This window comes from Micromonospora sp. URMC 106 (assembly GCF_051386395.1).
Classification (GTDB): Bacteria; Actinomycetota; Actinomycetes; order Mycobacteriales; family Micromonosporaceae; genus Micromonospora.
Map to the genome: position 1 here is coordinate 1 of NZ_JBPQTP010000028.1, position 57,671 is coordinate 57,671.

46 protein-coding genes, 2 pseudogenes and 1 riboswitch are annotated in these 57,671 nt (G+C 75.4%); of the genes and pseudogenes, 14 read left to right on the top strand and 34 right to left on the bottom strand.

Going from position 1 to position 57,671, the window contains the following annotated elements; all coding sequences use genetic code 11:
- Positions 1–42 precede the first annotated feature (42 nt).
- The 10 genes and pseudogenes from ACSNOB_RS11880 to ACSNOB_RS11925 form a co-directional block, all read right to left on the bottom strand.
- Positions 43–1,107, bottom strand: a complete 1,065-nt coding sequence (locus ACSNOB_RS11880) for a hemolysin family protein (protein ID WP_436686716.1) — start codon at positions 1,105–1,107, stop codon at positions 43–45.
- Complete coding sequence (locus tag ACSNOB_RS11885; protein ID WP_436686717.1) at positions 1,104–2,453, bottom strand: hemolysin family protein; 1,350 nt, start codon at positions 2,451–2,453, stop codon at positions 1,104–1,106. Before ACSNOB_RS11885 ends, ACSNOB_RS11880 begins: the two co-directional genes overlap by 4 nt.
- Positions 2,454–2,643: 190 nt before the next feature.
- On the bottom strand, positions 2,644–4,218 hold the full coding sequence (locus ACSNOB_RS11890) for a M28 family metallopeptidase (RefSeq protein WP_436686718.1): 1,575 nt from the start codon (positions 4,216–4,218) through the stop codon (positions 2,644–2,646).
- Positions 4,219–4,480: 262 nt separating this feature from the next.
- Positions 4,481–4,813, bottom strand: a complete 333-nt coding sequence (gene mnhG / locus ACSNOB_RS11895; RefSeq protein ID WP_436686719.1) for a monovalent cation/H(+) antiporter subunit G — start codon at positions 4,811–4,813, stop codon at positions 4,481–4,483.
- Entirely contained in the window at positions 4,813–5,082 is a 270-nt protein-coding gene (locus ACSNOB_RS11900; protein ID WP_393104789.1) for a monovalent cation/H+ antiporter complex subunit F, read from the bottom strand. Before ACSNOB_RS11900 ends, mnhG begins: the two co-directional genes overlap by 1 nt.
- Positions 5,079–5,663 (bottom strand): Na+/H+ antiporter subunit E, encoded by a 585-nt coding sequence (locus ACSNOB_RS11905; RefSeq protein ID WP_436686720.1) that lies wholly within the window; start codon positions 5,661–5,663, stop codon positions 5,079–5,081. Before ACSNOB_RS11905 ends, ACSNOB_RS11900 begins: the two co-directional genes overlap by 4 nt.
- A complete protein-coding gene (locus tag ACSNOB_RS11910) occupies positions 5,660–7,165 on the bottom strand; it encodes a Na+/H+ antiporter subunit D (RefSeq protein WP_436686721.1) in 1,506 nt (501 codons plus the stop codon). Before ACSNOB_RS11910 ends, ACSNOB_RS11905 begins: the two co-directional genes overlap by 4 nt.
- Positions 7,166–7,190: 25 nt before the next feature.
- The gene (locus ACSNOB_RS11915) at positions 7,191–7,673 is read right to left on the bottom strand and encodes a Na(+)/H(+) antiporter subunit C (RefSeq protein ID WP_436686722.1); all 483 of its coding nucleotides are present in this window, start codon (positions 7,671–7,673) and stop codon (positions 7,191–7,193) included.
- Entirely contained in the window at positions 7,670–10,504 is a 2,835-nt protein-coding gene (locus tag ACSNOB_RS11920) for a Na+/H+ antiporter subunit A (RefSeq protein ID WP_436686723.1), read from the bottom strand. The genes ACSNOB_RS11915 and ACSNOB_RS11920 overlap by 4 nt, the downstream gene beginning before the upstream one ends.
- Before the next feature lie 176 nt (positions 10,505–10,680).
- Positions 10,681–11,092 (bottom strand): annotated as a pseudogene (locus ACSNOB_RS11925) (hypothetical protein).
- 149 nt (positions 11,093–11,241) lie between these two features.
- Between ACSNOB_RS11925 and ACSNOB_RS11930 the strand changes: the two are divergent.
- Positions 11,242–15,906, top strand: coding sequence for an ATP-dependent helicase (locus ACSNOB_RS11930; protein ID WP_436686724.1), 4,665 nt, complete (start codon positions 11,242–11,244; stop codon positions 15,904–15,906).
- A 195-nt stretch (positions 15,907–16,101) separates the two neighbouring features.
- Here the strand turns inward: ACSNOB_RS11930 and ACSNOB_RS11935 are convergent, their stop codons facing one another.
- Positions 16,102–16,695 (bottom strand): hypothetical protein, encoded by a 594-nt coding sequence (locus ACSNOB_RS11935; RefSeq protein WP_436686725.1) that lies wholly within the window; start codon positions 16,693–16,695, stop codon positions 16,102–16,104.
- A 156-nt stretch (positions 16,696–16,851) separates the two neighbouring features.
- Here ACSNOB_RS11935 and ACSNOB_RS11940 point away from each other — a divergent pair, with 156 nt between their 5' ends.
- Both ACSNOB_RS11940 and ACSNOB_RS11945 read left to right on the top strand, forming a co-directional pair.
- On the top strand, positions 16,852–17,349 hold the full coding sequence (locus tag ACSNOB_RS11940; protein WP_436686726.1) for a GNAT family N-acetyltransferase: 498 nt from the start codon (positions 16,852–16,854) through the stop codon (positions 17,347–17,349).
- 10 nt (positions 17,350–17,359) lie between these two features.
- Entirely contained in the window at positions 17,360–18,166 is an 807-nt protein-coding gene (locus tag ACSNOB_RS11945; RefSeq protein ID WP_436686727.1) for an SAM hydrolase/SAM-dependent halogenase family protein, read from the top strand.
- Positions 18,167–18,209: 43 nt separating this feature from the next.
- On the opposite strand, the gene ACSNOB_RS11950 is transcribed toward ACSNOB_RS11945, so the two are convergent.
- Positions 18,210–19,085, bottom strand: a complete 876-nt coding sequence (locus ACSNOB_RS11950) for a hypothetical protein (RefSeq protein WP_436686728.1) — start codon at positions 19,083–19,085, stop codon at positions 18,210–18,212.
- Positions 19,086–19,388: 303 nt separating this feature from the next.
- Between ACSNOB_RS11950 and ACSNOB_RS11955 the strand changes: the two genes are divergently transcribed.
- Both ACSNOB_RS11955 and ACSNOB_RS11960 read left to right on the top strand, forming a co-directional pair.
- Positions 19,389–20,276: a zinc finger domain-containing protein gene (locus ACSNOB_RS11955; protein ID WP_436686729.1), complete on the top strand. Its 888-nt coding sequence runs from the start codon at positions 19,389–19,391 to the stop codon at positions 20,274–20,276.
- Between the two features lie 397 nt (positions 20,277–20,673).
- Positions 20,674–24,321, top strand: coding sequence for a hypothetical protein (locus tag ACSNOB_RS11960; protein ID WP_436686730.1), 3,648 nt, complete (start codon positions 20,674–20,676; stop codon positions 24,319–24,321).
- 151 nt (positions 24,322–24,472) lie between these two features.
- On the opposite strand, the gene pspM is transcribed toward ACSNOB_RS11960, so the two are convergent.
- From pspM to ACSNOB_RS11995, 7 genes are all read right to left on the bottom strand, one after another.
- Positions 24,473–25,252, bottom strand: coding sequence for a phage shock envelope stress response protein PspM (gene pspM / locus ACSNOB_RS11965; RefSeq protein WP_436686731.1), 780 nt, complete (start codon positions 25,250–25,252; stop codon positions 24,473–24,475).
- Positions 25,253–25,278: 26 nt separating this feature from the next.
- On the bottom strand, positions 25,279–26,151 hold the full coding sequence (locus ACSNOB_RS11970; RefSeq protein WP_393104814.1) for a PspA/IM30 family protein: 873 nt from the start codon (positions 26,149–26,151) through the stop codon (positions 25,279–25,281).
- 204 nt (positions 26,152–26,355) lie between these two features.
- On the bottom strand, positions 26,356–26,790 hold the full coding sequence (locus ACSNOB_RS11975) for a helix-turn-helix domain-containing protein (RefSeq protein WP_436686732.1): 435 nt from the start codon (positions 26,788–26,790) through the stop codon (positions 26,356–26,358).
- Positions 26,791–26,933: 143 nt separating this feature from the next.
- Complete coding sequence (locus tag ACSNOB_RS11980; RefSeq protein ID WP_436686733.1) at positions 26,934–27,479, bottom strand: CinA family protein; 546 nt, start codon at positions 27,477–27,479, stop codon at positions 26,934–26,936.
- Between the two features lie 115 nt (positions 27,480–27,594).
- The gene (pgsA, locus tag ACSNOB_RS11985; protein WP_393104820.1) at positions 27,595–28,188 is read right to left on the bottom strand and encodes a CDP-diacylglycerol--glycerol-3-phosphate 3-phosphatidyltransferase; all 594 of its coding nucleotides are present in this window, start codon (positions 28,186–28,188) and stop codon (positions 27,595–27,597) included.
- Positions 28,189–28,265: 77 nt separating this feature from the next.
- Positions 28,266–29,762: a 30S ribosomal protein S12 methylthiotransferase RimO gene (gene rimO, locus ACSNOB_RS11990; protein WP_436686734.1), complete on the bottom strand. Its 1,497-nt coding sequence runs from the start codon at positions 29,760–29,762 to the stop codon at positions 28,266–28,268.
- A 133-nt stretch (positions 29,763–29,895) separates the two neighbouring features.
- Positions 29,896–30,819 carry an ornithine cyclodeaminase family protein gene (locus ACSNOB_RS11995; protein WP_436686735.1) on the bottom strand — a complete coding sequence of 308 codons (924 nt, stop codon included), beginning with the start codon at positions 30,817–30,819 and terminating at the stop codon, positions 29,896–29,898.
- Between the two features lie 89 nt (positions 30,820–30,908).
- A riboswitch (guanidine-III (ykkC-III) riboswitch) is annotated at positions 30,909–30,974 on the top strand.
- 60 nt (positions 30,975–31,034) lie between these two features.
- Here ACSNOB_RS11995 and ACSNOB_RS12000 point away from each other — a divergent pair.
- Together ACSNOB_RS12000 and ACSNOB_RS12005 are read left to right on the top strand one after the other, a co-directional pair.
- Positions 31,035–31,349: a DMT family transporter gene (locus ACSNOB_RS12000; protein WP_393104826.1), complete on the top strand. Its 315-nt coding sequence runs from the start codon at positions 31,035–31,037 to the stop codon at positions 31,347–31,349.
- Positions 31,350–31,474: 125 nt separating this feature from the next.
- A complete protein-coding gene (locus tag ACSNOB_RS12005) occupies positions 31,475–31,720 on the top strand; it encodes a hypothetical protein (RefSeq protein WP_393104828.1) in 246 nt (81 codons plus the stop codon).
- A gap of 125 nt (positions 31,721–31,845) precedes the next feature.
- On the opposite strand, the gene ACSNOB_RS12010 is transcribed toward ACSNOB_RS12005, so the two are convergent.
- Positions 31,846–34,302 (bottom strand): DNA translocase FtsK, encoded by a 2,457-nt coding sequence (locus tag ACSNOB_RS12010; protein WP_436686736.1) that lies wholly within the window; start codon positions 34,300–34,302, stop codon positions 31,846–31,848.
- 113 nt (positions 34,303–34,415) lie between these two features.
- Between ACSNOB_RS12010 and ACSNOB_RS12015 the strand changes: the two genes are divergently transcribed.
- The 3 genes from ACSNOB_RS12015 to ACSNOB_RS12025 all read left to right on the top strand — a co-directional run bounded on the left by ACSNOB_RS12015 (position 34,416) and on the right by ACSNOB_RS12025 (position 37,457).
- The gene (locus tag ACSNOB_RS12015; protein WP_436686737.1) at positions 34,416–34,895 is read left to right on the top strand and encodes a YbjN domain-containing protein; all 480 of its coding nucleotides are present in this window, start codon (positions 34,416–34,418) and stop codon (positions 34,893–34,895) included.
- Complete coding sequence (locus ACSNOB_RS12020; protein ID WP_436686738.1) at positions 34,892–36,547, top strand: YbjN domain-containing protein; 1,656 nt, start codon at positions 34,892–34,894, stop codon at positions 36,545–36,547. Before ACSNOB_RS12015 ends, ACSNOB_RS12020 begins: the two co-directional genes overlap by 4 nt.
- Before the next feature lie 79 nt (positions 36,548–36,626).
- Entirely contained in the window at positions 36,627–37,457 is an 831-nt protein-coding gene (locus ACSNOB_RS12025; RefSeq protein ID WP_436686739.1) for an isocitrate lyase/PEP mutase family protein, read from the top strand.
- Between the two features lie 81 nt (positions 37,458–37,538).
- On the opposite strand, the gene ACSNOB_RS12030 is transcribed toward ACSNOB_RS12025, so the two are convergent.
- From ACSNOB_RS12030 to ACSNOB_RS12050, 5 genes are all read right to left on the bottom strand, one after another.
- Positions 37,539–39,227, bottom strand: coding sequence for a ribonuclease J (locus ACSNOB_RS12030; protein ID WP_393104840.1), 1,689 nt, complete (start codon positions 39,225–39,227; stop codon positions 37,539–37,541).
- Between the two features lie 52 nt (positions 39,228–39,279).
- Positions 39,280–40,206: a 4-hydroxy-tetrahydrodipicolinate synthase gene (gene dapA / locus ACSNOB_RS12035; RefSeq protein WP_393104842.1), complete on the bottom strand. Its 927-nt coding sequence runs from the start codon at positions 40,204–40,206 to the stop codon at positions 39,280–39,282.
- A 53-nt stretch (positions 40,207–40,259) separates the two neighbouring features.
- The gene (gene thyX / locus ACSNOB_RS12040) at positions 40,260–40,997 is read right to left on the bottom strand and encodes an FAD-dependent thymidylate synthase (protein WP_393105294.1); all 738 of its coding nucleotides are present in this window, start codon (positions 40,995–40,997) and stop codon (positions 40,260–40,262) included.
- A gap of 553 nt (positions 40,998–41,550) precedes the next feature.
- Complete coding sequence (locus ACSNOB_RS12045) at positions 41,551–42,165, bottom strand: DUF2752 domain-containing protein (RefSeq protein WP_436686740.1); 615 nt, start codon at positions 42,163–42,165, stop codon at positions 41,551–41,553.
- The gene (locus tag ACSNOB_RS12050) at positions 42,162–43,391 is read right to left on the bottom strand and encodes a winged helix-turn-helix domain-containing protein (protein ID WP_436686741.1); all 1,230 of its coding nucleotides are present in this window, start codon (positions 43,389–43,391) and stop codon (positions 42,162–42,164) included. The genes ACSNOB_RS12045 and ACSNOB_RS12050 overlap by 4 nt, the downstream gene beginning before the upstream one ends.
- A 78-nt stretch (positions 43,392–43,469) precedes the next feature.
- Here ACSNOB_RS12050 and ACSNOB_RS12055 point away from each other — a divergent pair, with 78 nt between their 5' ends.
- Complete coding sequence (locus tag ACSNOB_RS12055) at positions 43,470–44,021, top strand: N-acetyltransferase family protein (protein WP_436686742.1); 552 nt, start codon at positions 43,470–43,472, stop codon at positions 44,019–44,021.
- Here ACSNOB_RS12055 and ACSNOB_RS12060 read toward each other — a convergent pair.
- Complete coding sequence (locus ACSNOB_RS12060) at positions 43,920–45,227, bottom strand: glycosyltransferase 87 family protein (protein WP_436686743.1); 1,308 nt, start codon at positions 45,225–45,227, stop codon at positions 43,920–43,922. The two genes, ACSNOB_RS12055 and ACSNOB_RS12060, sit on opposite strands and share 102 nt — an antisense overlap.
- A 35-nt stretch (positions 45,228–45,262) precedes the next feature.
- Here ACSNOB_RS12060 and ACSNOB_RS12065 point away from each other — a divergent pair.
- The 3 genes and pseudogenes from ACSNOB_RS12065 to ACSNOB_RS12075 form a co-directional block, all read left to right on the top strand.
- Positions 45,263–45,850: pseudogene (locus tag ACSNOB_RS12065) on the top strand (N-acetyltransferase family protein); the annotation flags it as partial.
- Positions 45,851–45,982: 132 nt separating this feature from the next.
- Positions 45,983–47,038 carry a sigma-70 family RNA polymerase sigma factor gene (locus ACSNOB_RS12070; RefSeq protein ID WP_436686744.1) on the top strand — a complete coding sequence of 352 codons (1,056 nt, stop codon included), beginning with the start codon at positions 45,983–45,985 and terminating at the stop codon, positions 47,036–47,038.
- A gap of 55 nt (positions 47,039–47,093) precedes the next feature.
- Positions 47,094–47,471, top strand: a complete 378-nt coding sequence (locus tag ACSNOB_RS12075; RefSeq protein ID WP_436686745.1) for a VOC family protein — start codon at positions 47,094–47,096, stop codon at positions 47,469–47,471.
- Here the strand turns inward: ACSNOB_RS12075 and ACSNOB_RS12080 are convergent.
- The 8 genes from ACSNOB_RS12080 to ACSNOB_RS12115 all read right to left on the bottom strand — a co-directional run bounded on the left by ACSNOB_RS12080 (position 47,468) and on the right by ACSNOB_RS12115 (position 56,847).
- Positions 47,468–47,950 (bottom strand): GNAT family N-acetyltransferase, encoded by a 483-nt coding sequence (locus ACSNOB_RS12080; RefSeq protein WP_436686746.1) that lies wholly within the window; start codon positions 47,948–47,950, stop codon positions 47,468–47,470. The genes ACSNOB_RS12075 and ACSNOB_RS12080 overlap by 4 nt on opposite strands.
- 48 nt (positions 47,951–47,998) lie before the next feature.
- Positions 47,999–48,772, bottom strand: a complete 774-nt coding sequence (gene dapB, locus ACSNOB_RS12085; protein ID WP_393104858.1) for a 4-hydroxy-tetrahydrodipicolinate reductase — start codon at positions 48,770–48,772, stop codon at positions 47,999–48,001.
- 234 nt (positions 48,773–49,006) lie between these two features.
- Complete coding sequence (locus tag ACSNOB_RS12090; protein ID WP_436686747.1) at positions 49,007–50,431, bottom strand: M16 family metallopeptidase; 1,425 nt, start codon at positions 50,429–50,431, stop codon at positions 49,007–49,009.
- 50 nt (positions 50,432–50,481) lie between these two features.
- On the bottom strand, positions 50,482–52,869 hold the full coding sequence (locus ACSNOB_RS12095) for a polyribonucleotide nucleotidyltransferase (RefSeq protein WP_436686748.1): 2,388 nt from the start codon (positions 52,867–52,869) through the stop codon (positions 50,482–50,484).
- Between the two features lie 222 nt (positions 52,870–53,091).
- The gene (rpsO, locus tag ACSNOB_RS12100) at positions 53,092–53,361 is read right to left on the bottom strand and encodes a 30S ribosomal protein S15 (protein WP_043962418.1); all 270 of its coding nucleotides are present in this window, start codon (positions 53,359–53,361) and stop codon (positions 53,092–53,094) included.
- Between the two features lie 182 nt (positions 53,362–53,543).
- Positions 53,544–54,473, bottom strand: a complete 930-nt coding sequence (locus ACSNOB_RS12105) for a bifunctional riboflavin kinase/FAD synthetase (protein ID WP_436686749.1) — start codon at positions 54,471–54,473, stop codon at positions 53,544–53,546.
- Positions 54,474–54,537: 64 nt separating this feature from the next.
- Positions 54,538–55,380 (bottom strand): tRNA pseudouridine(55) synthase TruB, encoded by an 843-nt coding sequence (truB, locus tag ACSNOB_RS12110; protein WP_436686753.1) that lies wholly within the window; start codon positions 55,378–55,380, stop codon positions 54,538–54,540.
- Positions 55,381–55,521: 141 nt separating this feature from the next.
- Complete coding sequence (locus ACSNOB_RS12115; RefSeq protein WP_436686750.1) at positions 55,522–56,847, bottom strand: MATE family efflux transporter; 1,326 nt, start codon at positions 56,845–56,847, stop codon at positions 55,522–55,524.
- Positions 56,848–57,671 lie beyond the last annotated feature (824 nt).

Sequence of the window (57,671 nt, forward strand, 5' to 3'; positions counted from 1 at the left end):
TCCGTGCGGTCTTCGGTGAAGACCGCACGGACGCCGGCGGCGTCACCTCATGCGTCGGCCGCGCGGCACCGGGTCGGTCTCGTCGTCGAACTCGCCGATGACCTCCTCCAGCAGGTCCTCCAGCGCGACGAAGCCGATCGGCCGGGTCGGCCCGCCGCCGTTGCGCACCAGCGCGAGCTGGGACTGCCGGGCCCGCATCGCCGCCACCGCCTCGGTCACCGTGGCCGAGGCGGGCAGGGTGAAGGCGTTGGTCATCAGGTCACCGGCGGTGGTCGTACGACCCGTGGTGGTGGCCCGCACCGCCTCCCGGACGTGGACGAGGCCGCAGACGTCGCCGTTCGCGTCCAGCACGGCCAGCCGCGACCGGCCGCTGTCCCGGCTGACCTGCTCGATCCGGGTGGCGTCCTCGTCGCGGCGGACCGTCACCATCTGGTGGAACGGCTCCATCACCTGGGCCACCGTGGTGGCCTGCAGCTCCAGCATGCTGGTCAGCATCTGGTGCTGCTCGGCGCCGAGCAGCCCGTGCTCGCGGGACTGCTCCAGCAGGATGCGCAGCTCGTCGGGGCCGTGTACCTGGGCGAGCTGGTCCTGCGGGTTGACCTTGACCAGCCGCAGCATCGCGTTGGCCAGGGCGTTCATCAGCGACAACACCGGCCGGGCGACCCGCGCGAAGGCGCGGAACGGCAACGCCAGCAGCATCGCCGAGCGCTCCGCGTCGGTGATCGCCCAGGACTTCGGCGCCATCTCGCCGACCACCAGGTGCAGGAAGGTGACCACGCTGAGCGCGAGGATCAGCGCGACGGCGTGGCTGGCGGCGTCCGGCAACCCGACCGCGTGCAGCAGCGGACTGAGCAGGTGCTCGATCGCCGGCTCGGCGAGCGCGCCGAGCCCCAGGGTGCACAGCGTGATGCCGAGCTGCGCGCCGGCGAGCATCAGCGACAGCTCCCGCACCCCGTCCAGCGCGGCCCGGGCGGCCCGACCGCCACCGGCGGCCGCCTGCTCCAGCCGGTAGCGCTTGCTGGCCACCAGGGCGAACTCGGCGGCCACGAAGAATCCGTTCAACGCCAGCAGGATCACCGACGTGAACAGCGCGATGCCGGGGCTCACGCCGACACCTCCCCCGGCTCGGCGACCCGCAGCCGGACCGAGTCGGCCACGTGCCGGTCGACGGCCAGCACCTCGACCAAGGCGCGCGGCTCGACCGCGCCGTCGTCGCCGTCGGCGGTCAGGTTGATCTCCAGCCGGTCGCCGACCTCGGGCACCCGGCCCAGCTCCCGCATGACCAGCCCGGAGAGGGTGTCGTACTCCGGAGCCTCGGGCAGGGCGATGCCGGTGCTGTCGGCGACCTCGTCGATGCGCCAGCGGGCCGGCACCACCCAGGAGCCGTCGTCCTGCCGGGCCGGGGCCCGCTCGGGCGGGTCGTCCTCGTCGCGGATCGGGCCGACCAGCTCCTCGGCGATGTCCTCGAGGGTGATCACGCCGGCGAAGCCGCCGTACTCGTCGACCACGCAGGCGAGCTGCCGGTGGCCGGACCGGAGCCGGTCCAGCACCGTCGGCAGCGGCAGCGTCTCCGGCACCAGCAGCGGTGGGCCGGCCACCGCGCTGACCGGGGTGGTCGCGCGGCGCTCCGGGGGCACGCCGAGCACGTCGGCGATGCCGATGACGCCGACCAGGTCGTCGACACCCTCCGCGCCGCGTACGGGGAAGCGGGACTTGCCGGTGTCCAGCAGCTCGACCACCCGGCTGACCGGCTCGTGCGCGCGAACGGTGTGCACGTCGACGCGGGGCACCATGGCCTCGCCGGCGGTCAGCTCACGGAAGTCGAGCCCCCGGTCGAGCAGCGTGGACATCTCGGCGGTCAGGTGCCCCTCCTGGCGGGACTCCGCGATGATCTGCTCCAGGTCCTCCGGGGTGGCACCGCTGGGCAGCTCTTCGATCGGCTCGATGCCGACGCGGCGGAGCAGCCGCACGGCGGCGCGGTCGAAGAGCTTGATCAACGGGCCGGCCACCTTGAGGTAGATCAGGGTGGAGCGGCTCAGGGCCCTGGCCAGGGGCTCGGCCCGGGCGATGGCGAGGTTCTTCGGGGCCAGCTCGCCCAGGACCATCTGCACCACCGTCGCGATGAGCAGGGCCAGGGCGACCGAGAGCGGCAGGCTGACCGCCGTGGAGACGCCGGCCACCCCGAGCAGCTCGGCCAGCCCGGCGCCGAGGAACGGCTCGGCGACGTAACCGACCAGCAGGGCGGTGACGGTGATGCCGAGCTGGGCGCCGGAGAGCATGAACGACAGCCGTCCGGTCACCTCGAGGGCCCGGGCGGCGGCCTTGTCGCCGTCGTCGGCGAGCTGCTTGAGCCTGCCCCGGTCGACGGCGACGTAACCGAACTCCTGGGCCACGAAGTAACCGGTGGCGGCGGTGAGAACGATGATGAAGAGAAGACCGAGGACGATCAACACGGGTCGCTCAGGGCTCCCGTGGCCGTCGGGGTCGGGAATCGCCGGGCAGGACCCGGCTCGCTACTGCTGCCCTCCTGGGCAGACGAGTCGATCATGCAGCCATTTTATCCGTGCCGGCTGTACGCCCGCTGAAGGTGCGCCGAAGGCCCCCTGTCGTCCGGTTCACGGCCTGACAGGGGGCCGCGCCGGCTCAGCTCTGGGTGATCCGCACGTCGTCCACGGCCGCCTCGACGAGGCTGGCGCCGCTCGCGTCCGCCGCGTCGACGACGATCCGTACGGTCTGTCCGCGCAGGGCCGAGACGTCCACACCGGCGCTCTGCCAGGCCGCCGCCCGGTTGCTCGCGGCCCCGGCCGCGTTCAGCGCCGTGACGGTGCTGCTCCCGACCACCCGCACGCGCAGGTAGTCGGCGCTGCTGGCGTTGTTCAGGTGGGCCAGGTACCAGGAGAAGGAGAGGTTGAGCGTGCCGGTCGACGGCAGCGTGATCGCCGGCGACTGGATGGTGCTCACCCCGCCGTCGAGGTCGTACGCCCCCGCGCTGCTGCCGGCGAGCGGCCCGGTGACCAGGGCGTAGCTGCCGCTGACCGTCGTGCCGAGCTGGGTGGTCACGCCCGAGCTGCTGGTGGCCGCGGGGTCGCCGCGCTCCCACCCGCCGAGGGTGGCGGTGTCGGTGCCGGCCGGGTTGGCGGTCCACCCGGTCGCGGTCTCGAAGGTGTCGCTCCACACCGTGCTGCCCGGCGGGGTCCCGGCCCCGGCCAGCGCCCAGACCGTGTGCGCGATCGCGTCGGCGTTGCGGTCCAGCGCGGTGTCGTTGATGTTGGTGCTGGTGTCGCAGGAGCGGTGGTAGCACGGGTCGAACGCCTGGCCGGCCGTGCCGCCCCAGAGCGAGGCGTGGGTGCTGGACTTGATGCCCTCGGCGCCGGTGAAGGTGCCGCCGGCCGGGATGCCGACGCTGATGAACGGCCCGTAGTCGCTGCGGCCGTCGAAGTCGGTGCCCCGGGTCGGCACGCCGATGGAGGTGAAGTACGCCTGAATGGTCTGCTCGATCTGCGCCGAGCCGGCCGGGCCGGGGCCGGAGCCCACGCCGTCGGAGTTGTCGCCGTCGTAGACGAAGTAGCCGGCGTTGGGCGAGCCCACCATGTCGAAGTTCAGGTACTGCTTGATCTTGGTGCGCTCGGTCGACGGCAGGTTGTTCACGTAGTACTGCGAGCCGCGCAGCCCCAGCTCCTCGGCCCCCCACCAGCCGAAACGCAGGTGCTTGGTGGGGGTCAGGCCGCTGCGGGCCACCGCGAGCGCGGTCTCCAGGATCGCCGCCGAGCCGGAGCCGTTGTCGTTGATGCCGGGGCCGGCGGAGACGCTGTCCAGGTGCGCTCCCGTCATCACCACCTGGTTCGGGTCGCCGCCGGGCCAGTCGGCGATCAGGTTGTAGCCGGTGGCGCCGTTGTAGGTGAACGACTGCACCACGGTGGTGAACCCGGCCGCGTCGAGCTGTCCCTTGACGTAGTTGACGGAGGCGAGGTAGCCGGGACGGCCGTGTGCCCGGTTGCCGCCGTTGGCGGTGGCGATGGACTGGAACTGGGACAGGTGTGCCTTCACGTTGGCCAGCGGGATGTCCGGCGCCGCGGCGAGCGCCGCCGGCCCGGCGGCGGGGACGGCGGCCCGGACGGCGGCGGTGGGCGCGGCGGTCGCCGCGGATGCGGTCACGACGGTCGCCGCCGCCACGGCCAGCGCGGCCAGCCAGGCGGAGCGGGGGGTGGGGGGTCTCATGGGTCCTCCGGGGTGGGAGCGGGGTCGGCTCCGCCGGGTGGGCGGTCGCCGATGGACGACTATTGATCGACAGCCATCACTGCGAAAGAGTGCAGCGGGACCGGCCCTCCGGCAATACGCAAGACTCAGAATCGCCGCATTCCCCGAATTGGGACGCCGCGGGGCCAGCAGCCCACCGCCCGGCCGGGGTGCGCGACCGGCGCGCCGCGCCGGCACCCGGCCGGCGGTCGGCGGTCGGCGGTCGGCGGTCAGTGGCCGGCGGTCAGCGGTCGGCGAACTCGTCGGCGTCGAGGAGGCCGGGGTCCACCCGGCCGGTGCGGTAGGCGGCCCGGCCGATCATCTGCGCCGCCACCGGAGCGGTGGCCAGCTGGAAAAGTCCGACCAACGCCACCATGCCCAGGTCGGCCGGGGTACGCAGCCGCACCGCCACGCCGAGCAGCAGGAGCAGCACCCCCAGCACCTGCGGCTTGGTGGCCGCGTGCATCCGGTCCAGCGTGGCCGGGAAGCGCAGCACCCCGATCCCGGCGGCGAGGCTCAGCAACGCGCCGGCGACCAGGCAGCCAGCGCCGACCCAGTCGGCGACCGTACCGAGCATCACGCCTCCTCCCCGTCGCGGACGGCGAAGCGGACCAACGACACCGAGCCGACGAAACCGAGCAGGGAGAGCACCACCAGCACCGGCAGGGTCGTGGCGTGGCGGTTGACCGCCGCCTCGGCGCCGACCGCGCCGACCATGGTGGCGAGCAGCATGTCGGCCGCGACCACGCGGTCGATCAGGGACGGCCCCCGGTAGAGCCGGATCAGCGCGAGCAGCGCGGTCACCGAGAACAGGCCGGTGAGGACGACGGCGAGGAAGGCGGTCACGGTAGGACTCCCCTGTCGACGGGATCGGTGTCCACCTGGCGCACCTCCGCGGCGGAGCCGACCGCCCGGACGACCCGCCGCTCGACGGCGAGGATCCGCTCCCGGCTGGCGGTCAGGTCCTGCGGGCCGCGGACGTCGAGCACGTGCACGTAGAGGACGCCGGCGTCCCGGTCCACCTCGATGATCAGCGTGCCCGGCACCAACGAGACCGCCTCGGCGGTGAGGGCCAGGTTCAGGTCGGTGCGCACCCGCAGGCGCACCGCGATGATCGCGCCCCGCGGCCGGCAGCCCGGCTGCACGGCGATGCGGGCCACGTGTGCGCTGGCGCTGACCAGCTCGCCGACGAACCGCACCAGGAAGACCAGCAGCGCCCGGGGCCGCAGCCGGCCGCCGAAGCTGACCGGCGGCAGCGGGAAGAACAGCAGCACCGCCCCGGCCACCAGCACCCCGCCCACCAGGTTGCCCCAGGAGAAGTCGCCCCAGAGCAGGTTCCAGACCAGCACCAGCCAGCCGAGCGCGATCAGCTGGTCGCGCCACCGCCCCGCCCGGCCCCGGTGCGGCCCGACCGGTTCGCGGTTCACGAGGCGCCGCCGGGCAGCACGGAGCGGATGTACGGGGTGCGCGCGCGCAGGTCGACGGCCGCGTCGGCGGTGACGTCGAAGAGCGGCCCGGCGACGACGGTCAGCGCCAGCCCGAGCGCCACCAGCGCGACCGTCGCGCCGACCATCAGCCCCGGCAGCCGGACCACCGGCTCGGCGGTGGCCAGCCGGGGGGCGCGCCAGAAGGCGATGTTCCACACCCGCGAGGCCACGTAGAGGGTGAGCAGGCTGGTCAGCGTCCCCGCCGCGACCAGCGCGCCGGGCAGCGGCCCGCCGGCCGCCACCCCGGCCTGGAGCAGGCCGAGCTTGCCGAGGAACCCGGAGAACGGCGGCACGCCGGCGAGGTTCATGGCCGGCACGAAGAAGAGCACCGCGAGCAGCGGCGCCACCCGGGCCAGCCCGCCGAGCCTGCGCAGGTCGGTGCTGCCGGCCCGCTCCTCGACCAGCCCGGCGACCAGGAACAGCGTGGTCTGGATGGTGATGTGGTGCACCACGTAGAAGATCGCGCCGGACAGCCCGGCCACGGTGCTCAGCGCCACCCCGAAGATCATGTAGCCGATGTGGCTGACCAGCGTGAACGAGAAGAGCCGCTTCATGTCGGACTGGGCCACCGCGCCGAGGACGCCGACCACCATGGTCAGGCCGGCCACCACCATCAGCAGCCCGGCGACCTGGCCGCCGGGGAAGAGCAGCGTCTCGGTCCGGATGATCGCGTAGACGCCGACCTTGGTGAGCAGGCCGGCGAAGACCGCCGTGACCGGGGCCGGCGCGGTCGGGTAGCTGTCCGGCAGCCAGGCCGAGAGCGGGAAGACCGCCGCCTTGACCCCGAAGGCGAGCAGCAGCATCAGCTCCAGACTCAGCCGTACGCCGTCCGGCAGCGCGTCGAGCCGGTGGGCGAGCTGGGCCATGTTCAGCGTGCCGGTGGCCGCGTACACCAGGCCCACCGCGGTGAGGAACAGCATCGAGGAGAGGAGGCTGACCACCACGTACGTCGAGCCCGTGCGGATCCGCGCCTCGGTGCCGCCGAGGGTGATCAGCACGAAGCTCGCGGCCAGCAGGATCTCGAAGCCGACGAAGAGGTTGAACAGGTCGCCCGCGAGGAACGCGTTCGTCACGCCGGCGGTCAGCACCAGGTAGGTGGGGTGGTAGATGGTCACCGGGACGGTCTCGCCGAAGTCCGCCTGGCCCTGACCGACGGAGTAGAGCAGCACGCAGAGGGTCACCGCCGAGGAGACCACCAGCATCAGCGCGGCCAACTGGTCGGCGACCAGCACGATGCCCACCGGCGCCGGCCACCCGCCGACCTGCACCACCACCGGCCCGTGCCGGTACGCCTGCACGAGCAGCAGCGCCGCCACCACCAGCGTGGCGGCGAGGCAGGTCACGCTGACGGCCCGTTGCAGGTGGGGCCACCGGGCCAGCAGCAGGGTCAGCGCCGCGCCCAGCAGCGGCACCACCACCGGCAGCGGCACGAGCGCGCTCACCGGGCGGCCCGTTCCGCGTACCCGGTCATCCGGGACCGTCCCCGGGCCGGAGCCGGCGCGGCAGCTCGGGGTCGACCTGCTCGGGGTCGGCGTCGGGGCCCTCGCCGCCGAGGTCGGCCGCGACGGCCGCCTCGTTGCGCTCTGCCGCCCGCCTGATCTGCCGGTCCTCGATGTCGTCGGGCACCTCGTCGTCGCCGGTCAGATACCAGCTGCGGTAGCTCACGGCCAGCAGGAACGCGGTCAACCCGAAGGTGATCACGATGGCGGTGAGGATCATGGCCTGGGGCAGCGCGTCGCTCAGCCGGCTGGCGGGCGCGACGCCGACCACCGGCGCGGCGCCCGCTCGCCCGCCCATCAGGATGAGCGCGTTGACCCCGTTGCCGAGCAGGATGACCCCGAGCAGGATCCGGGTCAGGCTGCGCTCCAGCAGCAGCGTGACCCCGCAGCCGACCAGCACCCCGACGGCGATGACCAGCACCAGGGTCGGCCCCTCCACGCCCGGCCTCACGGCCGCTCCCCTTCCCGGTCGACGCGCAGCCCGCCGGCGGGGCTGCCGGCCGCCTCGATGTGCCGGTCCACCTCGGCGCCGAGGCTGCGCAGGATGTCCAGCACCAGCCCGATCACCACGAGGTAGACCCCGACGTCGAAGAAGAGGGAGGTGACCAGGTAGAAGTCGCCGATCAGCGGCAGCCACAGGTCGACCCGGGCGCTCTCGAGCACCGACCCGCCCGCGAGCAGCGGGATCACTCCGGTGCCGATCGAGACGAGGAGGCCGGCGCCGAGCACCGTGCCGGCGCCGACCGGGGCCGCCTCGGCCAGCTCGTCGCGGCCGCCGGCGAGGTAGCGCACGACGAGCGCCAGGCTCGCCACCAGGCCGCCGGCGAAGCCGCCGCCCGGCGCGTTGTGGCCGGAGAAGAGCAGGAACAGGGAGAAGACCACCACGGTGTGGAAGATCAGCCGGGTGACCACCTCCAGCACGATGGAGCGGTGCCGCTCGTGCAGGGTCACGCCGCCGCGCAGCCAGACCGGGCGGCCCGGCCGGCGCGCCCGGCCCGACGGCTCCGGCCGGCGCGGACGCGGCCCGGTCCGGGACCGCTGGAAGACCAGGCTGGCCACGCCGGTCGCGGCCACCACCAGGACCGCCAGCTCCCCCATCGTGTCCCAGGCCCGGATGTCGACCAGGGTCACGTTGACCACGTTGCGGCCGTACCCCTGGGCGACCGCCAGGTCGGGGAACGCCTCGGAGATGGTCGGCGCCCGGCGGGCCGCCGCGGCGGTCAGCGCCAACCCGGCCGCCGCCACACCGGCGGCCAGGCCGATCGCCCGGCGCAGCCAGCGGCGCCGGCGCGGGCGGGCCGAGAACCGCTGGGGCAGCCGGCGCAGCACCAGCACGAACACCGCGATGGTGGCGGTCTCGACGAGGAACTGGGTCAGGGCCAGGTCCGGCGCGCCGTAGAGCACGAAGAGCATCGCGCTGCCGTAGCCGGTCATCCCGACCAGCAGCATCGCCGTCAGCCGCCGGCGGGCGCCCACCGCGAGCAGCGCCGCCACGGCGACCACGGCCACCACGACGACCTGCAGCGGGGTGTCCCACAGGTCGATCCGGTCCCGCCACGGGCGGGTGGCCAGCATCGCCCCGCCGGGCAGCACGACGAGCGCGAGCAGGATGGCCCCGAGGTACTGCGGGAGCGAGCCCCGCTGGGTCACGCCGGTGACCTCGATGGCCAGCCGGTCGAACCGGCCGATGACCCACTCGTACCCCTGGTTGCCGCCGATCGGGACGTGCAGCCGGGCCAGCGCCGGGGCGAGCGGGCCGCGCAGCGCGTGCAGCGCCGCGCCGCCGGCCACGGCGAGGGCGGAGAGGCCCAGCGCGGGGCTGGGGCCGTGCCACAGCGCCAGGTGCCCGCCGACCGCGCCGAACAGCTCGGCGTACGGGCTGAGCAGGGCGTCGAGGATCCCGGCGGCGGGGCCGGCGACCAACCCGAGGACGGCCAGGAGGGCCGGCGGGGCGAGCATCGGCGCGGCGACGCGGCCCACGCCGGTCGGTGCCACGCCGGGCCGGGTGGCGAACGCGCCCCAGACGAACCGGGCGCTGTAGGCGACGGTGAGCGCGGTGCCGGCCACCAGCACGGCGAGCACGGCGGGCCGGTCGGTGAAGGCGGCCAGCACGGCCTCCTTGGCGACGAAGCCGACCAGCGGCGGCAGGCCGGCCATCGACGCGGCGGCGAGCACCGCGACGGTGGCCAGCAGCGGCGCCCGCCGGCCCAGGCCGGACAGTTCCCGCAGGTCGCGGGTGCCGGCGCCGTGGTCGACGATGCCGACGACGAGGAACAGCGCCGCCTTGAACAGGGCGTGGGCCAGCAGCATGGCCGCGCCGGCCAGCGCGGCGTCCGGGGTGCCCGCCCCGACGACCACCGCGAGCAGGCCGAGCTGGCTGACCGTGCCGTAGGCCAGCAGCAGCTTCAGGTCGGTCTGCCGCAGCGCCGCCCAGCCGCCGGTGAGCATGGTCGCGAGGCCGGCGACGAGCACCACCGGCCGCCACGGGCCGACCGCCGCCAGCACCGGGGCGAGCAGCCCGATCAGGTAGACGCCGGCCTTCACCATCGCGGCGGCGTGCAGGTACGCGCTCACCGGCGTGGGCGCCGCCATCGCCACCGGCAGCCAGGAGCTGAACGGCAGCACCGCCGACTTGGACAGCGCCCCGGTCAGGACCAGCAGCACCGCCGTGACCAGGTACGCCCCGCCGGGCAGCGGGCCGGCGGCGATCTCCGACCACCGGTAGCTGCCGGCGTGCTCGCCGAGCATGATGAACCCGACCAGCATGGCCAGCCCGCCGAGCGTGGTCACGATCAGCGCCTGGGCGGCCGCCCACCGGCTCGCGCGCCGCTCCGTGCTGTGCCCGATCAGCAGGTACGAGAAGATCGTCGTCAGCTCCCAGCAGACGTAGAGCAGCAGCAGGTCGTCGGCGAGGACCAGGCCGAGCATCGCCCCGGCGAAGGCCACCAGCACCGCGGCGAACCGGGCCAGCCCGACCGACCCGGGGCCGAAGTAGCGGGCGCTGTAGACGAGGACGAGCGCGCCGACACCGCCGACCAGCAGGGTCATCAGCCAGGACAGGGTGGTCAGCCGCAGCGCCAGGTCGAGCCCGAGCTGCCGGATCCACGGGTAGGTCTCGACCACCGCCCCGCCGTCGCGGACGGCGGGCGTGCGGGCCAGCGCCCAGCCGAAGGCCGCGGCCGGCGCCAGCGCCAGCGGGTAACAGGCGCGCGGACCCCACCACCGCACCAGCAGCGGCGCCACGAGGGCCGCCACGAGGTGGAGGATCAGCAGTACGAGCACCCGCACTCCCGGTCGAGGTGGCAGCGGCGCGCGCCGGAGGTGGGCCGGCACCTAGGTGCGATCAGACGCCAGATGACTGCCCGCCGGGCCGTTTTGCGGGAATTCGTCCGATCCGGGCGCCGACCGCCTCTCGTCGGGGCCGGGTGCCGCGGTCGGCCCCACCACGGCCGCCCCGGTCATCGCGCTCGCGGCGCGGCGCGGTTAGCCGACGGCGACGTCGCCGGCGGGGACGGCGGTTTCCCGGGCCGGGCGCTCCCGGCGGGTCTCCACCAGCAGGTCGGGGCGGCCGAGCTGGAGCACGACCTTGTTGACCACCCGCTGGGCGGCGGCGAGCGACCGCACCGAGAGCAGCCGGCCCCGGCTCTCCCGGCGCAGCACGAAGTAGTGCACCGCGGCGCGGACCTGGCCCCGGTCGGCGGCGCTGGCCTGGGCGGTGGAGACGACCAGCTCCCGCAGCGCCGCGGCGAGCCGCTCGGCCAGCTCCAACTCCGGGCCGGCCAGTCCGGCGCGGACGGCGGCGAGGTGACTGTCGACCTTGCGGATGAGCACGTCGGTGCCGGGCTCGAAGCTCCGCTGCTCGACGGTCATCCGATCCCCTCCACCCCGGCCGGCTCCGAGTGAAGTTACTTTATGTTGCGCGTCGCAAGCAAGCAGTTAAGTAAGACTTAACGCATTCAACGGCACAACCATCGCGTATGAGCCGGACCAGGACACAATCAGCGTCCGCCCGGGGCCGGATGTCACACCGCCGGGGCAGGATGGACGGCGTGACGGATGCGATGGCGGGTTTCGGCGCGGCCACCCGGGAATGGTTCTCCGCCGCCTTCGCCGCGCCCACCGCCGCCCAGGTCGGCGCCTGGAGTTCGGTCGCCGCCGGCCGCAACGCGCTGGTGGTCGCGCCCACCGGCTCCGGCAAGACGCTCGCGGCGTTCCTCTGGTCGCTCGACCGGCTGGCCCGCGAGCCGGCCCCGGCCGACCGGCGGCACCGGTGCCGGGTGCTCTACGTCAGCCCGCTCAAGGCGCTCGCGGTCGACGTCGAGCGCAACCTGCGCGCCCCCCTCGCCGGGATCCGGCAGGCCGCCACCCGGCTCGGCATCGCTCCGCCGGAGATCACCGTGGGGATGCGCACCGGCGACACCCCGGCCGACGAGCGGCGCGCGTTCGCCCGCACCCCGCCGGACATCCTCATCACCACGCCCGAGTCGCTGTTCCTGCTGCTCACCTCCGCCGCCCGTGACTCCCTGCGCGGCGTCGAGACGGTGATCGTCGACGAGGTGCACGCGGTGGCCGGCACCAAGCGCGGGGCGCACCTCGCGCTCTCCCTGGAGCGCCTCGACGAGCTGCTGCCCGCCCCGGCGCAGCGGATCGGGCTGTCCGCCACGGTCCGCCCGGTCGACGCGTGTGCCCGCTTCCTCGGCGGCGCCCGGCCCGTCGACGTCGTCGCGCCGCCCACCGCCAAGACGATCGAGGTCAGCGTCCAGGTGCCGGTGCAGGACATGACCCGCCTCGACGAGCAGGAGCCGCCGGAGGACGACCTCGGCGGGCCCGGCCCGCGCCGGGCGTCGATCTGGCCGGCGGTGGAGGAGCGCGTCCTCTCCCTGATCCGGGCGCACCGCTCGACCATCGTCTTCACCAACTCGCGGCGCTCCGCCGAGCGGCTCTGCGCACGGTTGAACGAGCTGGCCGCCGAGGAACTGGCCGGCCCCGACGTCGGCGGGGACGACCGGGCCGCGCCGGCCCGGGGCGCCGGCACGTGGGGCGACGGCGCCGCCGGTCCGGGCACGGGCGCGCGGGGCGGTCCCGCCGGCCCGGTCCGCCGCACGCCGGCGGAGATGATGGCCCAGGCCGGCGGGGTGGCCGGCGCGCCGCCGGTGATCGCCCGCGCCCACCACGGCAGCGTCTCGCGGGAGGAGCGCAAGCACATCGAGGAGGCGCTCAAGTCCGGCCAGTTGCCCGCCGTGGTGGCCACCTCCAGCCTGGAGCTGGGCATCGACATGGGCGCGGTCGACCTGGTGGTGCAGATCGAGGCCCCGCCCAGCGTGGCCGCCGGGCTGCAGCGGGTGGGCCGGGCCGGGCACCAGGTCGGCGCGGTCTCCCGGGGCGTGGTCTTCCCCAAGCACCGGGGCGACCTGCTCTCCTGCACGGTGGTGGCCGAGCGGATGGGCGACGGCGCCATCGAGGAGCTGCACTACCCGCGCAACCCGCTCGACGTGCTGGCCCAGCAGGTCGTCGCCATGGTCGCGCTGGAGCCGTGGCACGTCGGCGACCTGGCCGTCGTGGTCCGCCGGGCGGCGCCCTTCGCCGAGCTGCCCGACTCGGCGCTGCACGCCGTGCTCGACATGCTCTCCGGTCGCTACCCGTCCACCGCGTTCGCCGAGCTGCGGCCCCGGCTCGTCTGGGACCGCGCAACGGACACGCTCACCGGCCGGCCCGGCGCGCAGCGGCTCGCGGTGACCAGCGGCGGCACCATCCCCGACCGGGGGCTCTTCGGCGTCTTCCTGGCCGGCGCCGAACGGGCCGCCCGGGTCGGCGAGCTGGACGAGGAGATGGTCTACGAGTCGCGCGTCGGCGACGTGTTCCTGCTCGGCTCCTCGTCCTGGCGCATCGAGGAGATCACCCCCGACCGGGTGCTGGTCTCCCCGGCCCCCGGGCAGGCGGCGAAGATGCCGTTCTGGAAGGGCGACCAGCTCGGCCGCCCCGTCGAGCTGGGCCGGGCCATCGGGGCCCGGGTGCGCGCCCTGCTGCGGCAGGACGACGAGACCGCGGTCGCCGCGCTGCGGGCCGGCGGGCTCGACGACTGGGCCGCCGGCAACCTGATGGCCTACCTGCGCGAGCAGCGGGCCGCCACCCGGTCCCTGCCCGACGACCGCACGGTGGTGGTCGAGCGGTTCCGCGACGAGCTGGGCGACTGGCGGCTGGCCGTGCACAGCGTGCTCGGCGCCCGGGTCAACGGGCCCTGGGCGCTGGCGATCGGCCGCCGCCTCGCCGAGCGCTACGGGGTGGACGCCCAGGTGATGCCCTCCGACGACGGCATCGTCGTCCGCCTGCCGGACACCGCCGACGAGCCGCCGGGCGCCGACGTGGTGGTCTTCGAGCCGGAGGAGATCGCCCAACTGGTCGAGGAGTCGGTCGGCACGTCCGCGCTCTTCGCGTCCCGGTTCCGGGAGTGCGCGGCCCGGTCGCTGCTGCTGCCCCGCCGCGACCCGCGCCGCCGCCAGCCGCTGTGGCAGCAGCGCCAACGGGCCGCCCAGCTGCTCGACGTCGCCCGCGAGTACGCCGACTTCCCGGTCACCCTGGAGGCCGCCCGGGAATGCCTCCAGGACGTCTTCGACCAGCCCGCGCTGGCCGAGCTGATGCGCGATCTCGCCGCCCGCAAGGTGCGCCTGGTCGAGGTGGAGACGGCCCAGCCGTCGCCGTTCGCCCGGTCGCTGCTGTTCGGCTACGTCGGGGCCTTCCTCTACGAGGGCGACGCCCCGCTGGCCGAGCGTCGGGCCGCCGCGCTGGCGCTGGACTCGGCCCTGCTCGGCGAGCTGCTCGGCCGCGTCGACCTGCGCGAGCTGCTCGACCCCGCGGTGCTGGCCGAGACCGAGCGGCAGCTGCGCTGGCTCACCGAGCAGCGCCGACCGCGCGACGCGGAGGACGTGGTCGAGCTGCTCCGCGTCGTCGGCGACCTGTCCGAGGCGGAGCTGGCCGAGCGGGGCGCGCCCGCGGAGTGGCTGACCGAGCTGGCGGCCGCCCGCCGGGTGCTGCGGGTGCGCGTCGCCGGCGAGGAGCGCTGGGTGGGTGTCGAGGACGCGGCCCGGCTGCGCGACGCCCTCGGCGTGGCCCTGCCGGTCGGGGTCGCCGAGGCGTACCTCGCCCCGGTCGCCGACCCGCTGGGGGACCTGGTCGCCCGCTACGCGCGTACGCACGGCCCGTTCGCGGCCAGCACCTGCGCCGCCCGGTTCGGGCTCGGGGTGGCCGTGGTGGAGCAGGCGCTGCGCCGGCTCGGCGCCACGGGGCGGGTCGTCTCCGGCGAGTTCACGCCCGACACGGCGGGCACCCAGTGGTGCGACGCGGAGGTGCTGCGCCTGCTGCGCCGCCGGTCGCTCGCCGCGCTGCGCCGGGAGATCGAGCCGGTGCCGCCCCGCGCGCTGGCCGCGTTCCTGCCCCGGTGGCAGCAGGTCGGCTCGTCGGCGCGCGGCGTGGAGGCGCTGGCCGCCGCGATCGAGCAGTTGCAGGGGGCGGCGGTGCCGGCGTCGGCGCTGGAGCGCCTCGTGCTGCCCGGCCGGGTCACCGACTACTCCCCCGCCCAGCTCGACGAGCTGTGCGCCAGCGGTGAGGTGCTCTGGGCGGGCTCCGGGGCGATCTCCGGCGGGGACGGCTGGGTCACCCTCGCGTACGCGGACGCCGCGCCGCTGCTGCTGCCCCCGCCCGACGAGGCGCTGACCCGCACCCCGCTGCACGACGCGGTGCTGGACGCCCTCGGCGACGGGCAGGCACTGTTCTTCCGGTCGCTGTCCGACCGGGTGGGCTCGACCGACGACGCCGCGTTGACCGCCGCCCTCTGGGACCTGGTCTGGGCCGGCCACCTCACCAACGACACCCTGGCCCCGCTGCGGGCGGTGCTCGGCGGCGGCGGGGCGCACCGGTCCCGCCCGGCCGCGCCGCGCACCCGCTACCGCCGTCCCGGCCGGGTGGCCCTGCCGACCCGCGGCGGCCCGCCGACCGTCGCCGGCCGCTGGTCCCGCCTGCCGGAGCGCGACACCGACCCGACGCGCCGGGCCGCGGCCCTGGCCGACGTGCTGCTCGAACGGCACGGCGTGGTGACCCGCGGGGCGGTCGTGGCCGAGCAGGTGGCCGGCGGCTTCGCCGCGGTCTATCCGGTGCTCTCCGCGCTGGAGGAGCGCGGCGCCGCCCGCCGGGGCTACTTCGTCGAGGGCCTCGGCGCGGCGCAGTTCGCGGTGCCGGGCGCGGTGGACCGGATCCGGGCGCTGGCGGAGCCGGCCGACGGCGGGCGGGGGCGCGGCGGGCCGGCCCTGGTGCTCGCCGCGACGGACCCGGCCAACCCGTACGGTGCGGCGCTGCCGTGGCCGGAACGGGTGGTCGACTCGGGCGACGGGGCCGCCCCGGCGACCGGGCACCGGGCGGGGCGCAAGGCCGGAGCCCTGGTGGTGCTGGTCGCCGGCGACCTGGTGCTCTACGTCGAGCGCGGCGGGCGGACCATCCTCTCCTTCACCGACGACGCGGACACGCTGGCGGCGGCCGGCAAGGCGCTCGCCGACGCGGTGCACTCCGGGGCGCTGGGGGCGATGTCGGTGGAGCGGGCCGACGGCGAGGCGGTGCGGTCCTCGCCGCTGCGCGACGCGCTCACCGCCGCCGGCTTCCGGGCCACCCCGCGCGGCCTGCGCCTGCGCGGCTGAACCGCTCGCGCCCACCGCGCCCGGGCCGCTGCCGGACGTGGTGCGCCTGCGCGGCTGAACCGCTCGCGCCCAGCGCGCCCGGGCCGCTGCCGGACGTGGTGCCGGCGCAGAACGCACCCAGGCAGGGCTCCCCGGTGGAGTGGGTCTCCGCGTCCGACGACGGATGGGCCGTTGGGGTTGCTGGGGGCCCGCGCGTCAGCGCAGTCCGGTGAGGACCTTCTCGTACCTGGCGCGCTCGGCCACGGGCGTCCTCGCCTCCAGGTAGTTGAGCACCACGGCGCCGCGCCGGAAGGACTGACCGCCCCAGGTCTCCGCGACGTCGCTGGCGCTCGACTCGTCCGGGAAGACGTAGACGGTGACGGCGTCGGTGGCGATCAGCTCGGAGCAGCCCAGGCCGAGCCCGTCGGGCCCGCAGTCGACCGACCGGTCCCGCGGGTTCGGCACCCTCAGCCCGGCGGCCCTGAACGCGTCGACGACCTGCCGCGCGCCGGGCGTCCCGGTCGGCCGGACGGGCAGCTCCACCGGCGGCGTGGTGGCGGGGCGACGTTCGGTGCCGCCGGCGCTCGGCCCGGCCGGGTCCGCTCCGGTCGGCGGGGCGGCGGGCGTGGTGGCCGTGGTGGCCGTCCCGGGCACCCCGGTGGGGCCCGACGGGGCGCCGGCGGCCGGGGCCGACGCCGAGGCGGCCGGGGACGCGGCGCGCGGGGCGTCCTCCGCGTCGTCCCCGCAGGCGGCGGTGAGGGCGGCGGCGATCACGAGCACCGCGACGGCGGGCAGGCTCCGGTTGGTCACCCCTGGCAGTCTGCCCAACCCGGTCCCACCCCGGCCAGTGGCCGGTCGGCCAGTGCCCTGTCCCATATCCGCCAGCGCCCGGTCGACCCGGAATCCCGGTGCCCGCCCGGAGAGGCGGCGGTACGATCCCGACCCGGTCGACGAGAGGAGCCGACGATGACCGGGGTGGCCGTCCACCCGGCCCGGACCAGCGACCGCGCCGCGGTCGACGCGCTGCACGAACGCGAGTGGGGCGGCCCGTACGTCGTCGCCCACGACACCCGCTACGACCTGCGTACGCTGCCCACGCTGGTGGCGGTCGACGGCGCCGGCGCGGTGGTCGGGGCGCTGGCCCACCACGGCGACGGCGACGGGCTGGAGGTGGTCAGCGTCGTCGCGGCGACGCCCGGCGGGGGCGCCGGCACGGCGCTGCTGGCGGCCGCCGCGGACGTGGCCCGGGCCGAGGGCCGCGCCCGGATGTGGCTCGTCACCACCAACGACAACCTGCGGGCACTGCGGTTCTACCAGCGGCGCGGGCTGCGGCTGGTGGGTGTGGACCGGGGCGCGGTGGACCGGGCCCGCGGGCTGAAGCCGACCATCCCCGTCGTCGGCGAGGACGGCATCCCGTTGCACGACGAGCTGATCCTTGAGCTGCGGCTCGCCGCCGGCGGCTAACCTGCCGGGCATGGACCGCACCCCCTGGATCTCGCTGACCACCGACTACGGTCTCGCCGACGGCTTCGTGGCCGCCTGCCACGGGGTGATCGCCCGGCTGGCGCCGGCCGCCCGGGTGATCGACGTGACCCACCTGGTCCCGCCGGCCGACGTGCGCCGGGGCGCGGCGGTGCTGGCGCAGACCGTGCCCCACCTGCCCGAGGGCGTGCACGTGGCGGTGGTCGACCCCGGCGTCGGCACCACCCGCCGGGGCGTCGCGCTGGCCGCGCCGCGCGGGCTGCTGGTGGGACCGGACAACGGCCTGCTCCTCGACGCCGCCGAGGCGCTGGGCGGGGTGACCGCGGCCGTCGAGCTGACCGCGCCGGACTGGCTCGCGCCCGAGGTCTCCAGCACGTTCCACGGCCGGGACGTCTTCGCGCCGGTGGCCGCGCGGCTGGCGCTCGGCGCGCCGCTGTCCGGGGCCGGCCCGGCCGTCGACCCGGAGACGCTCGTCCGGCTGCCGGCGCCGGTGGTCCGGTCGGAGGCGGCCGGGTTCACCGCCGAGGTGCTGACCGTGGACCACTTCGGCAACGTGCAACTGGCCGCACCGGCCGACCTGCTGGCGCCACTGCCGGCCCGGGTGCGGGTGCGGGCGGACTTCGAGCCGGGAGCCGGGCGGGCGGCCGTGCACGGCCGCACCTTCGGCGACGCCCCGGCGGGCGGGCTGGTGGTGCACGCCGACTCGGCCGGCCTGGTCGCGGTGGCGGTCAACGGCGGCCGGGCGGTCGACCTGCTCACGGTGGCGCCGGGCGACCTGCTGCGGGTCGCCGCCGGCTGACCGTCGGGCCGGGGCCGCCCCGGCCCGACGGCGCAGGCGCGGGTCAGCAGGGCGGCACCGTGCCGCCGTAGACCGCCGAGACGTACGCGTGGCTGACGTACTGCCCGCTGGCGAGGCGGTTCCACCGGCTGGTGGTGCGGTACGGGCCGGCGACGGTCTGCCCGGTCACGTAGCACTGGATGGGCACGTTGGCGTACCGGGCGGCCAGCCCGCGCACCGCGTACGCCGTGCTCGCGCCGGCGCGGATGTTGAGCGGGCCGTCGCCGACCACGCCGCGCGGGCCCGCCCCGGTCCACAGGTACGCCACGTCGACCCAGGCGTTGGTGCTCAGCTGCAACCCGTCCCAGAAGGTGCCGTCGGCCAGGTCGATGCCGGCCGGGTTCAACACCACCCGGCCGAACTGGTCCCGCCCGCCGTGGTAGCCGTACTGGTAGGCGGCCTGCGCCTGCGGCCGGCCCTGCGGGAGATCCTTCCAGTTCTCCCGCACCGCGCTCAGGTTCCAGTAGTCGTCCCGCGTGTTCCAGGGGCCGACGTCCCAGACCGGGGCGTACTCGCAGCGGCTGCCGCTCGTGGTGCACACCCGGACGGTGTAGTCGCCGGTGTTCAGCGGGGCCAGGCCGCGCCGGGAGGGCAGCGCCACGAAGTGGTCGCGGGGGACGATGGTGTGCCCGTTGGCGGTCAGCTCGCCGACCAGGCCGACCCGGGTCGCGTACACCCGGTAGGTGCGGCCCGGGGTGGCGGCGGTGACGGCGGCGGCGGTGTCTGCGGTGAGGCGCAGGGCGCGCACCTCGACGGTGGCGCCGGACCGGCGCGTCCCGAGCACCAGCCGGGCCTGCACCCGGCGCACCGGGCGGTCGAAGACGGCTCCGTCCGTGGCGTCGCGCCACTCCGTCCAGCCGCCCGTCCGCCAGCCCCGCACCTGGGCCTCCACGGTCGCGCCGGCGGCGGCCCGGGCGGTGATCTCGGCGCGGACCCGGGTGGCGGGCCGGGCCAGGGTGCGCGGCGCGGCGAGGAACGTCCCCTCGGTGGCCGCGCTGCGGGGCGGGCAGGACGGCGGCGGCGAGGACGGCGGTCAGGAGGGCGGCGGGGATACGACGTCGCGGCATCTTCATGGGCATTCTCCTCAGAACTCCCTGATCCTGCTCTTGTCGGTAGATCAATGGGAACCTCACTACAAATAGCGACACATGCGAATGCCGCTCGGGCGAGGGAGGATGGACGGGTGCCCGAAGGCGACACCGTCTGGAACACCGCCCGCGTCCTGCACCGCGCGCTGGCGGGCGCCCGCCTGACCGGCAGCGACTTCCGGGTGCCACAGCTCGCCGCGACCGACCTCGCCGGCTGGACGGTGCGGGAGTCGGCCAGCCGGGGCAAGCACCTGCTGCTCCGCCTCGCCGCCCCGCCGGGCCAGGCGCCGGGAGGCGGCGCACCGGCGACGGACGCCGCGCCGGGAGCCGGCCCGCCGGGAGGCGACGCCGACGGCCCGGACGGCGGCGGGGCGCGCTGGACGCTGCACTCGCACCTGCGGATGGAGGGCGCGTGGCGGGCGTACGCGCCGGGGGAACGCTGGACGGCCCGGCCGGCGCACCTGATCCGGGTGGTGCTGCGCACCCCCCAGGCGGTGGCCGTCGGCTACCACCTGCACGAGCTGGCGCTGGTGCCGACCGCCGAGGAGGACGCGCTGGTCGGCCACCTCGGCCCCGACCTGCTCGGCGCGGACTGGGACCCGGACGAGGCGGTGCGCCGGCTGGCCGCCCACCCGGACGCCACCATCGGCGAGGCGCTGCTGGACCAGCGCAACCTGGCCGGCGTCGGCAACCTCTACAAGTGCGAGATCCTCTTCCTGCGCGGCGTCTCGCCGTGGACGCCGGTGCGCGCGGTGCCGGACCTCGCCGGCGTGGTCGCGCTGGCGCAGCGGCTGCTCGCGGCCAACCGGGGCCGCTGGACCCAGAGCACCACCGGGTCGCTGCACCGCGGGCAGACCAGTTACGTCTACGGGCGGCGCGCCCAGCCCTGCCGTCGCTGCGGCACCGCGATCCGCAAGGAGGAGCTGGGCGAGCGGGTCACCTACTGGTGCCCCGTCTGCCAGCCGGAACGCCCGGCCGGCTGACGACGCTCGGTGCCGGGGCGAGCCGGGGCCCGACCGCCTGCCCGGCACCCGCCCCGCCCGTCTGCCGCCGCCGGGGTCGCGTCAGTCCGGGCCGGCGCGGAGTGGCTGGCCGGCGAGCCCTCGGCCGGACCGCCCGCGGGAGCGGCGTGTCGGCGGGCGCGGGGTGGCTGGCCGGCGAGCCCTCGGCCGGGCGTCGCCCGCGGGAGCGGCGTGTCGGGCGGGACACTCCGCCGCCGGCCCGGGAAGTCGCGTCCCCGCCACAGATACGGACGATTGGGTACTTCCTAACCCCGCCGTCGCGTCGCATGCTGCGGTTGACTCCTCACGCATCGTCAGCGACGCGCGACCGGGCCGCCACGCCGCCGTGGCGACCCACGCGCCCGGACCGGGGAGAGCCATGGACCTGTTCCGCAGACTCCGGATCCCGTGGGCGGAGCGGGCGATGCCCCGCACCGGCGACGACACCGCCGACGGGGCCCGGCCGACGGGGCCCGTCCCCTCGGCGCGCCGCCCGGAGGAGCCGGCCGTGGCGCCGGCCAGCCTCGACCCGGCCGCCGTGCCGCGCTGCTTCGGCCCGGTGCCGAACTACGCCCACAGCCCGCTGCCGGTCGTCGAGGCCGACGGCCGGGTGGTGCCCGGCACCGGCATCCGCAAGTTCGTCGACGCGCTGCCCGGCCTCGGCCCGCTCGGCCGCACCGAGCTGGGCGGGCACCTGCCCGTGGCCGTGCCCGACACCATCAGCTACCCGGGCTGCGACTACTACGAGATCGTCCTGGAGCAGTACGCGCAGCGGCTGCACCGGGACCTGCCGGCGACCCGGCTGCGTGGCTACCGCCAGCTCAACCTCGGCACGGACGCCAACGGACACAACACCGTCGTGCCGGCCGGGCGCCCCTGGCACCTCGGCCCGGTCATCCTGGCCCGCCGGGGCCGCCCGGTGCGGATCAAGTTCATCAACCAGCTTCCCACCGGCCGGGCCGGGGAACTCTTCCTGCCGGTCGACCCGACCGTCGAGGGCGCGGGGACCGGCCCGCTCGACGGTCCCGCGCCCTACCCGCAGAACCGGGCGGTGCTGCGCCTGGCGGGGGCGCACACCGGGTGGATCAGCGCCGGCAACCCCTGGCAGTGGGTGACCCCGGCCGGCGAGATCACCCCGTACCCGACGGGGGTCGGCCCGACCCACGTCCCCGACATGCCGCCGCCCGGCGCGGGCGCCACCACGCTCTACTACCCCAACGAGCAGAGCGGCCGGCTGTGCTGGTTCCACGACAACACGGTCGGCCTGGCCCGGCTGACCGTCTACTCCGGGCAGCTCGCGCTCTACCTGCTCACCGACCCGGCCGAGGAGGAACTCGTCGCCGAGGGCGTGCTGCCCGCCGACCAACTGCCCCTGGTGATCGAGGACAAGACCTTCGTGCCGGACGACACCCAGCTCGCCGGGGAGGACCCGACCTGGGACCGGGACCGGTGGGGCGCCCGGGGCAGCCTCTGGCACCCGCACGTCTACCAGCCCCGGCAGAACCCGCACCGGGCGGACGGGGCGAACCCGACCGGCCGGTGGGACTACGGTCCGTGGTCGCGTACGGCCGAGGAGGCCGGGCTCCGGGAGCACCGCGGGACGCCGGCGGCCGGCCCGGTGCCGAACCCGCACCACGACCCGGTCGCCGACCCCGACGAGCCGCCGCTGGCGCCCGGCGTGCCGCACCCGTCGGCGGTGCCGGACGCGTTCGGCGACACCATGCTCGTCAACGGGATCGCGTACCCGTACCTGGAGGTCGAGCCGAGGACGTACCGGTTCCGGGTGCTCAACGCCTGCCTGGACCGCGCCCTGAACCTCCAGCTCTACCGGGCCCGCTCCGACGGGCCGATGTGGGACCCGGAGGGCGACCTGGCCGACGCGGACGCCGGGGAGGTCCCGATGGTGGCGGCGGTGCGCGCGCCGGGCCGCCCGGCGGGCTGGCCCACGGACGGGCGCGACGGCGGGGTGCCGGACCCGCGCGCCGCCGGCCCGGAGCTGGTCCAGATCGGCAACGAGTGCGGCCTGCTCCCCGCGCCGGTGGTCGTGGCGAACCGGCCGGTCGGCTACCGGTACGACCGCCGGGACCCGACCGTGCTCAACGTCGACGGGCACGCGCTGCTGCTCGCCCCCGGCGAGGCGGCCGACGTGCTGGTGGACTTCTCCACCGTGCCGCCGGGCGGCACCCTGATCCTCTACAACGACTGCCCGGCCCCGCTGCCCGGCTTCGACCCGCGCGCCGACCACCGCACGGGCGCCCCGGACCGCACCGCCGAGGGCGGCCCGCCACCGACCCGCCCCGGGTACGGGCCGAACACCCGCACGCTCCTGCAGTTCCGGGTCGCCGGCACCCCGGCGCCGCCGTACGACCTGGCGCGGCTGCGGGACCGCCTCCCCCGCGCGTACGCGGCCAGCCAGCAGCCGCCGATCGTGCCGCAGGCGGCGTACGACGCGGCGTTCGGCACCCGGACCGGCCGGGAGACGGTGGTCCCCGTGCACGCCACCACGGTCAGTTTCGTCCCGACCGCCGGGGCCGCCCCGGTGCTCCTCCCGCTGGCGGACAAGGCGGTCCAGCAGGTCTTCGAGCCGGATCACGGGCGGCTCGTGGGTCGGCTGGGCGTGGGGCACCCGAACGCCGGGCCGCTCTCCCCCGCCACCCTGCCGCTCGGCCCGACCGATCCGGCCACCGAGGTGCTGCACGTGAGCGACCCGGCCGTCGGCGTGGGCGCGCCCGCCGACGGCACCCAGCTGTGGCGGATCCGCGGCAACAGCCGGCAGACCCAGCCGGTGTGCTTCGCCGCCTGCGACGTGCAGGTGGTCAACCGGGTCGGCTGGGACGGCGCTACCCGCCCGCCGCACCCCGCCGAGCGGGGCTGGAAGCAGGTGGTCCGGGTCAACCCGAGGGAGGACGTGATCGTCGCGCTGCGGCCCGTCGCGCCGCCGCTGCCGTTCAAGATCGGCGACAGCGTACGGCTGCTCGACCCGGCCCGGCCGGCCGGCGCCCGGACCGGCTCGACCCCCGTCAGCCCGGTCGACGGCCGGCCGGCGCTGGTGGTGAACCAGCTCGTCAACCTGGGCTGGGAGTACCACTGGCACAGCCAGCTCGCCGGCCACCGCGACCAGGGCATGACCCGGCCGCTGGTGCTGCGGGTCTCCCCGAAGGCGCCGACCGGGCTGACCGCGACCCCGGCCCCGGGCTCGGCGACCGCGCTGCCGGCGATCGCGCTGGCCTGGACGGGCAACGGCAGCCGCCCGGTGGCCACCAGCCACCTGCTCCAGCGGGCCACCGACGCCGCCTTCACGGCGGGCCTCACCGCGATCACCGTGGCGGCGACGGCGACCCGCTACACCGACGCCACCGTCACCCCCGGGGTGACCTACCACTACCGGATCCGGGCGGAGAACGCGGTGAGCTGCTCGACCTGGTCCAACAGCGTGCCGGCGTCGGTGCAGCTCGCCGCGCCGGCCGGGCTGACCGCGGCGATCCCGCCGGCCGCGCCGCTGCGGATCGCGCTGCGCTGGACCAACCGCTCCTTCGCCACCGGCATCGACGTGCAGCGGGCCACCAACCCGACCTTCAGCAGCGGGCCGGGCACCACCGCGATCGGGGTCGGCGACAACCACCTCGACGCGGCGGTCGCCCCGGACACGACGTACTACTACCGGGTGCGGACCACCTATCTCGGGGCCGCCTCACCGTGGTCGACGGTGGCCCGGGCGACCACGCCGCCGGCTCCGGGCCTGCCCACGGGGATCACCGCCACCGCCACGGCGCCCGGGCCGGACACGGCGACGGTCATCCTCGGCTGGTCGGCGAGCACGCCCGCCGGGCCGGGCGCGGGGTTCATCGTGCAGCGGGCGCTGGATCCCGTGTTCAGCCGCGAGGTGGCCACCTTCACCGTCACCGGCCGCGGATTCACCAACACGGGCCTGACGCGCGGCGTCACCTACCACTACCGCATCCGGTCGTTCAACGTCGTCGGCAGCTCGCCGTTCACCGGCCCGGTGCCGGTCACCACGCCACCGTGACCGGCACCGGCGGCGCCGTGACCACCGCGCCCCGGCGGCCGCGGCGCGCCGTCGGGACGCGGGCGCGGTACGGGGCGCCGGTAGCGGTGGGGCCTCGGGCGCGGTCGGAGCGGGCGCGGTGCGGGATTCGGGCGCGGCCGAGCGGGCTTGGTCAGGGGGTGCGCAGCGGCGCGTTGACGCCACGCAGCTCGGCCAGCGCCCCGGCCACCCCGTGCAGCAGGTCGGTGGCCTCGGTCAGGCGGGAGGCGGCCGGGTGGTCGGCGTCGGGGCGCGCGTCCTCCGCGACGTAGCCGGCGGCGGCCACCACCAGCCGCTCGTACGCGGCGACGCCCTGCTCCAGCTGCCCGGTCAGCGCCCGGTGCGCCTCGGCCAGCGGCGGCCGGGCGTCGGGCGGGGCGAGCCGCAGCGCGCGTTCGACGCTCGCCACCCGGCCGGCGAGGTCCCGCAACGACCGGTCGGCCTCGGCCGCCTCCAGCACGGCGGGCTCGGCCAGCCCGGTCAGCCGGCCGGACATCCCGGCGAGGGTGAGGGCGGCCCGGTCCAGCCGGGCCCACGGCTCGGCGGCGCTGGTGCCGCGCAGCGCCACCCGGGAGCGCACCCGGCGCACCTCGGCCAGCACGCCGGGGCCGACGGGGAGCCGCTCCACGGCGGCGACCAGCCGGGCGCGGGACCGCGCGGCGGCCTCGGCGGGGTCGAGGGCCGGCGGCGCCGGCCGGGCGGCCAGGGCGCGCAGGTCGACCCAGCGCCAGGCGGCGAGCACCAGCGCGCCACCCGCTCCGGCCGCCCAGGCCGCGTCGGGCAGTCCGAGCCCGGCGTACGGGGTCAGCACGGCGGCGGCGCCGCCGAGGCCACCGGCCGTGACGCTCCACCGGCGGGCGGACCGCCGCAGCCGTCCCAGCCGCCGGAAGTACCGCGTGCGCTCGTCTGCCACCTCTGCTGCCTCCTCGACCTGACCGCTCAGCCGGCGGCGGTGGTGTCCCCGGTGCCGCGTTCCCGGCCCATGCTGGCCCGGATCTCGTCCAGCCGCGCGGCGGCGGCCGGGTCGGCGGCCGGCGCGGCGGGCTCCGTACGCGCGACAGCCGGCCGTTCCTGCTTGCCGCCGAGCTGCTCGCCGGCCATGCTCGACCGGATCTGCTCCAGCCGGGCGGAACCGGCCGAGTCGAGGGTCGCCTTCTGGATCTCCAGCATCCGGCCCTCGACGGAGTTGCCGGCCAGCTCGGCGCGGCCCATCGCGGTGGCGTAGCGCTGCTCGATCCGGTCGCGCACCTCGTCGAGCGAGGGGGTGTTGGCGGGGGCGGTCAGCGCGGACATCGACTCCAGCGAGCGGGCCACGCTCTCCTGCATCTTGGCCTGCTCGAGCTGGCTGAGCAGCTTGGTGCGCTCGGCGAGCTTCTGCTGGAGGATCATGGAGTTGTTCTCGACCGCCCGGCGGGCCTGGGCCGCTGCGCCCAGCGCCTGGTCGTGCAGGGTCTTCAGGTCCTCGGTGGCCTGCTCGGCGGAGACCAGCTGGGTGGCCAGGGTCTGCGCGGACTGCTCGTAGCGGTTGGCCTCGGCCTCGTCGCCCTTCGCGCGCGCCTGGTCGGCGAGGACCAGGGCCTGGCGGGCGTTGGCCTGGAGCCGCTCGACCTCCGACATCTGGCGGGACAGCTTCATCTCCAGCTGACGCTGGTTGCCGATCACGGCGGCGGCCTGCTGGACGAGCGCCTGGTGCTGGCGCTGCGCCTCCTCGATGGCCTGCTGGATCTGCACCTTGGGATCGGCGTGCTCGTCGATCCTGGCGCCGAACAGCGCCATCAGGTACTTCCAACCCTTGACGAACGGGTTCGCCATCTGCGCGGTATCCCCTCAGTAGCGTCGCTCCGCCTGGACCGGGCCGGGCGGGACCGGCCGGCTCCGGCGCGGCAATGACTCCATCGTCCCAGCCGGACGCCACCGGGGCATCCGTACCGGCCAGCGAAGCGAGCGCCGACGCCGTCCGAGATCAACCCTACGCGGCGGTCGCCACAGCGACCACGGACGCGAGCGAGTGACGGGTCAGGCGGCGCAGACCACGTCGCGGTCGCCCCTGCGGACCCTGGAGGTGCGCAGGGTGGCCTTCAGCGGCGAATCCTGGCGGACCTGGACGGCGACCTTGCCGTCCGCGCTGACCTGGTGGACGCTCCGGCCGGCGGCCTTGCGCACACCGGCGGCGTCGACCGGCTCGTCGTGCACCGGCACGAGCACACCCGGCATCTGCTCGGCGAGCGCGACCGTGTCGCTGACCTCGCGCAGCAGCTCGGACAGGCGCGCGCCGAGCGCGTCGCAGATCGCCGCCAGCAGCTCGCTGGACGGCTCCTTCTGACCGCGTTCGATCTCGGAGAGGTAGCCGAGGCTGACGTTGGCGGCGGAGGAGACCTCGCGCAGGGTGCGGTGCTGCCCCTGCCGGCGCGCCCGCAGTGCGTCACCGATAACCCGGCGTAGCAGGACCATTCGCACCTCCCCTGAGGGACACCACTGTTCCGCACGGCCGGCCGACACGTCGTGCCGGCTCCGACCGTCGGAGCCTTCCCGCAACCGTACCCGTTGCCGGCCCCGCCGACATCCCACCCCGTCTCCCGGATTGCGGTGTCGGGTCACCGCCGCCCGGCGCCGGCGGTGTCGGCCCGCCCGCCGTCGACCGCGCCGTGGATCCGCTCGGCGAGCAGCCGCAGCGCCTCGACGACCGCGGCGGAGCGGATGTGGTCACGACCGCCGTCGAGGTCGAACTGGCGGACGTCGGTGCCGTCGGGTCCGGCCACCGCCACGTAGACCAGCCCGACCGGCTTGCCGTCCTGCGGCTCCGGGCCGGCCACCCCGGTCGTGGCCAGGCCCCAGTCGGCCCCGCAGCGCCGCCGCCCGCCCTCCGCGAGGGCCACCGCCACGTCCGGGTCGACCGGCCCCCGGTCGGCCAGCAGGTCGTCCGGCACGCCGGCGAGCTGCGACTTCAGCTCGGTGGCGTAGACCACCAGCCCGCCCCGGAAGATCCCGCTCACCCCGGCGATCTCCACGATCGAGGCGGCCAGCAGCCCGCCGGTCAGGGACTCGACCGTGGCGAGGGTCTCGTGCCGTTCGGCCAGGCTGTGCACCACGCCCGCCGCCGGGCTTCCCACCGGCCGCGCGCCGTCCGCGTCACTCTCCATGCCCCAGATCCTTTCCCCGCACCACAGGCCCTACTCATCCTCCCCGACCCGAGGTGATCACGCGGGTGGGGGGCACGGGGATCTCCGGACCGCCGTCGGGTGTGGCCGACGGCGGTCAGGCGGCCGGACGGCGCAGGCGGAGCGCCTGGGCGACGTAGTCGAAGCCGGTGACCACCGTGACCCCGACGGCCGCGGCCATGATCCACGGGCCGACGGCGGCGAGGGCGTCCGGCATGGGCCACAGGTACCAGGCGATCGCGAGGATCTGGAGCGCGGTCTTGATCTTGCCGCCCCGGCTGGCGGCGATCACCCCGTGCCGGATCACCCAGAAGCGCAGCGCCGTGATGCCCAGCTCGCGGGCGAGGATCACCGCCGTCACCCACCAGGGCAGCCGGTCGTACCAGGAGAGCAGCAGCAGCGCGGCGCCGGTGAGCGCCTTGTCGGCGATCGGGTCGGCGACCTTGCCGACCGAGGTGACCAGGGCGAACCGGCGGGCGATCCAGCCGTCGACCAGGTCGGTCGCCGAGGCGACGGCGAAGATCAGGCAGGCGACCATCTGCCAGCCGGCGTGGTGCATCCCCGAGACGACCACGGACACCGCGAAGACCGGTACCAGCACCAACCGCAGCGCGGTGAGCGCGTTGGCCGCGTTCAGCACGGGCACCCGGGCCACCACCGGCGCCGGCGTCGGGTCCGCCGCCCCGGTCACCGCCGCGCCCCGCTCCGGCCGCCGCGGCGCACCTGGCACCCCACCACGTGGCTCCCCCGCTCCGTCCGGGCCCGCCGTCACCGTGCCGCGCCGGGCGCAGCCGAGATCATCTCATCCGGGACCGCGACGAGGTCCACCCCTTCGGTGCCCGTCACCGTCGCCCGCACCAGATCGCCCGGGCGCAGCGCGGCCAGGTCCACCCCGCCACCGGCCGGTGCCACCAGGGTGGTCGAGCCGTCGACCTCGGGGGCCTGGTGGGCCGCCCGCCCCTCGACCACGCCGTCGGAGACGGAGTCGACCAGCACCTCGACGGTGGAGCCGAGCCGCTCCTCGGCCCGCTGCGAGCAGAGCTCGTCGGCGAGCGCGCTGAGCTTGTCGTAGCGGCGCTTGACGGTGGCGGCGGAGACCTTGCCGGGCAGCCCGGCGGCCTCCGTGCCGTCCTCGTCGCTGTAGTCGAACACGCCGATCGCGTCGAGCCTCGCCTCGGTCAGGAAACGGACCAGCTCCTGGTAGTCGGCGCGGGTCTCGCCCGGGAAGCCGACGATGAAGTTGCTCCGCGCGCCGGCCTCGGGCGCCAGCGCCCGGGCGCCGGCCAGCAGCTCCAGGAAGCGGTCGGTGGAGCCGAAACGACGCATCCGCCGCAGCACGGGCTCGCTGGAGTGCTGGAACGACAGGTCGAAGTAGGGCGCCACGCCGGGCGTGGTGGCGATCGCCTCGACCAGGCCGGGCCGGGTCTCGGCCGGCTGGAGGTAGCTCGCCCGCACCCGGACGATGCCGTCGATCGCGGCGAGCTGCGGCAGCAGCTTCTCCAGCGCCCGGGGGTCGCCCAGGTCCTTGCCGTAGGAGGTCGAGTTCTCGCTGACCAGCACCAGCTCGCGGACGCCGGTCTTGGCCAGCCACTCCGCCTCGGCGAGCAGCTCGTCCGGCGTACGCGAGACGAAGGCGCCGCGGAAGGCGGGGATGGCGCAGAACGCGCAGCGGCGGTCGCAGCCGCTGGCGAGCTTCAGGGAGGCGACCGGGCCGGTGTCGAGCCGACGGCGCAGCACCTGGCGCAGGTGCGCCGGGGTGTGCTCGTCGGTCTCGGTGACGCCCCGTGCCGGGGTGCCGTGGCCGGGCAGCGACACCGCGCTGTCCCGGCGGGAGACCGGGGTCAGCGGGAGCAGCTCGCGGCGGTCCCGGGGGGTGTGCGCGCCGATCCGCTCGCCGGCGACGACGGCGTCCAGCCGGGCGGCGATGTCCGGGTAGTCGTCGAAGCTGAGCACCGCCTGCGCCTCGGGGAGGCTGTCGGCCAGCTCGCGGCCGTACCGCTCGGCCATGCAGCCGGCGGCGACCACCTTCGCGCCGGTCTCGGCGGCGGCCAGCAGGGTCTGGATCGAGTCCTGCTTCGCCTTCTCGACGAAGCCGCAGGTGTTCACGACCACCACGTCGGCGCCCTCGCCGTCCGTGGTGACCTGCCAGCCGTCGGCGTGCAGCCGGGCGGCCAGCTCCTCCGAGTCGACCTCGTTGCGGGCGCAGCCCAGCGTCAGCAGGGCGACGCGGCGGCCGTCGGCGGTAGGGGAGGTGGCAGACACCATCCGAGGGTACCGGGCCGTCCGCGACCCCCCACGCACGCCCGCCCGGCGTGCAGGGGCGCCCGGCCGCCGGATCCGGTGGCGGAGGGGCCCCCACCGACGACCCGTCGCCGGTGGGTGACGGACGCCACGCCGGTCAGACGGTCGCGGCGGCGACCCGGACGAGGCGGTCGAGCAGGAAGACCTCGGTGCCGGCCAGGCCGGTCGAGCAGAAGAGCGAGACCTGGTCCGCAGCGGTCCGGCCCGGCGTCACGCCGGCCAGCACCGCGCCCAGGTCGCGCAGCCGCCCGGCGTACGACGGCAGCGCCGCGAGCATCGGCGGGTCGTACGCGGCGGCCTGGGCCGGCGAGTCGGTGACCAGCAGGTCCGCCGCGTCCAGCAGGTCCGGGCCGAACTCGTGCCGGTCGACCTGCTTGAAGCCGACCGCGTTGACATGGGTGCCGGGGGCGAGGTCGGCGGCGTCGAGCACCGGGGTGACGCTGGTGGTGGCGAGCACCACGACGTCGCGGTCGGCCACGGCGGCCCGCGCCGAGTCCACCGCCCGCGCCGGCACGCCCAGCTCGGCGCGGACCCGGGCGGCGAACGCCTCCCGCCGGGCGGCCGAGCGGCTGTGCACGGTCACCTCGCGCAGCGGGCGGACCGCGGCGGCGGCCCAGACCTGGGTCCACGCCTGCCGGCCCGAGCCGATCACGCCCAGGGTGGCGGCGTCCGGGCGGGCCAGGGCGGCCACGGCGGCCCCGCCGAGCCCGCCGGTGCGCCGGGAGCCCAGCTCCTCCCCCACGGCCACCGCCCGCACCGCCCCGGTACGCCCGTCGTGCAGCACCACCACCTGCTCGCTCTGCGGGTGCGCGAAGGTGTCGTACGAGCGGAAGCCGTACCACTCGCCGGTGAGGTGCCCGGCGGTGAGCACCATCCGGCCCCCGCCCAGCGGCGCGGCGGCCCGGGGTGGGGCCACCAGGCGGCCGGCGTGCGCGGCGAGCAGGGCGTCCCGCATCGCCGCCACCGTGGTGGGGGCGTCCAGCGCGGCGGTGACGTCGGCATCGGAGAAGAGCAGCGGCATACGCCCATACTGCAAGCTGAAGTTAAGTTGAGGTCAACGGCGGGTGGCCCGCTTCACCCCGCGCGCCGCCCGCCGGTGCTACCGTCGGTCCCGGCGGCCCGAGGGCCGTCCCGGACGAGTCGAGGGCGTACCCGGTCAGGCAAAGACGCCCCGAGGTGAACGACCGACTCGTCCCGGCCCCGGCGGTCCGGGCGCTGACACAGAGGTGATCTTCCATGGCCTGGATCGTGCTGGTGGTCTCCGGACTCCTGGAGACGGCGTGGGCGATCGCCCTCGACCGCAGCGCCGGCTTCAGCCGGCCCGTCCCGTCGGTGGTCTTCGCGGTGACCCTGGTGCTCAGCATGGTCGGGCTGGCGTACGCGCTGCGCGAGATCCCGGTCGGCACCGGCTACGCCGTCTGGGTCGGCATCGGCGCGGTCGGCACCGCCCTGGTCGGGATGCTCGCGCTGGACGAGCCGGCCAACCTGCCCCGGATCGCCTGCCTGCTGCTGGTGGTCGCCGGCGTCGTCGGCCTGAAGGTCTTCCACTGAGCACCGCCCCGCCCTCCGGATTCCACGGGTGACCGCGTGGACGCTCGGGCGTCGAGGCGTGACGAACGGCCACAGTGGGTAGAGGTCGGCCTGGCAACGCAGGCTCTCACCCACCGGAGGCAGACATGGCCGACATGCACACCACCGCCCGCCCGCGCAGCGGCGCCGCCCGCATCTGCACCATCCTGGGCTTCGTCTTCGCGGTCATCGCGATCCTGTTCCTGCCGCCGCTGTTCGGCCTCGCCGGCCTGATCCTGGGGATCGTCGGAGCCGTGCTCGGCGACAAGCCGCTCGGCTGGTACGCCGCCGTCGCCAGCGTGGCCGGGGCGATCATCGGCATGATCATCGGCGCTGCCCTCTACAACTCCTGACCGCCGCTCCCCCCCACGCTGACGGGCCCGCCGGATTCCGGCGGGCCCGTCAGCGTCGGCCGGGGCGCGACGCGCCCGGCCGGGTCGCCACCCGGAGCCCCTCGGCCGGCGGCGCCGGGGCGACCTCACTCGTCGTCGCCGCGCAGGCCCGCCAGGACCTCCTCCAGCTCGTCCGGCTTGACCAGCACGTCGCGCGCCTTGGAGCCCTCCGACGGGCCCACCACGCCCCGGGTCTCCATCAGGTCCATCAGCCGCCCCGCCTTCGCGAAGCCGACCCGCAGCTTGCGCTGGAGCATCGAGGTCGAGCCGAACTGCGAGGTGACCACCAGCTCGACCGCCTGCACCAGCAGGTCGAGGTCGTCGCCGATGTCCTCGTCGATCTTCTTCTTGCCGCTGTCCGGCGGGGCGAGCACGTCGGGGCGGAACTCCGGCTCGCGCTGGTCCTTGCAGAACTTCACCACGTCGGCGATCTCGCGCTCGGTCACCCAGGCGCCCTGGATCCGGATCGGCTTCGAGGCGCCCATCGGCAGGAAGAGGCCGTCGCCGCGGCCGAGCAGCTTCTCCGCGCCCGGCTGGTCGAGGATGACCCGGGAGTCGGCCAGCGAGGAGGTGGCGAACGCCAGCCGGGACGGCACGTTCGCCTTGATCAGGCCGGTGACCACGTCGACCGAGGGGCGCTGGGTGGCCAGCACCAGGTGGATGCCGGCCGCGCGGGCGAGCTGGGTGATCCGGACGACCGAGTCCTCCACGTCGCGCGGGGCGACCATCATCAGGTCCGCCAGCTCGTCCACGATCACCAGCAGGTACGGGTACGGACGCATCTCCCGCTCGCTGCCCGGCGGGGCCTTGATCTCGCCGTTGCGCACCTTGCGGTTGAAGTCGTCGATGTGCCGCACCCCGTTGGCCGCGAGGTCGTCGTACCGCATGTCCATCTCGCGGACGACCCACTCCAGCGAGTCGGCCGCCTTCTTCGCGTTGGTCACAATCGGCGTGACCAGGTGCGGGATGCCCTCGTAGCCCGTCATCTCGACCCGCTTCGGGTCGATCAGCAGCAGCCGCACCTCGTCCGGGGTGGCCCGGGTGAGGATGGACACCAGCAGCGAGTTCAGGCAGGACGACTTGCCCGCGCCGGTGGCGCCGGCGATGAGGATGTGCGGCATCTTGGCGAGGTTGGCCACCACGTAGCCGCCCTCGATGTCCTTGCCGAGCGCCACCACCATCGGGTGGTGGTCGCTGGTGGCGGCGCGCGAGCGCAGCACGTCGCCGAGCGCCACGTTCTCCGGGTCGGTGTTCGGGATCTCCACGCCGACCGCGCTCTTGCCCGGGATGGGGCTGAGGATCCGCACGTCCGGGGACTTCACCGCGTACGCGATGTTGCGGGAGAGCTGGGTGATGCGCTCGACCTTGACGCCCGGTCCCAGCTCCACCTCGTAGCGGGTGACCGTCGGCCCCCGGGTGAAGCCGGTGACGGCGGCGTCCACGTCGAACTGCTCGAAGACGCCGGTCAGCGCGGCGATGACCTCGTCGTTGGCCTTGCTCCGGGTCTTCGGCGCCGCGCCGCCGCTGAGCATGTTCGCCGGCGGCAGCGTGTAGTCGCCGGCCAGCCCGGTCAGCGCGAGCTGCTCGGCCCGCGTCGGGGCCGGCGAGTGCTCCGGCGGGTCGACGGGCCGGCGGCTGGCCGGCACCTTGCCGGGCGGCTTGCGGGGCAGCACGAGGGTCTCCTGGAGGTCCACCCCGTCCAGGTCGTCGTCGAACTCCCCCGGGTCGAGCGGCGGCGGCGCCGCCCGCTTCGTCGGGCGCTTGCGGGCGGGCTTGGCGGGCGCCTCGTCCGTCTCCTCGGCTGCCGGCGGGGCGACGAGGGTGCCGGCCAGCAGGCCGAGCCGCTCCGGGACCTTGTTGATCGGCGTCGCGGTGACCACCAGCAGGCCGAAGACCAGCAGCAGGATCAGCAGCGGCACGGCGACCCAGGCGGTGACCGCCCGTTCCAGCAGACTGCCCACGCCCGCGCCGACCAGGCCGCCCGCGAAGTCGCGCTGGACCGCGTCGACCGGGGCCTGTCCGATGTGCAGCATCGCGGCCGTGGCGACCAGCATCGAGCCCCAGCCGACGAGCCCCCGGCCGCGGTGCTCCGGGTCGGCGGGCTCACGCATGAGCCGCCAGGCCCCGATCATCAGCAGCACCGGCACCACGATGGCGATCGCGCCGAGGAAGAGCCGGACGGTGTCGGCGAGCTGCTCGCCGACCGGTCCGGCGCCGGAGAACCAGATGGCCACGGCGCTGAGCAGGGCGAGGCCGAAGACCAGCAGCCCCGCGCCGTCGCGGCGGTGCTCCGGGTCGAGCCCGCGGGCCGAGGCGGCCTGCCGGCCGGCGGCGCGGAAGGCCCAGCCGACGCCGTGCGCCAACCCCATCCACAGTGCGCCGACCGCGCGCCCGACGAGGAGCCCCGGCCCCGGCCGCGCCGCGGGTCGCCGCCGGGGGGTCGCCCGGGCGGTCTTCTTCGCCGGTTGACGGGCACGGCTGTTCGTGGTGCCACGCGGCGACGCGCCGCGCCGCCGGCTCGCCTGAGAGGTACGGCCCGCCATAGCATCAACTTAACGGCGCGACCCGGCAGATCGCCGCTTTTCCGGGTCGTGTCCGCGCGTCGCAGCGCGGACCCCGCCGCCTCACGTGATATCTGCCTCAGAAGGGATGCCCCATGGCGTCGCCGGGAATCGAGGACGGTCCGGACGGCCCCCTGGCCGGACACCCGGGAGCGCTGCGACCGCTGACCGGTGAGCTGATCGCCGCCGTGCTGCACAGCCGGGGGTACGTGGTCCAAACCGACGCGGACGGTGACCTGGTCGGCCGCTGGGCCGACAGCCTGATCTGGTTCCTGCGGCCGGGCGCCGCCGGCGAGCTGCTCCAGGTGCGCACCCTCGCCGCGCCGACCTTCCCCATCGAGTACGTCCCGGCGCTGCACGCCTTCTGCAACGCCTGGAACCACGACCGGCTCTGGCCGAAGGCGTTCGTGCACGTGGAGGACGACGGACGGGCCCGGGTCTGCGGCGAGGTCATCACCGACCTGGAGCGCGGCGTCACCCCGCACCAGCTCGACCAGTTGCTCGACTGCGGCATCGCCACCGGCTGCCAGCTCGCCACCGAGGTCGCCCGGCTGCCCGGCGGGGTCGTGGCGTGACGGGCCGGGGCGGGGAACCGGCCGGCCGCGAGCCGGACCCGTTCGGGCTGTCCGCCCGGTGGGGCGGGCGGCGGCGCGGGGGCGGCCACCGCGATCCGGCGCTGGCCGAGGCGCTCGCCGACGCCCGCGACGCGCCCGACGGCGAGGCCAGGAGCGCGGAGCTGGAACGGATCGCCGCCCACGCCGACGCCACCGGCGACGACCGGTCCGCCGTCCAGGCCCGGTTCGCACTGATCGAGGCATACCTGCTGCACGGGGAGCGGTGGCGGCTGGTCGAGCCGGTGCGCCGCTGCCTCGCCGCCGTCGACCGCCGCCCCGACCTGCTGCCCGGCGCGGACGCCGAGCTGCTGCCGCGCTACCAGCGCCACGCCGTGGAGGCCCTGCTCGGCAGCCCCCGGGTCGGTCTGGACCAGGCCCGCGCCATGCTCGACGACCTCGCCGCCCGGGCCGGGTCGGGTCCGGACGTGGCGGTGGTCGCCGAGCTGCGCTGCCGGATCGCCGACCACCTCGGCGACGAGCCCGCCGCGCGGGAGTGGTTCGCCCGGTGGTCGACGGCCGGGGCGGGACCGGCCGGCGGCTGCCCGGGCTGCGCGCCGGCCCGGCGGGCGGAGCTGCTCGCCGGGTGGGGCGACGACCGGGCCGCGCTGGACGCGCTGGAGGACACGCCGGACGGCGCGGGAGGCTGCACCGAGCAGCCCGAACGGACGCTGGCCGCCGGGCTGCTGCCCTGGCTGCGGGCCGGGCAGCCGGAGCGGGCGGCCGAGGCGCACGTGCGGGCGTACCGTCGGCACCGGCGGGAACAGGCCGCCTTCCCGTACCTCGCCGCGCACCTGCGGTGGTGTGCGCTGGGCGGGCACCCCGCCCGAGGGCTGGACATCCTCGCCGAGCAACTGCCCCGGCTGGACCGGCCGCACGACGACCTGTCCGCGATGGAGTTCGCCGCCGCTGGCGCCCTGGTCTGCGCGCTCGCCGTCGAGGCGGGGCTGGGCGGGCGGACGGTGCACCGGCCCGGGTCCGGGGCGCGGCCGGCCGCCGACCTCGACGTGGCCACGCTCGGCACCGTCCTGCTCGGGCTGGCCAACGGGCTGGCCGGCAGCTTCGACGCCCGCAACGGCACCGGCCACCAGTCCGGGCGGATCGCGTCCTGGCTCGCCGAACGGCCGCTCGCCGCACCGGTGCCGCTGCCACCCGACGACGACCCGGACGACCCGGGCGATCCGCCCGACGACGGCGCACCGGCCGACGGGGAGCCGCGCCCGCTGACCCTGGAGATGATCACCGCCGCCCTCGACCGGCGCGGGGACCGCTACGCCGTGGACGCCGGCGGCACCGTGGTCGGCCGGTGGGGCGAGGCGCTGATCCAGTTCCGCCGGGCCGGCGAGCGGGGCGACATCCTCCGGGCGCGCTCGGTGGCGAGCCGCCGGCTGCCGGCCGACCGGCTCGCCGAGGCGTACGCGTTCTGCAACGCCTGGAACCACGACCGGCTGCTGCCCAAGGCGTACGTACACGATCTCGGGGGCGAGCTGGTGCTGGCCGGCGACGTCAGCACCGACCTGGCGCACGGGGTGGCCCCGGCCCAGCTCACGGTCCTGCTCGACGCGGCCGTCGACACCGGCGTCGCGTACGCCGACGCGGTGGCCGCGCTGCCCTGACCGTGAGCATGGCGGCGGCCCGCCGATGGGGTCCGAAACCCGCCAGACGATCTCCCTCCGCCCTGGTGGACTGGTGCCCATGACGACGCACCAACAGCACGCCGCCCAGCTCCTGCACTCCCTGCACCGCGCCGGTTCCCCGCTCGTCCTGCCCAACGCCTGGGACGCGGCCAGCGCCCGGATCGTGGCCGACTGCGGCGCGGCGGCGGTCGCCACCACCAGCGCCGGCGTCTCGTGGAGCCTGGGCGCCCCGGACGGCGACGAACTGGACCGGGAGCGCGCCCTGGCGGTGATCGCCCGCGTCGCCGCGGCCGTCACCGTCCCGGTCACCGCCGACATCGAGAGCGGGTACGCGGCCGACCCGGCCGGGGTCGCAAGCACCGTGACCGGGGTGCTGGCCGCCGGCGCGGTCGGCGTGAACATCGAGGACGCCCCGCCGGCGGGGACGTCCCCGCTGCGCCCGGTCGACGAGCAGTGCGCCCGGATCCGGGCGGCCCGGGAGGCCGCCGACGCGGCGGGGGTGCGGCTCTTCGTCAACGCCCGCACCGACGTGTTCCTGCGGGCGGTGGGCGACCCGGCGGACCGGCTGGCGGAGACGCTGCGCCGCGCGGCGGCGTACCGGGCGGCGGGCGCGGACGGGATCTTCGTGCCGGGAGTGGCGGACGCCGAGACCATCGGGGCGCTGGTCGCCGGGATCGACGGCCCGGTCAACGTGCTCACCGGGCCGGGTGGGCTCCCCGTCGCCACGCTGGCCGGCCTGGGGGTGGCCCGGGTCAGCCTCGGCTCGGCGCTCGCCGAGGCCGCGTACGGGCTGGTCCGCCGGGCCGCCACGGAGGCGCTGCGCTCCGGGTCGTACGACTCGCTGGCCGGCGCGATGGGCTACGGCGAGCTGAACGCGCTGCTGACCTGAGCAGGGCCCGGTCGGTCTCGCCCCCGGACGCGACGACGCCCGCCCGCACACGGGGTGCGGGCGGGCGTCGCGGTGGCGCGGTCAGACCTCGACGACGGTGGGCACGATCATGGGCCGGCGCCGGTACGCGTCGTTCACCCACCGCCCCACGGTGCGCCGGACGATCTGCTGGAGCTGGTGCGGGTCGGTGATGCCGTCGGAGGCGGCCCGGTTCAGGGCCTCGGTGACCAGCGGGATCACCGGACTGAACGCCTCCGGGTCCTCCGAGAAGCCCTTCGCCGAGAGGGTCGGACCGCCCACCACCTTGCCGGTCACGGAGTCGACGACCACCGTGGTGGCGATGAAGCCGCCGTCGCCGAGGATCCGCCGCTCGGTGAGCAGCGACTCGCTGACGTCGCCGACGGCCAGGCCGTCGACGTAGACGTAGCGGCTCTTCACGTGCCCGACGAGGCTGGCCCGGCCCTCGACGAGGTCGACGACGTCGCCGTCCTCGCAGAGCACCACCCGGTCCGGGGCGACGCCGGACTCGATGCCGAGGCGGGCGTGCGCGCGCAGGTGACGCCACTCGCCGTGCACCGGCATCAGGTTGCTCGGGCGGACCACGTTGAGCAGGTAGAGCAGCTCGCCGGCGGGGGCGTGACCGGAGACGTGCACCTTGGCCACGTCCTTGTGTACGACCACCGCGCCGGCCCGGGCCAGCCTGTTGATCACCCGGTAGACCGAGGTCTCGTTGCCCGGCACCAGCGACGAGGCGAGCACCACCGTGTCGCCGGGGGCGATGGTGATGTGCCGGTGGTCGCCGCTGGCCATCCGGCCCAGGGCGCTCATCGGCTCGCCCTGCGAGCCGGTGGACATCAGCACGATCTGCTCGGGCGGCATCGTGGTCGCCTCTTCCAGCCCGACGACCAGCCCCGCCGGGATGTTGAGCAGCCCGAGGTCGCGGGCGATACCCATGTTGCGGACCATCGAGCGGCCGATCAGGGCGACCTTGCGGCCGTGCTCGGCGGCGGAGTCGAAGACCTGCTGCACCCGGTGCACGTGCGAGGCGAACGAGGCGACGATGATCCGGCCGCGCGCCTTCGCGAAGATCGAGTCGAGCACCGGCCCGATCTCCCGCTCGGGGGTGACGAAGCCGGGGATCTCCGCGTTGGTGGAGTCCGAGAGCAGCAGGTCCACGCCCTCGGCGCCGAGCCGGGCGAACCCGGCCAGGTCGGTGATCCGGCCGTCCAGCGGGAGCTGGTCCATCTTGAAGTCGCCGGTGTGCAGCACCAGGCCGGCCGGGGTGCGGATGGCCACCGCGAGCGCGTCCGGGATCGAGTGGTTGACCGCGAAGAACTCGCACTCGAACGGGCCGAGCCGCTCCCGGCCGCCCTCCCGCACCGTCAGCGTGTACGGCTGGATCCGCCGCTCGGCGAGCTTCGCCTCGACCAGGGCCAGGGTGAACTGCGAGCCCACCAGCGGAATGTCGGGCTTGTGGGCGAGCAGGTAGGGCACCGCGCCGATGTGGTCCTCGTGGCCGTGGGTGAGCACGATGGCCTGCACGTCGTCGAGCCGGTCCAGGATCGGGCCGAAGTCGGGCAGGATCAGGTCGACGCCGGGCTGCTCCACGTCCGGGAACAGCACCCCGCAGTCGACGACGAGCAGCTTGCCGTCGTACTCGAAGACGGTCATGTTCCGACCGATGGCGCCGAGCCCGCCGAGCGGGATGATCCGCAGCCCACCCTCCGGCAGCGGCGGGGGCAGTTCCGCCTCGATGTGCGCCTCGGTCACGCGTCCACCTCATTCTGCGGCGCCGTCACCCGGCGCCCGTCGTATCGTTCGGTCATTCGGGAAGTTCCAGGCCCGCCGCCGCGCAGTCGGCGCGGAGCTGGGCGATCTCGTCGTCGGTCGCGTCGACCAGCGGCGGGCGCACCGGCCCGGCCGGCATCCCGGCCGCCGCCAGGCCCGCCTTCACCAGGATCACGCCCTGGGTACGGAAGATGCCGGTGAACAGCGGCAGCAGCCGCCGGTGCAGGTCCAACGCGGTGGTGTTGTCGCCCGCGTCGTGCGCCTCGATCATCCGCTTGGTGAGCGCGCCGGTGAAGTGGGTCGAGGTGCCGACCACGCCGACGGCGCCCACGGCGAGCGCGGGCAGGGTGAGCGAGTCCTCGCCGCTGTAGAAGGCGAGGTTCGTCCGGCTGGTGACCCAGCTGGTGGCGGTCAGGTCGCCCTTGGCGTCCTTCACGGCGACGAAACGGCCGTGCTCGGCCAGCCGCACCATCGTCTCCGTGTCGATCGGCACACCGGAGCGGTGCGGGATGTCGTAGAGCATCACCGGCAGGCCGGTGGCGTCCGCGACGGCGGTGAAGTGGCGCAGCAGGCCGCTCTGCGGCGGCTTGTTGTAGTAGGGGGTGACCACGAGCAGGCCGTGCGCGCCGGCCTTCTCCGCGGCGGCGGCCAGCTCGATGGTGTGCCGGGTGTCGTTGGTGCCGACCCCGGCCACGACCTTGGCGCGGTCGCCGACCGCCTCCACCACGGCCCGGATCAGGTGCTCCTTCTCCGCGTCGGTGGTGGTCGGCGACTCGCCGGTGGTGCCGTTGACCACCAGCGCGTCGTTGCCCTGCTCGTCGACCAGGTGACTGGCGAGGCGCGCGGCCCCGTCGAGGTCGAGCGAGCCGTCGGCGGTGAACGGGGTCACCATGGCCGTGAGCACTCGCCCGAAGGGGCGGGACACCGTCCGGGCGGGGGTGTCAGGGTGGTCGTGCGTCATGCCACCAACCTAGCGGACGACCACCGGCACCCCGCCGGGGAAGGGCCCAGGACTCACTCCCCGTGCGGGGTGGCGGCCACCTCGGTGCCGTCGGGCAGGGTCGAGATGACGAAGTCGGCGAAGACGTTCGGGGCGACCCCCTGGAGCTGCCGCAGGCACTCCACCGCGAGCTCGCGGATCTCCACGTCGGCGGACTCGGTGGCACGCATGGCGATGAAGTGCCGCCAGGCCCGGTAGTTGCCGGTGACCACGATCCTGGTCTCGGTGGCGTTGGGCAGCACGGCACGGGCCGCCTGGCGGGCCTGCTTGCGCCGCAGGGTGGCGTTCTCCACGTCCGCGAAGCGCTGCTCCAGCCCCTCCAGCAACTCGTTGTACGCGCGCACGCTCGCCTCGGCGGCCTCCACGAACTTCTTGTGCAGCTCCGGGTCCTCGGCGATCACCCGAGGCTCGACCATGGCGGCGTCCCGCTCCGGCACGTACCGCTGGGAGAGCTGGGAGTACGAGAAGTGCCGGTGGCGGATCAGCTCGTGGGTGAACGAGCGGGACACCCCGCTGAAGTAGAAGCTGACCGAGCCGTGCTCCAGCACCGAGAGGTGCCCGACCTCCAGGATGTGCGCGAGGTAGCCGGCGTTGGTGGCCGTGGCCGGGTTGGGCTTCTTCCAGCTCTGGTAGCAGGCGCGCCCGGCGAACTCGGCGAGGGCCTGGCCACCCTCCGCGTCGGTCGACCACGGCACGTCGTCCGGGGCCTCGAAGTGGGTCCACGCGATGAGCTTGACCTGGGGCTGCACCATGTCCGGCATTCCTGGGACTTTAGTGGCGTCGACCCGGGCCGCCCAAGCCAGGCTCGCCCGGTGCAATGTCGATCACCCGGCGGCGATGTCGAGCGACGCGGCGCGCGCCCTCGGTCCGCCGTCGGACTTCGCAGCCGGAGCACGGCCCGGACGGCACCGCCTCCGGCGCGCTGTCGAGCTGAGTCGTCTACGACATCGCTGGCCGGCGACGACTCGCGGGACGCCGGCCGGCCGTTGGTGCCCATGGCGCACACCGGTCGGCCGCACCGGTCGACCTGCCCGACCGGCGGGTCCGCGGGACCGCAGCGCCGTGCCCGCGCACCCGGACGACCTTCGGCGGCCCCTGGCACCCGCACCAACGCCGGGCAGGGGCTCCGGAAGCGTGATGTCGTGAACGACTCAGCTCGACAGGGGCGCGCGTGGTGCCCGGCCCGACCGGCGACGCGGGCACGGCGACCGGCCCAGGCGACAAGGACGCACGTGACCGACCCAGACGGACAAGGACGCAGTGACGCCCGGCCCGACCGGCGACGCGGGCACTGCTCAGGCTCGGTCAGACGTAGAGGGAGGTGAACGGGGCCCAGGGGAGGTTGCGCAACACCGAGAAGGCCAGCCAGGCGACGAGGAAGCCGCCGATCATCTTCGAGCTGAGCCGCAGCTCGGGCAGGCGCCAACCGAACGCCTGCTTCCCCGCCCACGCCACGAAGAGGTAGGCCAGGAAGGGCAGCGCGAAGACGAAGAGGAAGTGGTGCCGGGCGGCGGCCGGCAGGTCGGCGTGCAGCACGTACCAGAGCGCGCGCGTGCCGCCGCAGCCCGGGCAGTCCAGCCCCGTGGTCAGCTTGAGCAGGCAGGTCGGCGCGGCGTCCGGCGCGGCGCGGGTGGGGTCGCTGAGCAGCGCGTAGCCGATGCCGGCGGCGACGCAGCCGAGCGCGGCCAGCGGCACCGCCCAGCGCGGCGAGCGGTCGTAGAGGCGGACGACGAAGCGGGTGAGCCGGTCCGGCTCGGGCACCGGGTAGGGCGGCACCTGACCCGCCGGCCACGCACCGGGGTGCCCGGCCTGCCCACCGTCGGGCGGGACCGCCTGCCATGCCTGGGGCGGCGCGTCGACCCCGCCGCTCCGCGGATGCGGCTGGGGGGCCGGTCCGTCAACGCTCGTCACGTCGCTCACCGTACACCGGCCACGCCCACCAGCGCGGCGGCCAGCGGCGCGGCCAGGTCGCCGGCGGCGGGCGGCGCCACCGAGTCCAGGCCCAGCCAGCCGGCGAGGCGGTGCAGCTCGGCGGCGAGCGCCAGCGCGGTCTCGCCCGGGTCGGCCCCCGGCTCGAGCCAGGCCGCCGGCACCAGCAGCACGCCGGCCTTCCGGTCGGCCTTCAGGTCGACCCGGGCGGTGAACCGCTCCCCCTGCAGGAAGGGCAGCACGTAGTAGCCGTAGACCCGCTGCGGCGCCGGCACGTAGATCTCGATGCGGTAGCTGAAGTCGAAGAGCCGCTCGGTGCGGGCCCGCTCCCAGACCAGCGGGTCGAACGGGCTGACCAGGGTGTTGCGGCGCACCCAGCGGGGCAACCGCGCTCCGGCGTGCAGCCAGGCGGGCTGCCGCCAGCCCTGCACCGCGACCGGCAGCAGCTCGCCCGCCTCCACCAGCTCGGCGATCGCCTGCCGGGCGCCGGCCACGGGCAGCCGGAAGTAGTCGCGCAGCTCCGGCTCCGCGGCGACGCCGAGCGACCGCGCGGCGATCGCCACCAGCGTGCGGTACGCCTCGGCGTCGGTCGGCGTGGGCGCGTCCAGCACGGCGGCGGGCAGCACCCGCTCCGGCAGGTCGTAGCGACGGGCGAACGAGGTGGTGCGCTCGGCGGCGGTCACCTCGCCCGCCCAGAAGAGGAACTCCAGCGCCCGCTTCACCGCCGACCAGTTCCACCCCCAGTTGCCGGTCTCCCGGGGCGCGTCGTGCTCGATCTCCGCGGCGGTGAGCGGCCCCCGGGCGGCCACCTCGTCGCGGACCCAGGCGACCAGACCGGGTTGCTCCTCGGCGATCCGGCGCATCCCGCCCCAGGACTCCGAGTGGGCCCGGGCCATCCGCCAGCGCAGCGCCGGATGCAGCCCGACGGGGACCAGCGACGCCTCGTGCCCCCAGTATTCGAACAGCTCTCGGGGGCGGCGGTAGGCGGCGGAGTCGAGCAGCGAGGTCGGGTAGGGCCCGAGGCGGCTGTAAAGCGGCAGGTAGTGCGCGCGTTGCAGCACGTTGACCGAGTCCATCTGGATCAGCCCGACCCGGTCCAGCACCCGGCGCAGGTGCCGACGGGTGGGCACGCCGGTGGGCGGGGGGTCGGCGTAGCCCTGGGCGGCGAGCGCCACCCGGCGGGCCTGGGCGAGCGAGAGCGATTCCGGTGCGGCCATCGTCGGGCACCCTAATCCACGCGTACGACACCGGAGCGGACGCTGGACCGATCGCCCGCCAGGGCATAGAACGGACGCATGCTCACGATCCGGCGCGAGGAGCCCGAGGACGCCGAGGCGGTCGCCCGGGTGCACATCCACGGGTGGCAGTCCGGCTACGCCGGGATCATGCCCGACGAGGTGCTGCGGCGGCTCAACGTCGCGGCGTGGGCGCAGCGCCGCCGGGACCTCGGCACCGCCGACCCGGAGCACCCGTTCACCACCCTGCTCGCGGAGGCCGACGGGACGCTGGCCGGGTTCACCACGTTCGGCCCGTACCGCAACAACCAGGACCGGGGCGACCTGGACCCCGCGCACGGCGAGGTGGTGGCGATGTACGTCGAGCCGGCGCACTGGGGCGACGGCACGGCGCGGACGCTGCTGGCGGCGGCCCGCGCCGGGCTGGTCGCGCGGGGCTGGTCCGACTACCGGCTCTGGGTGCTCGCGGAGAACCACCGGGCCCGCCGGTTCTACGAGCGGGCCGGGCTGTCACCGGACGGTGAGCGGTCGACCTACCCGGTGCCGCTGGCCGGCGGGCGCCCGCCGGTCGGGCTCGTCGAGCTGCGGTACGCCGGACGCCTCGAGGGCTGACCCGGCCGGCGTCGCCCGACGGCGGCTGGTCCGGCCGCCGTCGCCCAGGCGACGGATGGGCAGGAACGCCAGCAGCGCCAGGCTGATCCAGACGTAGGTGTTGCTGCCGAGGAAGCCGTCGACCCCGCTGAAGTCCTTCTCCCAGGCCCAGACGATCCGGCTGATCAGGAAGCCGTACCCGACGATCGCGGCGCCCAGCAGCACACGGCGCCGGCGGCCGCCGGCGGGCGCGGCCGTGCCGTTGTCCACCAGCAGGATCAGCGCGGGCAGCAGCCAGACCAGGTGGTGCACCCAGGTGACGGGGCTGACCAGGCACATCACCGCGCCGGTCAGCGCCAGGCCGGTCGCCTCGTCGCCGGCCGCCACGGCGGCGCGGGACCGCCAGGCCCACAGCGCCAGCGCCGCGAGCACCAGCGCCAGCCAGGCCAGGGTGCTCGGGTGCTCCGGGTTCAGCCGGGCGACCACCCCGCGCAACGACTGGTTGGAGACGAACGCCAGCTCACCCACCCGGCCGGTGTTCCACAGCGCCTCGGTCCAGAACTCCCGCGACGCGTCGGGGAAGAGCGCGGCGGCCAGCAGCGTCGCGCCGGCCGCGGCGGCCATCGAGGTGACGGCGGCCCGCCAGCGGCGGGTGACCAGCAGGTAGACGATGAAGATGCCCGGGGTCAGCTTGATCGCGGTGGCCAGGCCGATGCCGACGCCGGCCCAGCGACTGCCGGCCGGCAGCAGCCGCAGCAGGTCGACCGCGACCAGGAAGAGCAGCAGCATGTTGACCTGGCCGAAGTTGACCGTCTCGCGCATCGGCTCGTACGCGGCGGCCAGGCAGAGCGCCACGGCGAGGGCGAACCAGCGGGTCCAGCCGGCCCGGCGGGAGATCGGGTCGACCAGCCACCAGAACAGCACGGCGGTGACCACCACGCTGGCGGCCACGCTCACCGCTATCGCCGCCGACCAGGGCAGGTACGCCATCGGCAGCATGACCAGGGCGGCGAAGGGCGGATAGGTGAAGCCGTACTGGGTGCCGGGCTTGAGGAAGTCGTAGATCTCCCCGCCGTCGTGCACCCACCAGGTCAGCGCGCCGTAGTAGACCTTGAGGTCGAAGAAGCCGTGCCGGACGGCCGCGACGGAGAGGAACGCGGTCACCGCCACGGCGAGCGCGACCACGCCGACGACCTGCTGAACCGTCCGTCGGGGACCCTGCGCCACCGTCGCCTCCCTCGCCCTGCGTAGGCTTCCGTCCCATGGCTCTCGGGTACGTCCGCCCGGCGCGTCCGGAAGACGCCGGCGAGATCGCACGCATCCAGCTCGCGACCTGGCGGGTCGCCTATCGCCGGATCCTGCCCCGGCACGTACTCGACAACCTGGACGAGGCGTGGCTCGCCCGGCGGTGGAGCGCGGCGGTGCAGGAGCCGCCCTCCGGGACGCACCGGGTGCTGGTCGCCGTCGAACAGGCCGAGCAATCGTATCTGGTGGGGTTCGCCGCCTCCGGTCCGGCCGATGCCGAGGCTCTCGCCCCCGGCGAGCCGGTTGAGGCGCTCGGGCCGGACGTGGCCGCGGTGACCGACCTGCTGGTGGAGCCGCGGTGGGGGCGGCGCGGGCACGGCAGCCGGCTGCTGGCCGCGACCGTCGACCTGTGGCGCGCCGACGGGTTCGTCCGGGCGGTGGCCTGGGCGTTCGACGGCGACGAGGCGACTCGCAAGTTCCTCACCAGCACCGGCTGGGAGCCCGACGGCGCGGCCCGTGCCCTGGACGTGGACGACATGCTCGTCCCGCAGGTGCGCCTGCACGTGGCGGTGCCGGCGGAGGCGGACCCGGCGGACGCGACGCCCGCGGAGGCGACGCTCCCGGACGCCCCGCCCGCCGGGTCGGTGCCGTCGCCGGCGGCCCCCACGGACTGACGACACGTCCCGCCCGGACCCGGATCGCCGGACACTGTCGGAGGCGTCGCCTACGGTGACCCCATGACCGCAGCGACGGCGACCAGCGGGGCGGGCGTGACCCACGGCGGCCCGACCGGCCACGACCCCGACGGCGCCGCCGCCCCGGCCCACCCGGCGCTCGAGGAGCACCGGGTCGAGCTGACCGGCTACTGCTACCGGATGCTCGGTTCGATCTTCGACGCCGAGGACGCGGTGCAGGAGACGCTGCTGCGCGCCTGGCGCGGGCGGGACGGCTTCCAGGCCCGCTCCTCCACCCGCACCTGGCTCTACCGCATCGCCACCAACGTCTGCCTCGACCAGCTGCGGGGGCGCGCCCGGCGGGCCCTGCCGATGGAGTTCGGCGGGCCGGCCGACCCGGTCCCCACCGCGCTGGGCGCGCCGGCGCCCGACCGCTGGGTGGGGCCCGCCCCCGACGCGGCGGTGCTGCCGGCCGGCGACCCGGCGGCGGTGGCCGAGGCCCGCGAGTCGGTCCGGCTGGCGTTCGTCGCCGCGCTGCAGCACCTGCCGCCCCGGCAGCGGGCCGTGCTGATCCTGCGCGACGTGCTGCGCTGGCGGGCCGACGAGACCGCGGAGTTGGTCGGCGCCTCGGTCGCCGCCGTGAACAGCGCCCTCCAGCGGGCCCGGGCGACGATGGCCGCCCGCGACGACCGGCCGGGCACCCCGCTCGACCCACGACAGCGCGACCTGCTCGACCGCTACGTCACCAGCTTCGAGCGCTACGACATCGACTCGCTCGTCGCGTTGCTGCGGGAGGACGCGGTGCAGAGCATGCCGCCGTTCCCGCTGTGGCTGCGCGGCCCCGGGGACATCCGGCGGTGGATGCTCGGCCCCGGCGCCGGGTGCCGCGGCTCGCGGCTGGTCCCGGTGCCGGCCAACGGCGGCACCGCCCTGGGTCACTACCGCCCCGACCCGGCGGGCGGCCACCGGCCGTTCGGCATCCACCTGTTGGAGGCGTCGGCGGGGCGGATCGTCCGGCTCACCCACTTCCTCACGCCGGAACTCTTCCCGGTGTTCGGGCTGCCGGCGCGCCTCGACCCCGGGCCCGGCGTCCCCGGTTTCGGGTCTGCGCAGCGATGAGTTCCGGCGGGCCGGGCCGTCCACCCCTGCGTACGCCACGACAAGGAGGAAAGGCATGTTCACGGACACGAAGGCGATGAGCAGCTTCGCGGTGGACGACGTCGACCGGGCGCAACGGTTCTACGCCGACACGCTCGGCCTGCGGGTGTCGCGGGACGACGCGATGGGCGGCCTGTTGACGCTGCACGTCGCCGGCGACCGGGACATCCTGGTCTACCCGAAGGAGGACCACACCCCGGCGACCTACACGGTGCTCAACTTCCCGGTCGACGACATCGACCGGGCCGTCGACGAGCTGGCCGGGCGCGGGGTGCGGTTCGAGCGCTACCCCGGCATGCCGCAGGACGAGAAGGGCGTCATGCGCGACAACGGGCCGTCGATCGCCTGGTTCACCGACCCGGCCGGCAACATCCTGTCGGTGCTGCAGGACTAGGACGGGGCGGCCGGGCGCAGCTCGGCGACCAGCTCGTCGTCCTCCATCGCGCCCGTGGGGGCGAAGCCGAGGCTGGTGTAGAGCCGCGCGGCCGAGGCGTTGTCGGGGTGGTAGGAGAGCCGGACGGGGTGCCCGCCGTCCTGGTCGGCGAGCCACGCGGCGAGGGTGCGCACGGCCGCCCGCCCGACGCCCCGGCCCTGCTCGGCCGCGTCGACCACCATGCCGCCGATCCAGCGCGAGCCGTCGTCGTCCACGCCCCACATCACGTGTCCGGCCACGGTCTCGTCCGCGTACACGGCGAGCGAGTTCCAGACGTCGGACCGCGTGGTGAGCAGCAGGTAGCGGGCGGCCAGCGCCGGCACCCAGGCGCGCTGGTCGTCGCGGGGGGCGACGTCGGCCACGGCTCGCCAGTTGTCGTCGTCCACCGGGCGCAGGGTGACCCGGCGGCCCGCCCGGTCGAGGTGTCCAGAATCGATCATCCGGGCAGCCTAGAGGGCGTCCGGCACGCGCGCGACGGCATTCCTCCGTCAGTCGAGCAGGGCGTCCAGGCCGACCGTCAGCCCGGGCCGGGTGCGGACCGCGCGGACGGCCAGCAGCACGCCGGGCATGAACGACGCCCGGTCGTACGAGTCGTGCCGGATGGTCAGCGTCTCGCCGACGGTGCCGAAGAGCACCTCCTGGTGGGCGACGAGGCCGGTGGCGCGCACGGCGTGCACGCGTACCCCCTCGATGTCGGCGCCCCGGGCACCGGCGACCTCGTCCTTGGTGGCGTCCGGCGCCGGGGCGAGCCCGGCCTCGGCGCGGGCCGCGGCGATCAGCCGCGCGGTGTGCGTGGCGGTGCCGCTGGGCGCGTCCAGCTTGCGGGGGTGGTGCTGCTCGACGATCTCGACCGACTCGAAGTGCCGGGCCGCGCGGGCGGCGAACTGCATCATCAGCACCGCGCCGATGCCGAAGTTGGGGGCGATCACCACACCCACCCCGGGCTTGCGGGCCAGCCAGCCGCGCACCCGCTCCAACCGCTGCTCGGTGAAGCCGGTGGTGCCGACGACCGCGCTGATGCCCTGGTCGATGCACCAGTGCAGGTTGTCCATGACGACGTCCGGGGTGGTGAAGTCGACGACCACCTCGGCCCCGGCGTCTGAGGCGTTGAACAGCCAGTCGCCCTGGTCGACCATGGCCACCAGTTCCATGTCGGCGGCGGCGTCCACGGCCTTGCACACCTCGACGCCCATCCGGCCCCGGGCACCCAGCACACCGACCCGGATCGGCTCGGCCGCGCTCTTCTCCTGCTCGTCAGTCACGGGGCACAACCTATCCCAATCGGGGCGCCCGCACCCCGCCGGACCGGCACGTCCCGGGGTCGCCCCCGCACGGGTCACCGCCGCCCCCTCGGCGGTGGTGCGCCCCCGCCCCTCGGCGGTGTGCGCCCCGACGCCGCGGGCGCACGGGACATGGTCCGGGGCGGGCCGGAGTCGTGGAACGTCCGGGAGCCGGTGCCGCGCGGGCGGCCGTCGGGCCGGGTGCCCGGCGGGCGGTCAGCGGGCGGAGAAGTCGTCCTTGCCGAACGGGCCGACCACGGCCAGCGACATCGGCCGGCTCAGCAGCTCGGCGGCCAGGGTGTTCACGTCGGCCACGGTGACCGCGTCGACCCGGCTGAGCAGCTCGTCGACCGGCATCAGGTCGCCGTAGAGCAGCTCGCCCTTGGCCAGCCGGCTCATCCGCGAGCCCGTGTCCTCCAGGCCCAGCACGAAGGAGCCCTTGCTCATCCCCTTGCCCCGGGCCACCTCGGCCTCGGTCAGCCCGTCGGCGGCCACCCGGGCCAGCTCCGCCCGGGTCAGCTCCAGCACCTCGTCGACCTTGCCCGGCGCGCAGCCGGCGTAGACGGCGAAGAGGCCGCTGTCGGCGTACTGGCTGGCGTAGGAGTAGACCGAGTAGGCGAGGCCGCGCTGCTCGCGGATCTCCTGGAACAGCCGGCTCGACATGCCGCCGCCGAGGACGTTGTTGAGCACGCCGAGGGCGAAGCGGCGCCCGTCGAGCCGGTCGATGCCGGGGCAGCCGAGGATGACGTGCGCCTGCTCGGTCTCCTTCGGCTCCACCAGGGTGGTGGCGGGCTTCGTGCGTACCGCCGGGGTGGCCGACCGGTGCGGCGCCGGCGTCGCGGGGTCGGTGTCCAGCGGGGTGCCGCGCAGCGCCTGGCGGACCAGCTTGACGACGGCGGTGTGGTCCAGGTTGCCGGCGGCGGCGATGACGATCTGCGGGGCGGTGTAGCGGCGGCGGTAGAAGCCCTGGATCTGCCGCCGGGTCATCGGGGTGACCGTCTCCTCGGTGCCGGAGATCAGCCGGCCCAGGGGGTGGTCGCCGTAGACCGCCCGGGCGAAGAGGTCGTGCACCTCGTCGCCGGGCTCGTCGTCGTGCATGGCGATCTCTTCGAGGATCACGCCCCGCTCGGTCTCCACGTCGGCCGGGTTCAGCACCGAGTCGGCGACGAGGTCGCACATCACGTCGATGGCCAGCGGCAGGTCCTCGTCCAGCACGCGGGCGTAGTAACAGGTGTATTCCTTGGTGGTGAAGGCGTTGGTCTCACCGCCCACCGCCTCGATCTCCGAGGAGATGTCGAGCGCGCTGCGCTTGTTGGTGCCCTTGAACAGCAGGTGCTCCAGGAAGTGCGCGGCGCCGGCCTGCGGACCGGTCTCGTCCCGGGAGCCCACCGCGACCCAGATGCCGAACGACACGCTGCGCATCGCCGGGATCGCCTCGGTGAGCACGCGCAGGCCGCTGGGCAGCACGGTACGGCGTACCGTGCCGCCCAGCGGATCGTCGCTGATCGTCCGGGTCACCGCCCGGGAGGCGCCGCCGGAGCGGGCCGCCCCGCCGCCCCGGAAGGACGCCCCCGGGGAGCCCGGGGACGACGCCACCCCCCGTCGATCCGGCGGAAACGGCGCGGAGGCGGCCCGACTCACGTGTTGCTCCCAGATCGACGAGGGGTGGGTGGTGCGATCGGTGCGGTGCGTCAGCTGTGCCGGGTCCGGCGGCGCGGACGCTCGCCGCCCTCGCCACCACCCTCGCCGCCGCCCTGGCCGCGCTCGCCGCCGCCCGGACCACGGGCGCCCCGGTCGCCGCCGCGCTCGCGGTCACCGCGGTCGCGCGGGCCCCGGTCGCCCCGGTCCCGGCTGGCCGGACGCTCGCCACCGGCGGCCTCGCCCGCGGCGGGCGCCTCGGCGCCCTCCGGGCGGACCTTGTCCAGGTAGATCTTCCCGCGGGCGTCGATGTCCGCGATCTCGACCTCGACCTTGTCGCCGACGTTGAGGAAGTCCTCGACCTTCTCGACCCGCTTGCCGTCGCCCACCTTCGAGATGTGCAGCAGGCCGTCGCGGCCCGGCAGCAGCGAGACGAACGCGCCGAACGCGGCCGTCTTGACCACCGTGCCGAGGAACTTGTCCCCGACCTTCGGCAGCGTCGGGTTGGCGATCGCGTTGATCCGCTCGACGGCGGCCTGGGCCGACGGCCCGTTGGTCGCGCCGACGTAGATCGTGCCGTCGTCCTCGATGGAGATCTCGGCGCCGGTCTCGTCCTGGATGGCGTTGATGGTCTGGCCCTTCGGGCCGATCACCATGCCGATCTTGTCGACCGGGATCTTGACCGTGGTGACGCGCGGCGCGTAGTCCGACATCTCGGCCGGGGCCTCGATCGCCCGCTGCATCACGTCGAGGATGGTCTGCCGGGCCTCGTGCGCCTGCTGGAGCGCGGCGGCCAGCACGTCCGACGGGATGCCGTCGAGCTTGGTGTCGAGCTGCAGCGCGGTGACGAAGTCCCGGGTGCCGGCGACCTTGAAGTCCATGTCACCGAACGCGTCCTCGGCGCCGAGGATGTCGGTCAGCGTCACGTACTGGGTCTTGCCGTCGACCTCGTCGGAGATGAGGCCCATGGCGATGCCGGCGACCGGCGCCTTCAGCGGCACACCGGCGCTGAGCAGGCCCAGCGTGGAGGCGCAGACCGAGCCCATCGAGGTGGAGCCGTTGGAGCCGAGCGCCTCGGAGACCTGCCGGATGGCGTACGGGAACTCCTCACGCGTCGGCAGCACCGGGATCAGCGCCCGCTCGGCGAGCGCGCCGTGGCCGATCTCGCGCCGCTTCGGCGAGCCGACCCGGCCGGTCTCACCGGTCGAGTACGGCGGGAAGTTGTAGTTGTGCATGTAGCGCTTGGACTTCTCCGGGGAGAGGGTGTCCAGCGACTGCTCCATGCGCAGCATGTTCAGCGTGGTGACGCCCAGGATCTGCGTCTCGCCCCGCTCGAACAGCGCCGAGCCGTGCACGCGCGGCAGCACGCCGACCTCGGCGGTCAGCGGACGGATGTCGCGCGGGCCGCGGCCGTCGATGCGGACCTGCTCGCGCAGCACCCGGTTGCGCACCTCGGACTTGGTCAGCGACCGGAAGGCGGCGCTGAGCTCCTTCTCCCGGCCCTCGAAGCGCGGGCCGAGCTCCTCGGCGACCTTGGCCTTCACCCGGTCCAGGGCCTCCTCGCGGTCGGCCTTGCCGGCGATCTTCAGGGCCTCGGCCACCTCGGCGCGGACCAGGTCGGCCACCGCGTCGTACGCGTCGTCCTGGTAGTCGAGGAAGACCGGGAACTCGGCGACCGGCTTGGCGGCCACCTCGGCCAGCTCGCTCTGGGCCCGGCACAGCTCGCGGATGGCCGGCTTGGCGGCCTCCAGGCCGCTCGCCACGACCTCCTCGGTCGGGGCGGGGGCGCCGCCGGCGACCAGCGCCACGGTGTGCTCGGTGGCCTCGGCCTCGACCATCATGATCGCGACGTCGCCGTCGGCCAGGGCGCGACCGGCCACCACCATGTCGAAGGTGGCCCGGGACAGCTCCTCCAGGGTCGGGAAGGCGACCCACTGGCCGTCGACGTGCGCCATCCGGGTCGCCCCGATCGGGCCGGAGAACGGCAGGCCGGACAGCTTGGTCGACATCGACGCGGCGTTGATCGCCACCACGTCGTAGGGGTGCTGCGGGTCGAGCGCGAGGATGGTCTCGACGACCTGGACCTCGTTGCGCAGGCCCTTGACGAACGACGGGCGCAGCGGCCGGTCGATCAGCCGACAGGTGAGGATCGCGTCCTCGCTGGGGCGGCCCTCGCGGCGGAAGAACGAGCCGGGGATCCGGCCCGCGGCGTACATCCGCTCCTCGACGTCGACGGTCAGCGGGAAGAAGTCGAACTGCTCCTTCGGCTGCTTGCCGGCGGTGGTGGCGGAGAGGACGACCGTCTCGCCGAGCTGGGCGATGACGGAGCCGGCGGCCTGGCGGGCCAGGCGGCCGGTGGAGAAGGTGATCTCACGGGTGCCGAAGGACCCGTTGTCGATCACGGCGGTACGGGATTCGGTGCCGAGGTTGGTCTCGGTCATGGTGCTGTCGTGCTCCTTCGCATCGGGGGCCCACGACGCGGGGAGCTGCTCAGACGGCCGGTCTTCGATCGAAGCGCCCGGGTGGCCGGCGAGATGCCGGGTTACCCGGGGGCCACTACCGGAGACCGGTACGCTGACCGGCTCCCTGTCGGGTGGTCGCACGGCCCGTTTCTTCAGTGGTACCGGAACGGGGGAGCGGCCGCAGGCCACTCCCCCGTCACGTCACCGGCGCAGACCGAGCCGCTCGATGAGCGACCGGTAGCGGTTGATGTCCTTCTTCTGGACGTAGTTGAGCAGCCGACGGCGACGGCCGACCAGCAGCAGCAGCCCGCGGCGGCTGTGGTGGTCGTGCTTGTGCACCTTCAGGTGCTCGGTGAGCTCGGCGATCCGCTTGGTGAGGACCGCGACCTGCACCTCCGGCGAACCGGTGTCGCCCTCGGCGGTCGCGTACTCCGCGCGGATCTTTGCCTTGGCTTCCTGGTCGAGCGCCATGTTCTCCCTGTTTCGTGGGTTGTTCGATGGTGTCCGTCGGATCGGTCAGGAGACCGGAAACGGACCGGTACCTCGCACCCGCGGCGTCGTGCAGGCACGCGAGGCCCCACGTCGGTCAGCCGACGTCCCCGCCAGACTACCAGCACGGCCGGGCGGCGGCCGGTCAAGGGCCGCGACGCGGGTCAGCCGAGGGCCCGCCGGGTGCGTTCCACGTCCTGCTCGATCTGGGCGATCAGCGGCTCGATCGCGTCGTAGCGGATCTGCCCGCGCAGGTGCGCCACGAAGTCCAGCGCCAGCCGCTCGCCGTAGAGGTCGCCGGAGAAGTCCAGCACGTACGCCTCCACCCGCCGCTCCCGGCCGGAGAAGGTCGGGTTGGTGCCGACCGACACCGCCGCCGCCAGCGGTTCGGTGTGGCCCCGGCGCACCAGCCGGGCCGCGTAGACGCCGTCGGCGGGCACCGCCGCGTACCGGTGGCAGAGCAGGTTGGCGGTGGGGAAGCCCAGCTCGCGGCCGCGCTGGTCGCCGCGGACCACCACGCCCTCCAGCCGGTGCGGGCGGCCGAGCGCGGCGGCGGCGGCCCCGACGTCCCCCGCGTCGACGCAGGAGCGGATGTACGTGGAGGAGAAGACCGTGCCCGCCTCGGCGACCAGCGGCGCCCCCTCGACGCCGAAGCCGAAGGTGCGGCCCAGCCGCTCCAGCAGCGCCACGTCGCCGGCGGCCTTGTGCCCGAAGCGGAAGTTGTCCCCCACCACCACCAGGGCGGCGTGCAGGTGCTCGACCAGGACGTCGTGCACGAACGCCTCGGCGGGCAGCCGGGAGAACTCCGGGGTGAACGGCACCACGCACAGCACGTCCACGCCGAGCGCCTCGATCAGCTCGGCCTTGCGGGCGGGCTCGGTGAGCACCGCCGGGTGCGAGCCGGGCCGGACCACCTCGGCCGGGTGCGGGTCGAAGGTCACCACCACCGACTGCACGCCCAGCTCCCGGGCCCGGGCCACGGCGTGCCCGATGGTCGCCTGGTGCCCCTTGTGTACGCCGTCGAAGACGCCGATGGTGACGACCGACCGCCCCCAGCCACCGGGCGCCGCGTCGTACCCCCGCCACCGCTGCATTGCGCTCCTTCCCTGCCTCTCCGGCGGGCCGAGCCGGCCGCCGGTCCCACGACCCGCCCCGCCGTCAGGCGGGGGCGAGCACGATCTCCGCGCGGGCCCGGCCGTCCCGCTCGCTGACGATAGCGATCAGCCCGCCGTCGGGGCCGAAGACCGCGTAGGGCCCGGGGATCCCGGCCGGGTCCAGCGGCCCGCCGTGGGAGAGCACCCTCGCCTCGTCGACGCCCGCGTCGCGCCGCGGAAAGAACCGGTCGGCCGCCGCGGCCAGCGGCAGGTTCACCACCTCGGGGGCGCGCCCCTCCAGCTCGTCGAGGGTGGCGGCCTCCGCGAGGGCGAAGTTGCCGACGGCGGTACGGCGCAGCGCCGTCAGGTGCCCGCCCACCCCGAGCGCCAGGCCCGCGTCCCGGGCGATGGCCCGGATGTACGTGCCGGAGGAGCAGGTCACGTCGATGTCCACGTCGACCACGTCGGGCTGGTCCCGGCGCACGGCGAGCAGATCCAGCCGGGAGACGGTGACCCGGCGGGCGGGCAGCTCGACGCTCTCCCCCTCGCGGACCCGCTTGTACGCCCGCCGCCCGTCGATCTTGATGGCGCTGACCGCGCTCGGCACCTGGTCGATGTCGCCGGTCAGCGCGGCCAGGGCCGCCCGGATCGACTCGTCGGTGACCTGCCCGGCCGGGGTGGTGGCGATCACGTCACCCTCCGCGTCGTCGGTGACGGTGGCCTGCCCGAGCCGGACGGTGGCCGTGTAGCTCTTGTGCGCGCCGATCACGTACGTGAGCAGGCGGGTGGCCCGCCCGACCCCGATCACCAGCACGCCGGTGGCCATCGGGTCGAGGGTGCCGCCGTGTCCCACCCGGCGGGTCCGCGCCAACCGGCGGATCCGCGCCACCACGTCGTGCGACGTCATGCCGCCGGGCTTGTCGACCACGATCAGACCGTCTGCGCTCACGACACCAAAGCCTGCCAGACCGGGTCGGGCGCCCCGCCGCCGCCGTACGGGGTCGGGTGAACGGCCGGCGCGGCGGGCACGCGCACCGGGGCCGGACGGTCAGCGCACCGCGCCGACCACGGCCCAGGCCCCGGAGCGCAGCCGCAGCAGCAGGGCGACCAACCGGATCACGACGAACAGCGTGAGCCCGGCCCAGATGCCGCCGAGGCCGAGGTCGAGCCCATACGCCAGCCAGATGGCGGGCAGGAAGCCGCCGAGGGCGGCCACGATGGTCAGGTTGCGCAGGTAGCGGACGTCCCCGGCGCCGATCAGCACGCCGTCGAGGGCGAACACGACGCCGGCCAGCGGCTGCATCGCCACGAACCACGGCCAGGCGAGCATCGCCTGGTCGCGTACCTGCGGATCGGAGCTGAACAAGCCGGGGACCACGCCGGCGCCGGCGGCGATGAGCACGGCGAACGCCACGCCGCAGGCGCCACCGAGCAGCCCGATCCGGCGGGCGAGGGCCCGCGCCCCGGCGTCGTCGCCGGCGCCGAGCGCGGCGCCGATCAGCGACTGGGCGGCGATGGCGAGCGCGTCGAGCACCAGCGCGGTGAAGAACCACAGTTGCAGGGCGATCTGGTGGGCGCCCACGGCGGCGGCGCCGAAGCGCGCGGCCACGGCGGTGGCGGAGAGGAAGCTGGCCTGGAACGCGACGCCACGGATCAGCAGGTCCCGGCTGAGCACCAGTTGCTGCCCGATCAGCCGCGGCCGGGGCCGCAGCGACACCCGCTCGGCGACCAGCGCACCGGCGAAGAGCAGGCCGGACACGGTCTGGGCGACCGCGTTGGCCACCGCGGAGCCGACCAGGCCCAGCCCGGCCGGGTAGACCAGCAGGGGGCAGAGCACGGCGGAGAGCAGGTTCGGGCCGAGCACGAACGCCAGCGGGCGACGGGTGTCCTGCACGCCGCGCAGCCAGCCGTTGCCGGCGGCGGCGAGCAGCAGGCCCGGGGCGCCGAGCGCCGCGACCCGCAGCCACTGCGCGGCGGCGTCGGCCACCTCGCCCGGCCCGCCGGCGAGCGTACGCGCCAGCGCCCCACCGCCCACCTGCATGCCGACCGCGACCAGCACGCCCACCCCGAGGGCCAGCCACGAGGACTGCACGCCCTCGGCGACGGCCGACGCGCGGTCGCCGGCCCCGAAGCGTCGGGCCGACCGTCCTGTGGTGCCGTACGCGACCACGGTGCCGAGCCAGGCGACGAGCGTCAGCACCGTCCCGCCGACGGCGAGGGCGGCCAGCGGCACCCGGCCGAGGTGCCCCACCACCGCCGTGTCCACGAGCACGTAGAGCGGTTCGGCGGCCAGCACCACGAGCGCCGGCAGGGCGAGCGCGGCGATCCGGCGGGGGGCGGCGGCCCGGGAATCGGAAACGGTGGACTGACTCATCGCCGCCGATCATGGCACGCCCAGCGTAAGGATCGCAAGATGAGTGACCGCTTACCGCACCGCGACCGCCGCGAATGACTTCCGACAACGGGTCGCACCCGTCGACGCTGTGGAACTGATGTCGCAGACGACTCAACCCGGGCAGACACCGGCGGCCAGCCCGGCGACGCGCGCCCAACCCATGCCGGGCGGCTGGCGGCTGGCGGCTGGCGGCTGGCGGCTGGCGGCTGGCGGATCTTGGCAGGAAAGTGCCCCTGGTGGGGCCGTTGGGTACCAAGATCGGCAGGACGGTGGCGATTTCCGACCGTCAGGCCGTTCGAGGCGGTTCGCCGTCCAGTTCGACGGGTCGCCGCCGGCTACGTGGTGTCGTCAGTGGGGGCGGCCGGGCTACGCGTGGTGCCGGTCGGATGGATCAGCGCGCGGTCGAGCCGGCGCGCGCGGTCGCGCGGGAGAGGGACTCCTGCCGACGCCCGGGTCGGCCGTCACCAGGGACCGGAGCGCAGGAAGGTGGCGGCTCGGGCGCAGGGCCGCCACCCGAGGCCCGACGCCGGCCGGCCGGGCGGCGACGCTGTCGGCGTAACCCCGCTCCGGGGCGCGATGCCGGCTCATTGCCGCGCGGGCGGCGACGCTACGGGCGTGAAACCCCAGTCGGGGCGACACCCACTCGGGCCAGGCGGGCGGTGACGCTGTCGGCGTGGGACGCCGGCCGCGTCACCGCCGGGCGGCCTGGGTCACTGACGGGTGTCCATCGACGTCTGCAGCGCGCGGCGCATCTGCTCGCGGGCCTCGTCGGTGGTCTCGGGCTTGGGCTTGTTCGGCATGGT

Excerpts from the sequence above, each read along its gene's own strand:
- ACSNOB_RS11890 (WP_436686718.1), bottom strand. The coding sequence starts at position 4,218 with ATGAGACCCCCCACCCCCCGCTCCGCCTGGCTGGCCGCGCTGGCCGTG.
- mnhG (WP_436686719.1), bottom strand. The coding sequence starts at position 4,813 with ATGCTCGGTACGGTCGCCGACTGGGTCGGCGCTGGCTGCCTGGTCGCC.
- ACSNOB_RS11930 (WP_436686724.1), top strand. The coding sequence starts at position 11,242 with ATGTCACACCGCCGGGGCAGGATGGACGGCGTGACGGATGCGATGGCG.
- ACSNOB_RS11940 (WP_436686726.1), top strand. The coding sequence starts at position 16,852 with ATGACCGGGGTGGCCGTCCACCCGGCCCGGACCAGCGACCGCGCCGCG.
- ACSNOB_RS11945 (WP_436686727.1), top strand. The coding sequence starts at position 17,360 with ATGGACCGCACCCCCTGGATCTCGCTGACCACCGACTACGGTCTCGCC.
- ACSNOB_RS11960 (WP_436686730.1), top strand. The coding sequence starts at position 20,674 with ATGGACCTGTTCCGCAGACTCCGGATCCCGTGGGCGGAGCGGGCGATG.
- ACSNOB_RS11970 (WP_393104814.1), bottom strand. The coding sequence starts at position 26,151 with ATGGCGAACCCGTTCGTCAAGGGTTGGAAGTACCTGATGGCGCTGTTC.
- ACSNOB_RS11975 (WP_436686732.1), bottom strand. The coding sequence starts at position 26,790 with ATGGTCCTGCTACGCCGGGTTATCGGTGACGCACTGCGGGCGCGCCGG.
- ACSNOB_RS11980 (WP_436686733.1), bottom strand. The coding sequence starts at position 27,479 with ATGGAGAGTGACGCGGACGGCGCGCGGCCGGTGGGAAGCCCGGCGGCG.
- rimO (WP_436686734.1), bottom strand. The coding sequence starts at position 29,762 with ATGGTGTCTGCCACCTCCCCTACCGCCGACGGCCGCCGCGTCGCCCTG.
- ACSNOB_RS11995 (WP_436686735.1), bottom strand. The coding sequence starts at position 30,819 with ATGCCGCTGCTCTTCTCCGATGCCGACGTCACCGCCGCGCTGGACGCC.
- ACSNOB_RS12000 (WP_393104826.1), top strand. The coding sequence starts at position 31,035 with ATGGCCTGGATCGTGCTGGTGGTCTCCGGACTCCTGGAGACGGCGTGG.
- ACSNOB_RS12005 (WP_393104828.1), top strand. The coding sequence starts at position 31,475 with ATGGCCGACATGCACACCACCGCCCGCCCGCGCAGCGGCGCCGCCCGC.
- ACSNOB_RS12010 (WP_436686736.1), bottom strand. The coding sequence starts at position 34,302 with ATGGCGGGCCGTACCTCTCAGGCGAGCCGGCGGCGCGGCGCGTCGCCG.
- ACSNOB_RS12015 (WP_436686737.1), top strand. The coding sequence starts at position 34,416 with ATGGCGTCGCCGGGAATCGAGGACGGTCCGGACGGCCCCCTGGCCGGA.
- ACSNOB_RS12025 (WP_436686739.1), top strand. The coding sequence starts at position 36,627 with ATGACGACGCACCAACAGCACGCCGCCCAGCTCCTGCACTCCCTGCAC.
- dapA (WP_393104842.1), bottom strand. The coding sequence starts at position 40,206 with ATGACGCACGACCACCCTGACACCCCCGCCCGGACGGTGTCCCGCCCC.
- thyX (WP_393105294.1), bottom strand. The coding sequence starts at position 40,997 with ATGGTGCAGCCCCAGGTCAAGCTCATCGCGTGGACCCACTTCGAGGCC.
- ACSNOB_RS12050 (WP_436686741.1), bottom strand. The coding sequence starts at position 43,391 with ATGGCCGCACCGGAATCGCTCTCGCTCGCCCAGGCCCGCCGGGTGGCG.
- ACSNOB_RS12055 (WP_436686742.1), top strand. The coding sequence starts at position 43,470 with ATGCTCACGATCCGGCGCGAGGAGCCCGAGGACGCCGAGGCGGTCGCC.
- ACSNOB_RS12070 (WP_436686744.1), top strand. The coding sequence starts at position 45,983 with ATGACCGCAGCGACGGCGACCAGCGGGGCGGGCGTGACCCACGGCGGC.
- ACSNOB_RS12075 (WP_436686745.1), top strand. The coding sequence starts at position 47,094 with ATGTTCACGGACACGAAGGCGATGAGCAGCTTCGCGGTGGACGACGTC.
- ACSNOB_RS12080 (WP_436686746.1), bottom strand. The coding sequence starts at position 47,950 with ATGATCGATTCTGGACACCTCGACCGGGCGGGCCGCCGGGTCACCCTG.
- ACSNOB_RS12095 (WP_436686748.1), bottom strand. The coding sequence starts at position 52,869 with ATGACCGAGACCAACCTCGGCACCGAATCCCGTACCGCCGTGATCGAC.
- rpsO (WP_043962418.1), bottom strand. The coding sequence starts at position 53,361 with ATGGCGCTCGACCAGGAAGCCAAGGCAAAGATCCGCGCGGAGTACGCG.
- ACSNOB_RS12105 (WP_436686749.1), bottom strand. The coding sequence starts at position 54,473 with ATGCAGCGGTGGCGGGGGTACGACGCGGCGCCCGGTGGCTGGGGGCGG.
- truB (WP_436686753.1), bottom strand. The coding sequence starts at position 55,380 with ATGACGTCGCACGACGTGGTGGCGCGGATCCGCCGGTTGGCGCGGACC.
- ACSNOB_RS12115 (WP_436686750.1), bottom strand. The coding sequence starts at position 56,847 with ATGAGTCAGTCCACCGTTTCCGATTCCCGGGCCGCCGCCCCCCGCCGG.